This is a genomic window from Mucilaginibacter antarcticus (assembly GCF_042686155.1).
GTDB lineage: Bacteria > Bacteroidota > Bacteroidia > Sphingobacteriales > Sphingobacteriaceae > Mucilaginibacter > Mucilaginibacter antarcticus.
In genome coordinates, this window is the sequence record NZ_JBHUON010000002.1 from 288,358 (window position 1) to 346,028 (window position 57,671).

At 43.8% G+C, this 57,671-nt stretch carries 48 protein-coding genes (2 of these 48 only partly in view); 26 read left to right on the plus strand and 22 right to left on the minus strand.

Annotated elements, in window-relative coordinates; translation table 11 throughout:
* The 4 genes from ACFSYC_RS03230 to radA all read left to right on the plus strand — a co-directional run.
* Positions 1-15, plus strand: partial view of an HU family DNA-binding protein gene (locus ACFSYC_RS03230; RefSeq protein ID WP_377123460.1) — the final stretch only. 285 nt of this gene lie to the left of the window's left edge; only the last 15 of its 300 coding nucleotides appear in the window; the start codon falls outside the window, past its left edge; the stop codon is at positions 13-15.
* Positions 16-24: 9 nt separating this feature from the next.
* Positions 25-879, plus strand: a complete 855-nt coding sequence (locus ACFSYC_RS03235; protein ID WP_377123462.1) for a tetratricopeptide repeat protein — start codon at positions 25-27, stop codon at positions 877-879.
* 236 nt (positions 880-1,115) lie between these two features.
* On the plus strand, positions 1,116-2,666 hold the full coding sequence (locus ACFSYC_RS03240) for an Rne/Rng family ribonuclease (RefSeq protein ID WP_377123464.1): 1,551 nt from the start codon (positions 1,116-1,118) through the stop codon (positions 2,664-2,666).
* A 181-nt stretch (positions 2,667-2,847) separates the two neighbouring features.
* The gene (gene radA / locus ACFSYC_RS03245) at positions 2,848-4,299 is read left to right on the plus strand and encodes a DNA repair protein RadA (RefSeq protein ID WP_377123466.1); all 1,452 of its coding nucleotides are present in this window, start codon (positions 2,848-2,850) and stop codon (positions 4,297-4,299) included.
* Between the two features lie 80 nt (positions 4,300-4,379).
* On the opposite strand, the gene ACFSYC_RS03250 is transcribed toward radA, so the two are convergent.
* On the minus strand, positions 4,380-5,777 hold the full coding sequence (locus ACFSYC_RS03250) for a hypothetical protein (protein WP_377123468.1): 1,398 nt from the start codon (positions 5,775-5,777) through the stop codon (positions 4,380-4,382).
* 245 nt (positions 5,778-6,022) lie between these two features.
* On the opposite strand from ACFSYC_RS03250, the gene ACFSYC_RS03255 reads away from it, so the two are divergent.
* Complete coding sequence (locus tag ACFSYC_RS03255) at positions 6,023-6,451, plus strand: DUF4920 domain-containing protein (RefSeq protein ID WP_377123470.1); 429 nt, start codon at positions 6,023-6,025, stop codon at positions 6,449-6,451.
* Between the two features lie 74 nt (positions 6,452-6,525).
* Here the strand turns inward: ACFSYC_RS03255 and ACFSYC_RS03260 are convergent, their stop codons facing one another.
* From ACFSYC_RS03260 to panC, 5 genes are all read right to left on the minus strand, one after another.
* Positions 6,526-7,182, minus strand: coding sequence for a hypothetical protein (locus ACFSYC_RS03260; RefSeq protein WP_377123472.1), 657 nt, complete (start codon positions 7,180-7,182; stop codon positions 6,526-6,528).
* Positions 7,183-7,206: 24 nt separating this feature from the next.
* Positions 7,207-10,026 carry a carbamoyl-phosphate synthase large subunit gene (gene carB / locus ACFSYC_RS03265; protein ID WP_377123474.1) on the minus strand — a complete coding sequence of 940 codons (2,820 nt, stop codon included), beginning with the start codon at positions 10,024-10,026 and terminating at the stop codon, positions 7,207-7,209.
* A 228-nt stretch (positions 10,027-10,254) separates the two neighbouring features.
* Complete coding sequence (locus tag ACFSYC_RS03270; RefSeq protein WP_377123476.1) at positions 10,255-10,908, minus strand: DUF4397 domain-containing protein; 654 nt, start codon at positions 10,906-10,908, stop codon at positions 10,255-10,257.
* A gap of 244 nt (positions 10,909-11,152) precedes the next feature.
* Positions 11,153-11,503 carry an aspartate 1-decarboxylase gene (panD, locus tag ACFSYC_RS03275; protein WP_377123478.1) on the minus strand — a complete coding sequence of 117 codons (351 nt, stop codon included), beginning with the start codon at positions 11,501-11,503 and terminating at the stop codon, positions 11,153-11,155.
* Positions 11,504-11,595: 92 nt separating this feature from the next.
* Positions 11,596-12,453: a pantoate--beta-alanine ligase gene (panC, locus tag ACFSYC_RS03280; RefSeq protein WP_377123480.1), complete on the minus strand. Its 858-nt coding sequence runs from the start codon at positions 12,451-12,453 to the stop codon at positions 11,596-11,598.
* Positions 12,454-12,604: 151 nt separating this feature from the next.
* Between panC and ACFSYC_RS03285 the strand changes: the two genes are divergently transcribed.
* The 8 genes from ACFSYC_RS03285 to ACFSYC_RS03320 all read left to right on the plus strand — a co-directional run bounded on the left by ACFSYC_RS03285 (position 12,605) and on the right by ACFSYC_RS03320 (position 22,951).
* Positions 12,605-13,429: a glycogen/starch synthase gene (locus ACFSYC_RS03285; RefSeq protein WP_377123482.1), complete on the plus strand. Its 825-nt coding sequence runs from the start codon at positions 12,605-12,607 to the stop codon at positions 13,427-13,429.
* Positions 13,430-13,447: 18 nt separating this feature from the next.
* Positions 13,448-14,839, plus strand: coding sequence for a DUF4270 family protein (locus ACFSYC_RS03290; protein ID WP_377123484.1), 1,392 nt, complete (start codon positions 13,448-13,450; stop codon positions 14,837-14,839).
* A gap of 107 nt (positions 14,840-14,946) precedes the next feature.
* Entirely contained in the window at positions 14,947-16,782 is a 1,836-nt protein-coding gene (glmS, locus tag ACFSYC_RS03295; protein WP_377123486.1) for a glutamine--fructose-6-phosphate transaminase (isomerizing), read from the plus strand.
* Positions 16,783-16,998: 216 nt separating this feature from the next.
* Positions 16,999-17,934, plus strand: coding sequence for a hydrogen peroxide-inducible genes activator (locus tag ACFSYC_RS03300; protein WP_377123488.1), 936 nt, complete (start codon positions 16,999-17,001; stop codon positions 17,932-17,934).
* 125 nt (positions 17,935-18,059) lie between these two features.
* Positions 18,060-19,190, plus strand: coding sequence for an acyltransferase family protein (locus tag ACFSYC_RS03305; protein WP_377123490.1), 1,131 nt, complete (start codon positions 18,060-18,062; stop codon positions 19,188-19,190).
* Between the two features lie 206 nt (positions 19,191-19,396).
* Complete coding sequence (locus ACFSYC_RS03310; protein ID WP_377123492.1) at positions 19,397-20,677, plus strand: replication-associated recombination protein A; 1,281 nt, start codon at positions 19,397-19,399, stop codon at positions 20,675-20,677.
* Between the two features lie 79 nt (positions 20,678-20,756).
* A complete protein-coding gene (locus ACFSYC_RS03315; RefSeq protein WP_377123494.1) occupies positions 20,757-22,235 on the plus strand; it encodes a DUF5687 family protein in 1,479 nt (492 codons plus the stop codon).
* Between the two features lie 2 nt (positions 22,236-22,237).
* Positions 22,238-22,951, plus strand: coding sequence for an ABC transporter ATP-binding protein (locus ACFSYC_RS03320; RefSeq protein ID WP_377123496.1), 714 nt, complete (start codon positions 22,238-22,240; stop codon positions 22,949-22,951).
* Here ACFSYC_RS03320 and ACFSYC_RS03325 read toward each other — a convergent pair.
* Complete coding sequence (locus tag ACFSYC_RS03325; protein ID WP_377123498.1) at positions 22,948-23,841, minus strand: winged helix-turn-helix domain-containing protein; 894 nt, start codon at positions 23,839-23,841, stop codon at positions 22,948-22,950. The genes ACFSYC_RS03320 and ACFSYC_RS03325 overlap by 4 nt on opposite strands.
* Before the next feature lie 102 nt (positions 23,842-23,943).
* Here ACFSYC_RS03325 and ACFSYC_RS03330 point away from each other — a divergent pair, with 102 nt between their 5' ends.
* Positions 23,944-24,579, plus strand: a complete 636-nt coding sequence (locus ACFSYC_RS03330) for a YceI family protein (RefSeq protein ID WP_377123500.1) — start codon at positions 23,944-23,946, stop codon at positions 24,577-24,579.
* 76 nt (positions 24,580-24,655) lie between these two features.
* On the plus strand, positions 24,656-25,150 hold the full coding sequence (locus ACFSYC_RS03335) for a GNAT family N-acetyltransferase (RefSeq protein WP_377123502.1): 495 nt from the start codon (positions 24,656-24,658) through the stop codon (positions 25,148-25,150).
* Between the two features lie 15 nt (positions 25,151-25,165).
* Here the strand turns inward: ACFSYC_RS03335 and ACFSYC_RS03340 are convergent, their stop codons facing one another.
* The 4 genes from ACFSYC_RS03340 to ACFSYC_RS03355 all read right to left on the minus strand — a co-directional run bounded on the left by ACFSYC_RS03340 (position 25,166) and on the right by ACFSYC_RS03355 (position 30,824).
* Positions 25,166-25,924, minus strand: coding sequence for a DUF2334 domain-containing protein (locus ACFSYC_RS03340; protein WP_377123504.1), 759 nt, complete (start codon positions 25,922-25,924; stop codon positions 25,166-25,168).
* Complete coding sequence (locus ACFSYC_RS03345; RefSeq protein ID WP_377123506.1) at positions 25,924-26,967, minus strand: DUF6807 domain-containing protein; 1,044 nt, start codon at positions 26,965-26,967, stop codon at positions 25,924-25,926. The genes ACFSYC_RS03340 and ACFSYC_RS03345 overlap by 1 nt, the downstream gene beginning before the upstream one ends.
* Before the next feature lie 118 nt (positions 26,968-27,085).
* A complete protein-coding gene (locus ACFSYC_RS03350; protein WP_377123508.1) occupies positions 27,086-28,441 on the minus strand; it encodes a Gfo/Idh/MocA family protein in 1,356 nt (451 codons plus the stop codon).
* Between the two features lie 163 nt (positions 28,442-28,604).
* Entirely contained in the window at positions 28,605-30,824 is a 2,220-nt protein-coding gene (locus ACFSYC_RS03355) for a putative Ig domain-containing protein (protein ID WP_377123510.1), read from the minus strand.
* Positions 30,825-30,921: 97 nt separating this feature from the next.
* Between ACFSYC_RS03355 and ACFSYC_RS03360 the strand changes: the two genes are divergently transcribed.
* Complete coding sequence (locus ACFSYC_RS03360) at positions 30,922-32,013, plus strand: serine hydrolase domain-containing protein (RefSeq protein WP_377123512.1); 1,092 nt, start codon at positions 30,922-30,924, stop codon at positions 32,011-32,013.
* Positions 32,014-32,050: 37 nt separating this feature from the next.
* On the opposite strand, the gene ACFSYC_RS03365 is transcribed toward ACFSYC_RS03360, so the two are convergent.
* Positions 32,051-32,716, minus strand: a complete 666-nt coding sequence (locus ACFSYC_RS03365) for an NAD-dependent epimerase/dehydratase family protein (RefSeq protein ID WP_377123514.1) — start codon at positions 32,714-32,716, stop codon at positions 32,051-32,053.
* A 195-nt stretch (positions 32,717-32,911) separates the two neighbouring features.
* Between ACFSYC_RS03365 and ACFSYC_RS03370 the strand changes: the two genes are divergently transcribed.
* Positions 32,912-34,375, plus strand: a complete 1,464-nt coding sequence (locus tag ACFSYC_RS03370) for a sensor histidine kinase (RefSeq protein ID WP_377123516.1) — start codon at positions 32,912-32,914, stop codon at positions 34,373-34,375.
* A gap of 9 nt (positions 34,376-34,384) precedes the next feature.
* A complete protein-coding gene (locus ACFSYC_RS03375) occupies positions 34,385-35,071 on the plus strand; it encodes a LytR/AlgR family response regulator transcription factor (protein WP_377123518.1) in 687 nt (228 codons plus the stop codon).
* A gap of 86 nt (positions 35,072-35,157) precedes the next feature.
* Here the strand turns inward: ACFSYC_RS03375 and ACFSYC_RS03380 are convergent, their stop codons facing one another.
* Together ACFSYC_RS03380 and ACFSYC_RS03385 are read right to left on the minus strand one after the other, a co-directional pair.
* Complete coding sequence (locus ACFSYC_RS03380) at positions 35,158-35,475, minus strand: hypothetical protein (RefSeq protein WP_377123520.1); 318 nt, start codon at positions 35,473-35,475, stop codon at positions 35,158-35,160.
* A gap of 283 nt (positions 35,476-35,758) precedes the next feature.
* On the minus strand, positions 35,759-36,475 hold the full coding sequence (locus ACFSYC_RS03385) for a class I SAM-dependent methyltransferase (RefSeq protein WP_377123522.1): 717 nt from the start codon (positions 36,473-36,475) through the stop codon (positions 35,759-35,761).
* A gap of 148 nt (positions 36,476-36,623) precedes the next feature.
* On the opposite strand from ACFSYC_RS03385, the gene ACFSYC_RS03390 reads away from it, so the two are divergent.
* The 3 genes from ACFSYC_RS03390 (at position 36,624) to ACFSYC_RS03400 (ending at position 41,452) form a co-directional block, all read left to right on the plus strand.
* Positions 36,624-38,471 (plus strand): glycoside hydrolase family 2 protein, encoded by a 1,848-nt coding sequence (locus ACFSYC_RS03390; RefSeq protein ID WP_377123524.1) that lies wholly within the window; start codon positions 36,624-36,626, stop codon positions 38,469-38,471.
* A 353-nt stretch (positions 38,472-38,824) separates the two neighbouring features.
* Entirely contained in the window at positions 38,825-39,535 is a 711-nt protein-coding gene (locus ACFSYC_RS03395; protein WP_377123526.1) for a helix-turn-helix domain-containing protein, read from the plus strand.
* Positions 39,536-39,649: 114 nt separating this feature from the next.
* Positions 39,650-41,452, plus strand: coding sequence for an RNA-directed DNA polymerase (locus ACFSYC_RS03400; protein ID WP_377123528.1), 1,803 nt, complete (start codon positions 39,650-39,652; stop codon positions 41,450-41,452).
* Between the two features lie 95 nt (positions 41,453-41,547).
* Here ACFSYC_RS03400 and ACFSYC_RS03405 read toward each other — a convergent pair whose 3' ends face one another.
* The 3 genes from ACFSYC_RS03405 to ACFSYC_RS03415 all read right to left on the minus strand — a co-directional run bounded on the left by ACFSYC_RS03405 (position 41,548) and on the right by ACFSYC_RS03415 (position 45,206).
* The gene (locus ACFSYC_RS03405; RefSeq protein ID WP_377123530.1) at positions 41,548-42,339 is read right to left on the minus strand and encodes a succinate dehydrogenase/fumarate reductase iron-sulfur subunit; all 792 of its coding nucleotides are present in this window, start codon (positions 42,337-42,339) and stop codon (positions 41,548-41,550) included.
* A gap of 73 nt (positions 42,340-42,412) precedes the next feature.
* Positions 42,413-44,347, minus strand: a complete 1,935-nt coding sequence (locus ACFSYC_RS03410; protein ID WP_377123532.1) for a fumarate reductase/succinate dehydrogenase flavoprotein subunit — start codon at positions 44,345-44,347, stop codon at positions 42,413-42,415.
* Positions 44,348-44,429: 82 nt separating this feature from the next.
* Entirely contained in the window at positions 44,430-45,206 is a 777-nt protein-coding gene (locus ACFSYC_RS03415; RefSeq protein ID WP_377123534.1) for a succinate dehydrogenase cytochrome b subunit, read from the minus strand.
* A gap of 201 nt (positions 45,207-45,407) precedes the next feature.
* On the opposite strand from ACFSYC_RS03415, the gene ACFSYC_RS03420 reads away from it, so the two are divergent.
* Both ACFSYC_RS03420 and ACFSYC_RS03425 read left to right on the plus strand, forming a co-directional pair.
* On the plus strand, positions 45,408-46,547 hold the full coding sequence (locus ACFSYC_RS03420; protein WP_377123536.1) for a redoxin family protein: 1,140 nt from the start codon (positions 45,408-45,410) through the stop codon (positions 46,545-46,547).
* 62 nt (positions 46,548-46,609) lie between these two features.
* Positions 46,610-47,743, plus strand: a complete 1,134-nt coding sequence (locus ACFSYC_RS03425) for a TlpA family protein disulfide reductase (protein ID WP_377123538.1) — start codon at positions 46,610-46,612, stop codon at positions 47,741-47,743.
* Here the strand turns inward: ACFSYC_RS03425 and pdeM are convergent.
* The gene (gene pdeM / locus ACFSYC_RS03430; RefSeq protein ID WP_377123540.1) at positions 47,740-48,408 is read right to left on the minus strand and encodes a ligase-associated DNA damage response endonuclease PdeM; all 669 of its coding nucleotides are present in this window, start codon (positions 48,406-48,408) and stop codon (positions 47,740-47,742) included. The genes ACFSYC_RS03425 and pdeM overlap by 4 nt on opposite strands.
* A 121-nt stretch (positions 48,409-48,529) precedes the next feature.
* Between pdeM and ACFSYC_RS03435 the strand changes: the two genes are divergently transcribed.
* Positions 48,530-51,448: a tetratricopeptide repeat protein gene (locus ACFSYC_RS03435; RefSeq protein ID WP_377123542.1), complete on the plus strand. Its 2,919-nt coding sequence runs from the start codon at positions 48,530-48,532 to the stop codon at positions 51,446-51,448.
* A 66-nt stretch (positions 51,449-51,514) separates the two neighbouring features.
* Here the strand turns inward: ACFSYC_RS03435 and ACFSYC_RS03440 are convergent, their stop codons facing one another.
* Entirely contained in the window at positions 51,515-51,892 is a 378-nt protein-coding gene (locus ACFSYC_RS03440) for a biopolymer transporter ExbD (RefSeq protein WP_377123544.1), read from the minus strand.
* Positions 51,880-52,053 carry an ExbD/TolR family protein gene (locus ACFSYC_RS03445; protein WP_377123546.1) on the minus strand — a complete coding sequence of 58 codons (174 nt, stop codon included), beginning with the start codon at positions 52,051-52,053 and terminating at the stop codon, positions 51,880-51,882. The genes ACFSYC_RS03440 and ACFSYC_RS03445 overlap by 13 nt, the downstream gene beginning before the upstream one ends.
* A gap of 190 nt (positions 52,054-52,243) precedes the next feature.
* On the opposite strand from ACFSYC_RS03445, the gene ACFSYC_RS03450 reads away from it, so the two are divergent.
* Positions 52,244-52,750 carry a cupin domain-containing protein gene (locus tag ACFSYC_RS03450; RefSeq protein ID WP_377123548.1) on the plus strand — a complete coding sequence of 169 codons (507 nt, stop codon included), beginning with the start codon at positions 52,244-52,246 and terminating at the stop codon, positions 52,748-52,750.
* Between the two features lie 89 nt (positions 52,751-52,839).
* Complete coding sequence (locus ACFSYC_RS03455; protein ID WP_377123550.1) at positions 52,840-54,231, plus strand: DNA recombination protein RmuC; 1,392 nt, start codon at positions 52,840-52,842, stop codon at positions 54,229-54,231.
* Between the two features lie 8 nt (positions 54,232-54,239).
* Here the strand turns inward: ACFSYC_RS03455 and ACFSYC_RS03460 are convergent, their stop codons facing one another.
* Together ACFSYC_RS03460 and mfd are read right to left on the minus strand one after the other, a co-directional pair.
* The gene (locus ACFSYC_RS03460; protein WP_377123552.1) at positions 54,240-54,431 is read right to left on the minus strand and encodes a hypothetical protein; all 192 of its coding nucleotides are present in this window, start codon (positions 54,429-54,431) and stop codon (positions 54,240-54,242) included.
* A gap of 61 nt (positions 54,432-54,492) precedes the next feature.
* A protein-coding gene (gene mfd, locus ACFSYC_RS03465; RefSeq protein WP_377123554.1) for a transcription-repair coupling factor crosses the window boundary here: on the minus strand, positions 54,493-57,671 show its 3' portion. It continues 169 nt past the right edge of the window; only the last 3,179 of its 3,348 coding nucleotides appear in the window; its start codon lies off the right edge, out of view — the gene reads right to left on this strand; the stop codon is at positions 54,493-54,495.

Below are 57,671 nucleotides of genomic sequence, written 5' to 3' on the forward strand. Positions count from 1 at the left end.
ACAAGCGCCAAATAAGCATACGTAATGAATAAGAAACAAATAACCCTGATTGTAGCCACATTGGCTGTTGTTGGCTATTTGTATTCATTACCCGTTAAAGGCTTAATAAAAGCAAGCGAACCGCATGACAAAGCTGCCTCATCTGCCCCCGTGGCTGGTAAGGCAGCTTTAAATGTAAATGCGGCTACTGTATCAGAGCCTGCAAGAGCAGCCATAGGCGAAGGCCTGGCGGCAACAATTATTAAACTGGAAGAGGAATTGGCAAACGCGTCAAGCGATGCTGATAAAGTTTCTATCCAGAAAAAGCTGGCAAAGCAATGGGAGGATGTTAATCAACCTGCGCCTGCAGCATTTTATTACCAGGCTGTAGCCCGCAAGGACAACAGCTTTGACGCATGGCTAAGCGCGGGTAACCGCTTTAACGATGCTGTTAAACTTGAGCAAGACACCGCAATAGCGCCCGCATTTGTTACCGGCGCTGTTGAAGCGTTTAAAGGTGCCCTTAAACTTAAGCCCGAAAATTTAGAGGCTAAAACAGGTTTAGGGGTTGCTTATGCAAACGGTGGAGCAAGTAGCCCTATGCAGGGTATTACTTTGCTGCGCGAGGTTATTGCTAAAGACCCTAAAAATTTGAGTGCTAACCTTAATTTAGGTTTGCTCTCCATGAAATCGGGCCAATATGATAAGGCTGTTGATCGTTTTAAAACGGTTATATCAGTTAAACCATCAATTGAAAGTTATTTTTACCTGGCCGAAACTTATAAACAGTTAGGGCGGAAAACTGAAGCTGTTGCAGCTTACGAAAAATGTAAAGATTTGATACCCGACCCGGTTTTTGGCAAGCGTATAGATCAATATATCAAGGAATTAAAAAATTAATACACATTAAAAAATTATTATTATGCCGAGCGGTAAAAAACGTAAAAGACACAAAATGGCTACCCACAAACGCAAAAAGCGTTTAAGAAAAAACAGACATAAAAAGAAATAAGGTCGCTTTTTAAGCACCTTATTTTTCGCCTTTTAGGCAATTATTGTTTTGTTTTTACCCCTATAGTAAGAAATTACAACGCGGCGGTTTATGCCGTTGCGTTGCTAAAGAAATGGAGTAGCAGTTGATAAAGGAATTAATTATCGATTCATCCCCTAACGGGGCTACCATTGCATTATTACAGGATAAACAACTTGTAGAGCTACACAAAGAGCAGATTAGCAACAATTATACTGTTGGTGATATTTATTTAGGCCGCATTAAAAAAATTATGCCCAGCCTAAATGCTGTGTTTGTTGATGTAGGCTATGAGAAGGATGCATTTTTGCATTATCTTGATCTTGGTCCGCAGGTGCAATCGCTCCTGAAACTGGCCAAGCAAGTGCGTGGTGGAAGTTATCAGGCTAAGCTGTTAGATAATTTTAAGCTTGAAGAAGATATAAGCAAGGGAGGTAAGATATCTGATATCCTTACCAAAAACCAGCTTATACCTGTGCAGATAGCCAAGGAGCCCATTTCAACGAAGGGCCCCCGCTTAAGTTCAGACTTATCTATAGCAGGCCGGTATGTGGTATTAGTACCATTTTCTGAGGTTGTATCGATATCTAAAAAGATAAAGAGCAACACGGAGCGTAATCGTTTGCGCAAAATTATTGAGAGCATAAAGCCTAAAAACTTTGGTGTCATCATTCGCACAGTTTCCGAGAGCAAAGGTGTTGAAGAGATGCAGAAGGACCTGCTTGATCTGGTATCAAAATGGGAGGCTTTTGTGACCCGACTACCGGCTGTCGAGCCGGGTAAAAAGGTATTGGGTGAAATTGGCCGTACGTCGACCATCCTTAGGGATATATTGAACCCTGATTTTCAGAACATATATCTTAACGACGGTACACTGTACGAGGAAGTTAAGCAATATGTAAAAGATATTTCGCCTGACCTGGAGAGCATCGTTAAGCTGCATAAGCACAAAGAACCTTTGTTTGAACACTTTGGTGTGGACAAGCAAATTAAAGGAGCTTTTGGAAAAACAGTAAATCTTGCCGGCGGCGCTTACCTGGTTATTGAGCATACGGAAGCCCTGCACGTTGTTGACGTTAACAGTGGTAACCGTACAGCTAATAAAGAAAATCAGGAAGATAACGCCTACCAGGTAAATCGCGAGGCGGCTAAAGAAATTGCGCGTCAGCTGCGCCTGCGCGATATGGGTGGTATTGTTGTGATTGACTTTATTGACATGCACAAGCCAACCAACCGTAAGGACTTATTTGACTACCTGCGTGCCGAAATGGCGCTTGACCGTGCTAAGCATACTATTTTGCCGCCAAGTAAATTTGGCCTGGTGCAAATAACCCGCCAGCGTGTTAGGCCCGAAATGAATATTGTTACCACCGAGGTTTGCCCGTCATGCCATGGTACAGGTACCATACGCCCAACGATTTTGTTGTTAGATGATATTGAAAATAACTTCAATTATGTACTGACAGAGCAAAATGAAAAAGGAATTACCCTTTGTGTGCACCCTTATATTGAGGCCTATATCAGGCAGGGATTAGTTACCCGCCAAATGAAATGGTACTTTAAATATAATCAATGGATAAAAGTAAAAAGTAACCCGGCATATCAGATAACCGAGTTCCACTTTTTCTCATCAAAGGACGAAGAGATTAAATTATAAGTGTGCGATTGTTCATATTTAAAAGAGCCGATGTTTCACATCGGCTCTTTTTGTTTTAAGCCGATATCATGCGGTCATCGCAATACAGATCGAGCAATGCTAATTAATTTAGCAAACCCCTTTGCCGTTTTCAAATAAATCTGCACATTTGCACATCCGCATATCTGCATATCAACAAACAATGGCTAAATCTAAAATAGCGTATTTCTGTCAAAGCTGTGGCTTCGAGTCGGCTAAATGGTTGGGTAAATGCCCATCATGCCAGCAATGGAACACCTTTGTTGAAGAGGTAATTGAAAAGGATGCTAAAGCTGTACCCGCCTGGAAAGTCAGTACCAGCACCACTCAGCAACGCGCCAACAAACCTGTAGAGGTATCAAACATCACCTTTACCGAAGAGGAGCGACTCCTTACGCCAGACAAAGAATTCAACCGTGTATTGGGCGGCGGCATTGTTCCCGGTTCATTAGTGCTGATAGGGGGCGAGCCGGGCATAGGCAAGTCAACGTTGATGCTGCAACTTGCACTAAATATGCCTAACCTTAAAGTGCTTTACATATCAGGCGAGGAAAGCGAAAAGCAGATCAAGATGCGGGCGGAGCGATTAAGTGACCTGAAGCCCCAGGGCGTTAAATCCGAAATCAAGAATTCGACTTCCGATATCAAACAGGGTGCCTGCTACATACTTACCGAAACATCCACCCAAAACATATTTAAGCAGATAGAGGAGCTGGAGCCCGACCTTGTGGTGGTTGACTCGATACAGACCCTGCATTCTTCGCATATAGATTCTACGCCGGGCAGCGTGTCGCAAGTGCGCGAGTGTACGGCCGAGTTGTTGCGTTTTGCAAAGGAGAGCGCTACACCGGTATTTTTGATTGGCCACATTACCAAAGACGGTATGATAGCCGGCCCCAAGATATTAGAACACATGGTTGATACTGTTTTGCAATTTGAGGGTGACCGTCATCATGTTTATCGAATATTGCGGACAGTTAAAAACCGATTTGGATCATCATCAGAGCTAGGCATCTATGAGATGCTGGGCGAAGGCTTACGCGAGGTGTCTAACCCATCAGAGATCTTATTATCTCAACGCGACGAACCTTTAAGCGGTATTACCATATCAGCCACTTTAGAGGGCATGAGGCCGATGCTGATTGAAACGCAGGCATTGGTGAGCACATCGGTATATGGCACGCCCCAGCGTAACGCAAATGGCTTTGACGCCAAGCGCATGAGCATGCTGCTTGCCGTACTTGAAAAGCGCTGCGGTTTTAAACTTGGCGCACAGGACGTTTTCCTTAACATCACCGGCGGCATCAAGGTAGAGGATCCGGCTATTGACCTGGGGTTGGCGGCTGCCATTATATCGTCATACCAAAACATACCCATTCCCACAAAAACCTGCTTCGCGGGCGAAATTGGATTGTCCGGCGAGATCCGTGCGGTTAACCGTGTAGAGCAACGCATTGCCGAGGCGCAAAAATTAGGCTTTGAACAGATTTACATTTCTAAATACAATATGCCATCGGCAGCGCAAGCCAAAAAACGCATGGATTTATCTCGCTACACCATTGAGATTAAAATGGTAGCAAATATCGAAGATGTATTTGAATTGTTGTTTGGATAGGGGAATGCCAATATTCGAAACACGAGAGCCGACCTGTATAACAGAAGTCGGCTCTCGTTTAATATCAATATTATAAATACTTACTGCACTGCGACTGTAACTTTGCGGATAGCATTGTTGTTAAAGTCGGCTACGTATAAATTTCCCTGAGTATCAATAGTAACTGATTGCGGACTGTTAAAACGTGCGGCAGCACCCACGCCATTTACGTAACCCGTTGTGTTGGCCGCGCCGGCAATAACGTATAACACCATGTCTTTAGTTATTTCAAGTATACGTCCGCCAGTTTCTGTTATGAACAAGTTGCCCTGAGCATCCATAACCAAACCGGTAGGGTTGCCAATTAGCGTTGAAAAATAGATACCGCCTGCGTAAGTAGATACATCGCCTTTAGGAGTAATTTTGCGGATAGCTTTGTTTTTATAATCGGCAACGTAAATATTGTCCGCGGCGTCTTTGGTCATGGCAACCGGGTAGTTAAAGTAAGCCGATGTGCCGTTCGCATCATTATAGCCTGGTACGTTTGTTTGCACATAGCCGGTTGGAGCTACGTATCCTGCAAAAGTACTGGTAACGCCCGCTGAAGTAATTTTACGGATCAGGTTGTTGCTTCTGTCAGCAACGAATAGGTTTCCGGAAGCGTCAACAACCGTAGCGCTCGGATTATAAAATTGAACTACACTGCCTTCGCCATTTTTATAGCCGGGTATGCTTGTCCCGGCAAGCGTACTAACATCACCGGCTGCTGTCATTTTGCGAATGACATTGTTACCTAAATCTGCAAAGTAAACGTTGCCTTGCGCGTCAAAAGCAAAACCTTTAACACCATAAAACTTAGCTTGGCTTATCGCACCATTTGTAAGGCCAATAACAGCATCATTAGTGGTGTTTGTATAGCCGGTTAATGAAATAGTACGTATAGAATTGTTAAAGGAGTCGCCTACATAAAGTAAATTCGACACCGGGTTAAATGCAATAGCGTTAGGCGCGTCAAACAACGCCGACGTGCCGATAGTAGAATTAACAAAGCCGGCTCTCCCTGTTGGGCTGCCTGCAAATGTGGTTACTGTGCCTCTTGGCACGGCAGCAGTAGTATTAGTTTTAAAAGTAGTAACACTGCTGTAGCCTGTGCCACCATCACTAATAGCATATGCCCTGATGTAATAAGTAGTATTAGCAGCAAGGCCGGTAATCTGGGTTATCCAACTGGCAGCCAGCGTATCTTTTACAAAGGTGTCGCTAAGGGTTGGCTTTTGATTAGACGAGCTGTAGCAAATACCAACTTCTTTTATAAAATTTGAGGTGCCAATGCGGCCGCCTACCACTACAGAGCTTGTAGTTAACTCGCTAAATACAGGGTTAATAACAGGCTCGGGGATTGGTGCAACCGGGGTTTCGCCTTTCTTACAGCCGGTAACAAATGCCATAGCGGCAATAAAAAGGATAATTAAAAAAGTGCCTTGTAGCGATTTTTTCATACTTGTATTAGTTTAATTCGTCCCCGGCGGTTCCTTTTCCGGCTAGCTTCACATTTTTTATGCGGATGCAAAGATAGTTGTTTATTAATTTTTAAATATAGTTTATTGGCTGCTATTTAGATGCAACCCTACAGGTAAAGATCTGTTTTTAACATAATTTAACAGCCTAATTGCTATTTTGCATTCAACGCCTTAATAACGTACTGCGACCAAACCAATGCAGCTGGTTGGGTGTTGATAAATGCATGAGATACTTGATCTTACTGATAGTAACCTGCTGCGCCCTAGCCGCATCGGCACAAAAAAAGCCTATGCCGCATGGTATGGTTTACGGTAATAAGCCCGACACTAGCAATATTGTGCCTGCCAACAGGGTTGAAGCTTTTATGGATAAAAAAGTACGCATCAGCAGCACCGTACGTGGCAAAGTGATAAGAGTGACTAAACCAAAGGGCGGCTGGTTTGAGGTTGACGCCGGCAACGGCAAAATTATAGCAGCGCATTTTAGAGACTACAACGTAACTACACCTGTTGAATTAAAAGGTAAAATAGTATTAATAGAGGGCGTGGCCCAAAAGCAATTTGAAGCAAGCGGTAAAGCAAAAACCGGCATTAAAATAGATCCCAAACGAAGATTGACATTTGAGGTTAAGGGGCTGATGGTTGAAAAATAACGAGGGCGGCCTGCATAAAAAAGCCCCATCTGCACAATTGTGAGGATGGGGCTTTGTATTTGATGATAATGAAGCTACGCCAAAGCGGACTCTATTTGTCTTTGGTTTATAAATAGCTCGCGTACTTTTTGTTCAACATGCTTTCGGTTTACAGAGGGTGTGCCTTTGCGTCCCTTCAAGTGGTTGTCTCTAACGATCTTTGCCACCAGGTCGCCTACCGTTTTCACATTTAGCTCGTTACAAAACCTGGCAGATAGCTTATAACCTGCCGCTGCCAAAATTAAACCAACCGCGCCCACAGCACCATAGAAAAAGCAAGCTATTAAAGAGCCGGCAAATAATATGGCTAATACGGCAGTAACCCATGGCTTCGGTTGCAAAATATTCATCTTTAAACCCAGCTCGGCCTCTAACTGCTCAATCATCTTTGCCCTGTTTTCGCAAGGGAAAATGGCTTTAACCCTGCAGGCAGGGGTGATCTCGCTTTTGCGACACGGCGATACCGCCATAAAAGCGTTTCTGAACCTATAAAAAGCCTGCTGTGTGGTGCAACCCTCGGCGTGGCTATGTTTCATTTCATTACAGATCGTGTCACACAGATCATCTAAAGAAACCACCTTTTTCAAATCATCGCTCTTAAGTTTAATGTTAAAAGAGCGCTCTATATTTAGCAACGCATCGCCCGCCTTTTCTGCTTGGATGGCTGTTAACAAATCAATATTCAAACTCATTCTTAATCTCTAAATCCAGTGCAATTACTTGCTCAAATACATTGACTTTTCCTTATACAAGTGTCTGAAATATGGATCTTCCAGGTTGGGGATAAAGCGTATAGCTTCGCCGGTTGACTTCATTTCAGGGCCCAGTTGTTTTTCAACTTCAGGGAACTTGTCGTAAGAGAAAACAGGCTCTTTTATAGCATAGCCTTTTAGCTTGCGCACTATGGTAAAATCTTTCAATTTATTAGCGCCTAACATTATTTTAGCAGCAATGTTAATGTAAGGTACATCATATGCTTTGGCGATAAACGGCACCGTGCGTGATGCGCGGGGGTTAGCCTCAATTACATACACTTCTTCGTTTTTAATGGCAAATTGGATGTTCAATAAACCGCGTACATCTAAAGCTCTCGCAATTTTGGCGGTGTACTCTTCCATTTTATTAATAACTGTTTCAGACAAATCAAACGGCGGTAATACCGCGAAAGAGTCCCCCGAGTGGATACCGGCAGGCTCAATATGTTCCATTAAACCAACAATGTGCACATCGTCGCCGTCGCTGATAGAATCAGACTCCGCTTCTGACGCGCGATCAAGGAAGTGGTCAATCAATACCCGGTTGCCCGGCAGGTTTTTTAACAGACTAACCACCGCTTTTTCCAGGTCTTCGTCGTTAATAACAATGCTCATGCCTTGTCCGCCTAATACATAGCTAGGGCGAACCAACACAGGGTAACCAACTTGGTTAGCAACTACCAGCGCTTCTTCAGCACTTTCGGCAACGCCATATTTGGGATAAGGGATTTCAAGTTCTTTTAACAGGTCAGAAAAACGGCCGCGATCTTCGGCAATGTCCATGTTATCAAACGATGTACCGATGATCTTAATGCCATGCTCATGCATTTTCTCGGCCATCTTTAAAGCGGTTTGGCCACCTAACTGAACAATTACGCCCTCAGGTTTTTCCAGCTCAATAATTTCGCGCACGTGCTCCCAGAACACCGGCTCAAAATATAGCTTATCGGCCATGTTAAAGTCGGTTGATACCGTCTCAGGGTTACAGTTAATCATAATGGCTTCGTAACCAGCCTCTTTGGCTGCTAACAAACCGTGTACACAGCTATAATCAAACTCAATGCCCTGGCCAATCCGGTTAGGGCCCGAGCCTAATACAATGATCTTTTTCTTATCAGATGCTATTGACTCGTTCTCGCCTTCGTAAGTAGAATAGTAGTAAGGCGTTTTTGCCGGGAACTCGGCAGCACAGGTGTCAACCATTTTGTAGACACGTTTTATGCCCAGCTCTTTACGGCGCTGGTAAACATCCTCTTCGGTAGTATTATTATGCAGAACGTAAGCAATCTGCGCGTCAGAAAAACCTTTTTGTTTAAGCAGGTACAAGAAATCCTCAGGGACGTTACCTATCGAGTACCGGCGTAATTCAATCTCCAGGTTTACAATCTCCTGGATCTGGTTCAGGAACCAACGATCGATCTTAGTGGCCTTACGGATAGACTCCATAGGCACGCCTAAGCTCATAGCATCATAAATATGGAACAACCTATCCCAGCTTGGATGCTCAAGGCTGTGCATTATTTCTTCAAGGTTGCGGCTTTGTTTACCATCGGCACCTAAACCTGCGCGGCCTATCTCTAAACTCTGACAAGCTTTTTGAAGCGCCTCTATAAAGCTACGGCCAATACCCATAACCTCGCCTACTGATTTCATTTGCAAACCAAGCTCGCGGTTAGCGCCTTTAAATTTGTCGAAATTCCAACGAGGGATTTTTACGATCACGTAATCTAACGTAGGCTCAAAATAAGCTGATGTCGTTTTGGTGATCTGGTTTTCTATCTCATCAAGGTTATAACCTATAGCCAGTTTAGCAGCAATTTTAGCAATTGGGTAACCGGTTGCTTTTGATGCTAAGGCTGATGAACGAGATACACGCGGGTTGATCTCGATAGCGATGATCGATTCATCAGCAGGATTAACAGAGAACTGTACATTACAGCCACCTGCAAAATTACCAATGGCGCGCATCATCTTAATAGCCTGATTACGCATGTCCTGGTAACAACGGTCGCTCAAGGTCATGGCTGGTGCCACGGTTATTGAGTCGCCGGTATGGATACCCATTGGGTCAAAGTTTTCGATAGAGCAGATAATGATAACATTGTCATTGCTGTCACGCAAAAGCTCTAACTCATATTCTTTCCAGCCTAAAACAGCCTGCTCTACCAGTACCTCGTGGGTTGGCGATGCTTGCAAGCCACGGCTTAATGCTGCGTCAAAATCTTCTTTTTTATGTACAAAACCTGCGCCTTTACCGCCTAAGGTGTAGCTTGGGCGGATAACCAATGGGAAACCAATTTCTTGCGCGCCTTCCTTACCTTCAAGAAACGAGTTGGCAATTTTTGATTTTGCTACACCCACGCCTATATCAACCATCAACTGGCGAAAAGCCTCGCGGTTTTCGGTTTTTTCAATAGCGGCAATATCAACACCAACTATCTTAACACCATGTTTTTGCCAAATGCCGCGTTCATCAGCCTCGATACAAAGGTTTAGCGCGGTTTGGCCGCCCATAGTAGGCAGTACTGCATCAATTTTTTGCTCTATCAATATTTGCTCAATACTTTCGCAGGTAAGCGGCAGCAGGTAAACATGGTCGGCAATTACATTATCCGTCATGATGGTTGCGGGGTTACTGTTAATGATAGATACAGTAATACCTTCTTCTTTAAGTGACAAAGAAGCCTGTGAACCGGCGTAGTCAAACTCGCAAGCCTGGCCAATAATAATAGGACCAGAACCGATGATCAGGATGTGTTTAATGGAGGTGTCTTTGGGCATAGTCTTTTTGAGTATAAATTCTTTGATCCTTAATTGAAACATCAATTTTTGAACCTTTAAATACTATGCGCTGATGGCAGGAAATCCCGACTTCAGCGTCGGGGTGCAAAGATAGAAGTTATTGGAGTAGGTTGTGTGCCTTTTCTGAAAAAAATAAACCACAATTGTTGATAGCCAATCAGGCATCGGTTTTATAGCTAAAAACGCGATGCCTGATGTGGTTATATTTTAATTTTGGGTGTAGCCGTAGCCATTAATTTCCGTACTGTTAGCACCGCTAAACCATACGTTATAAATTTTACCTGCTTGTATGTTAAGATCAATAACCGGGTTGGTGGTTACCCCGGTGGCCTGTGTTGTAAACTTAGTACTAGGTGCAACCTCAAAATAAGCAGATGCACTACCAAACGGTAACTCCGTAAATAATTGGGCCCCGCCCTGGATAGACACAATCATAGCGCTTGTTAAATTATAATGCAGGTTAATAAACCTAACCCTTGCTTTGCCGGCAGCAGGAGCTGTCATGTTATCTTTAATGCCGCCTGCGGTTAAGCGTCCCTGAAAATTTGCGTACAAAAATAAGGTAGCCTGGTCACCAATGTCCGACCCATAGTTTTCAGAGGCACTGGTAATATTTGTACTAGGGTCTACAAATGCCATTAAGTTAATGCCTGATGTGTATTTAATATATGGCGATATAACACCATATGAAAGCCCGCTGCTGATAACTTTTTTATCGGCGATGTAAACATCATGTGCCGGCGCTCCAACTACCGCGTTTAAAAAACGTATTTGCGCTTCGCCCTTCGGCGTCTCTTTCTCTTTTACGCATGCTGAAGCTAATAGTACAACAGCACATAATCCTAATAATATTTTTTTCATGATGTATAATTATTCTTTATGGTGTATAAGTTATCGACAACCCGAGGTTTTATGCAGCAAAGTAAACGCTAAAGTATCTATTAAATTATTTAATAGATATGTTTTTAACAAAACGTCGCTGCGGGTGCAGGGTGCTGTAAGTGTTAAACGTTATAGATTTATAAAACGCTACTATATAAAAAAAGAAATATCGCTGAAAGACTAATTTGACTAGTGTAAGTTCTTCAGTCCCCTTTAGAGTGGTTTATTTAATCAATTTATTTTCCGGATCAGGGAAAACCAATATCGGCTCATAATTACGTGCCTTGTCCATTTCCATGTAAGCATAAGACATGATTATTACAATATCGCCAACCTGGGCCAGCCGTGCTGTCGCGCCATTAAGGCAAATGGTGCCGCTGCCGCGCTCGCCACGTATGGTATAAGTTTCAAAACGGGCGCCATTATTATTGTTTACTATCTGCACCTTCTCGTTGGCAATAATATTTGCCGCGTCCATCAAATCTTCATCAATAGTAATACTGCCTACATAGTTTAGTTCGGCTTGTGTTACTTTAACCCGGTGCAGTTTAGATTTTAATACCTCAATAATCATAAGGCAAAGTTACGTTTTTAGTTATAAAAGAATAAAGATTGAGATTAGTTGACTTTATAATGGTATAAGCTACACTAAAAGGTCAGACAGACCTAGTCTTCGACCTTATCGCCACTCTTTAAAAGTACATTATCAATCAGCCTCGTTTTCCCAACAGTAGCGGCTACTAAAGCTACAAGGGTTTCAGTGTCTTTATCAGCGGGAAGCAGTGTTTTAGCATCTGCAATTTCAAAGTAGGCTAAATCAACGCCCGGCTCGGCGGCAATGGCTGCTTCGGCGTCGTGTTTTAGCTGCACGATGTTGTCGCTATTGAAATTTCGCTTAACCAGGTTCAGTGTTTTTGATAGTATCAAGGCATGCTGCCTGTCAGCTGCAGATAAATGAATATTGCGCGAGCTCATTGCTAGGCCGTCCGGTTCGCGCGCTATCGGGCACATCACCAGTTTTTCGGGCAACTCCAGCAGGTCAATCATGTGCTGTATAACCAAAAACTGCTGGTAGTCTTTTTGTCCAAAAAAAGCCAAATCAGGGGTTACTATTTCAAGCAGCTTAAAAACCACCTGCGTTACGCCCTGGTAATGGCCGGGCCTGAATTTCCCTTCCAGCAGCCCCTCTATTTCGCCAATGTCTACATGCCAGCTTTCATCATCGTCATACATCTCGCTAACTTCTGGGTTAAACAGTATGTCGCATCCAGCTTCTTCTAGCTTGGCTATATCGGCACTTAAAGGGCGGGGATATATCTCCAGGTCCTTAGGGTCATTAAACTGCGTGGGGTTTACAAATATGCTGCAAACCACAACGTCGCATTGGTGCTGTGCTTGTTTTATAAGCGACAGGTGACCGGCGTGTAAGGCACCCATGGTAGGCACGAAGCCTACAATCTTGCCCTCGGCTTTTACAAGCTCAAGCTGTTGTTGCAGGGCGGCTTTTCTGGTAAATTTTTTCAATATTATATATTACAAAAAGTGGGCGAAGTTGCATAAATGATACAAAATAACCAAAAGTACTTGCATAATTGATTGATACTTCATATATAATGTTTATATTTGCACACTCAAATTTTTTGAGGTATTACAAATATTTAATTCTGATTTGGAGATGGGTAAATCTAAGCTTTTGTTTATAACTCATGAAATGTCACCTTTCCTTGAACTCTCAAAAATTTCTGAAATAACGCGCCAGCTACCGCAGGCCATGCAGGAAAAAGGATACGAAATTCGGATTCTGATGCCGCGTTTTGGAAATATTAATGAGCGTAGGAACAGACTTCATGAAGTGATCAGGTTATCAGGTATGAATATCATTATCAATGACAATGATAATCCGCTGATCATAAAAGTTGCATCTATCCCTGCTGCGCGTATGCAGGTTTATTTCCTGGATAACGAAGAGTATTTCCAGCGTAAACATGTGTTTGAGGATAAGGACGGCAAATTTTACGCTGATAACGACGAGCGTATGATTTTCTTTTGCAAAGGGGCGTTGGAAACAGTAAAAAAATTGGGCTGGGCTCCTGATGTAATTCATTGCCACGGGTGGATGAGCGCGTTAGTGCCAGCGTACTTAAAAACAACCTATAAAGACGATCCGACATTTAAGAACTCAAAAATTGTTTACTCTATCTATGAAAACGATTTTCAAGGTGCTTTAAGTGCTGATTTTGCGCAAAAAGCAGTAATGGGCGATATGACTGAACAGCATACGGACGTATACAAAGCAGGTACAAATGCCGCTTTATACGAAGGCGCTATCAGCTACAGCGATGCCATTGTTTTGGGTAGCGAGAATATCGACGGGGATGTGTTAAATAATGTTAAAAACAGCCAAAAACCGTTGTTAGAATTTAATTCGACCGCAGATTTCGAAAATTATTACAATTTTTACGACGAAATTACCAGTGAGGAATTGGTTAACGTTGTATAAGCAGTGAGAGATCGATATATGAAATTTATAAGACTAGACTTATTAACCTTGTTGATAAGTCTTTTTATTTTGAATGGGTGCAAAAACCAGGATACTATTGGTTTAGGTGTAGTTAATGCTAACCAGATAAACGGTAAATTAGTAGATACCGCTACCATAGTAATAAATACTATAACAGAGGATACGGTATTAACCAGCGGGCTTGCAACTACACCGTTATCGTTTCTAAAAGATCCGGTGTTTGGCAATACAGAGGCTAATATAGCTATGGACATTAACTTGCCTAATAGTGCAGCCTATACTTTGCCAACCGGCACTATCACTGTCGACTCGGCGATGTTAGTATTGCCATATGCTGTAGGTAATTTTTACGGCGACTCTATATCGTCGAGATACAAGGCTAACGTTTATCAACTTAAAGAGCGAGTTTTCTCAGGTACAGAATACTACAACAATAAGGTTTGGGACGTAGACCGTACGGTGCTTTTAGGTACAAAATCTTTTGTATCACGCACCAGTGACAGTATTCAGATCTTAAACCCTATACCGTCAAAACCGGATAGTTTGATCAAGGTTGCCCCCCAGTTAAGGATACCTATCAGCCCCTCGTTCATCAATAATGTTTTTTATAATGCCCCGGCGGCCCAGCGGGCCTCAAACCTTGTTTTTAAAAACAACGTTAAAGGGTTTTATATAACGCTTGACAAAACGCAATCGGGGCCGGGCGGTACATTTATGCTTAGTATGGGCGGTGCAGCATCTATACAGATCTACTATAAAAACGTAAACGGAACTGTTATTGATACTGGTATACTTTCATTACCAAGCACTATTGCCGCAGCCGAAATTAAGCACTCCATACGCCCGGCTGCTCTTCAAAAAGAATTAGATACTCCCCCTGCCGGCGGTAGCAAAACAGTTTATTTACAGGGCCTTGGCGGATTGCGCAGTAAGATCAGCTTCCCATATTTAAAGCAATTTGCTAAAAACGTTGGTGGTGATGTTATTATTAACCGTGCCGAGCTAACTTTAAGGCCACAGCCGGGATCGACTATACCGTTTGCGCCACTGCCACGTTTGGCCATGTATCGTTATGATATTGCTAAGCAGCGTGTCTTTATTCAGGATGCTACCAATACCGATCCTCGATCGTTTGGAAGCAATGCGGCCGGCGGGTTTTTCATAGCGCAAGATCAACAATACCATTTTTTAATAACTGCATATATACAAGATCTTTTACGTGGTGCAACGCCCGACTACGGATCTTTTATCGGGCCTGCCATACCTACTTCTACAACTTCAATATTCCCGACGGCGCAAAACGACGGCCGTACCGTTGCTGTTGGTTTTGATAAAACATCACCATATAGCATAAAACTTAATATATTTTATACTAAAGTGTCCAAATAGTAATAAAGTTTGCAACTAATAGCGGTTAATAATATTAATTTATTAACCGCTATTGTTTTTATGAAGTAGCTCATTACTTTTGTTAACTGTTTAATCTATTTCTTATTATGTGTGGAATTGTAGGCTACATCGGCCACAGAGATGCTTATCCGATTGTAATTAAAGGGCTTCAGCGCCTTGAGTACCGTGGTTATGATAGTGCTGGGATAGCATTGTATGATAAAGAACTTAAAGTTTACAAAAAAGCCGGTAAGGTTGCCGACCTTGAAAATTTTGTAAAAGATGTAAACCTGGCTGGTACAATAGGTATGGGCCACACGCGTTGGGCGACACACGGCGCACCAAGCGATCGTAACTCGCATCCACACTCGTCAGGTGACAGAAAGCTTACTATTATACACAATGGTATTATAGAAAACTATGCCGTTATTAAAGAAACCCTAATAGCTAAGGGCCACATTTTTAAAAGTGATACCGATACTGAGGTTTTAATTCACCTGGTTCAAGATATACAAGCAGAAACAGGTTTAGATCTACTGGAAGCTGTTAGAATTACCCTTACAAAAGTTATTGGTGCTTACGCTATAGTAATTATGAGCGCGGACCAACCCGATACGTTGATCGCGGCTCGCAAAGGCAGCCCTATGGTTTTAGGTGTCGGAAAAGGCGAATACTTTATCGCATCAGACGCTACCCCAATAGTTGAGTATACCAAAAATGTAATTTATTTAAACGATAACGAGATAGCCTACATCAAACGTGATGAACTGGTGATCAAGAATATTGACAACGTTATACAAACTCCGTACGTCCACGAGCTGGATATGAAACTGGAGGCGCTAGAGAAAGGCGGCTACGATCACTTTATGTTAAAGGAGATCTATGAGCAGGCCCGCTCTATAAAAGATTGCCTGCGTGGCCGTATTTACCCGGCGCTAGGCAAAGTACAGCTAGGGGGCATTGGTGAATATGCAGAGAAGCTTAAAAATGTAGACCGTATTATTATTGTCGCCTGCGGCACCTCTTGGCATGCCGGTTTGGTGGGCGAGTATTTAATTGAAGAATATGCCCGTATACCCGTAGAGGTAGAATACGCTTCAGAGTTTAGATACCGTAACCCTATTATCAGCGATAAGGATATAGTGATAGCCATATCACAATCTGGCGAAACAGCCGATACAATGGCAGCGCTTGAGATTGCCAAAGAACGGGGCGCAACTATATTTGGCATTTGCAACGTGGTTGGTGCTTCTATACCGCGCTTTACCGATGCCGGATTATATACCCACGCCGGACCTGAAATTGGGGTAGCATCAACCAAAGCCTTTACAGGCCAGGTTACTGCTTTAACCATTATTGCTTTTTATCTGGCACAACAGCGCGGTACCATAACTCAAAGCAAACTAATAGCGTATTTAACCGAGTTAGAAGGCATACCTACGCTAGTTGAAGAAACGCTTAAATGTAATGATCGTGTTAAAGAAATTGCCGCACGTTTTAAAGATGCAAATAATGCCCTATTCTTAGGCAGGGGCAGCTCTTTCCCGGTTGCCTTAGAAGGTGCTTTGAAACTTAAGGAGATTTCCTATATACACGCCGAGGGTTATCCTGCTGCAGAGATGAAACATGGCCCTATCGCCTTAATTGACGAAGATTTGCCAGTAGTTTTTATCGCTACCAAAAATGCATCCTACGAAAAAGTGGTAAGTAATATACAAGAAGTTAAGGCCCGCGGCGGTAAAATTATAGCCATTGTAACCGAGGGGGACACGATTGTTAAAAGCATGGCCGATTATGTGATAGAGATACCACAAACCGACGACGCATTTGTACCCTTACTGGCTACTATACCTTTGCAATTCTTATCATACCACATCGCCGTAATGCGCGGTTGTAATGTAGATCAGCCACGTAACCTGGCTAAGTCTGTTACCGTGGAGTAGATTTTAGGACATTTCGATAGACCATGGCATAAAAAAGAGCCGTTTCAAGATCTGAAACGGCTCTTTTTTGTCACTAGAAAAAAGCGATATGTTGTCAATCAAACTACTTGTACATGCTTGTAGGCATCCATCGAGTAGAGCCAGGCACGCTAGTTTAAATGAATAGAAAAAATCAATAATATATATTTTGTTATAGTTTTTATCTATATTGTGAGGATGACGCTAACCCAACTTGAATATATAGTAGCTGTAGATACTTACCGCAGCTTTGTAACCGCGGCCGAAAAATGCTTTGTAACCCAGCCTACGTTGAGTATGCAGGTGCAAAAACTGGAAGATACGCTAGGGGTAAAATTATTCGATCGATCGAAGCAACCGGTTACACCAACCGAGATAGGCGTGGATATTATAAACCAGGCCCGCGTGCTATTAGGAGAGAGCGAAAAGATCAAAGAAATTATATCCGACAGGCAGAAAGAGATCTCGGGCGAGTTGAAAGTAGGCATCATCCCTACGGTATCGCCTTATATATTGCCTAAAATTATGCAAGGGTTTATTCAAAAATATCCGCAGGTAAAATTGATTGTTTGGGAGCAAACTACTGAGCAGATCATTCAGCAATTAAAACTGGGCATTTTAGATTGCGGCATTTTAAGTACCCCATTACATGAAAGTTCGTTAACAGAGATTCCTGTATTTTACGAAAACTTTGTTGCCTATGCCAGCAAGCACAGCAAGCTATATAAAAAGAAAAATATTAGCCCTGATGATATTGACATGGAGGAGATCTGGGTATTGAACGAGGGTCATTGCATGCGCGAGCAAGTGTTAAATATTTGCCAGCGCCGCCGCGCCACCCAGGGCTTTCAGCATTTTGAATACAATACCGGCAGTGTGGAAACGCTAAAACGCATGGTTGACCAAAACAACGGCGCCACCATACTACCTGAGCTGGCTCTTGCCGATTTGAGCGATAAACAACTTGACCGCGTACGTTACTTTAAATCGCCGGAGCCGGCGCGCGAAGTGAGTATTGTAATACAACGCAATTTCTTGAAACGCCGCATGATAGAGGCCCTGAAAAACGAAATACTGGAGTTTGTGCCCAAACGGATGAAGAATAAGAAGAAAAAGGATTTGATGGAGTTTTGAGGTTGATGATTGGTAGTTAAAGATTGAAAATCAGGCCTTGCGCCTTCACAATTTTGCGGCCAATCTTTAATCTTCAGTCACGAATCTTCAAAAAGTACTATCTTGTCTTTTGTAAAACTTTCACAATGGCTGCTACAATCCCGGCTGATGATCTTCAGCAAACGCCGACAAGGCTTCACTCGTTAGATGCCCTACGTGGCTTTGATATGGTTTGGATAATGGGCCTTGAACCAATTGTTATTGAACTTGCCAAGCTTACCCACTGGAGGGTTTTCGAAACCATGGCGGTGCAGTTGGTGCATCCGGACTGGAACGGCTTTCATTTTTATGATCTTATTTTCCCGCTTTTCTTGTTTATGGCTGGGGTGTCCGTGCCGTTTTCGGTGGGGCGCGAATTAGAGAAAGGCACATCGCGCAACAAGCTTTTATGGCGGGTTGTTAGGCGTGGGCTTATCCTGGTGATATTTGGTATAGTTTACAACAACGGTCTAAACATAAAACCTATCGAAGAAATCCGTTTCGGTTCTGTTTTGGGGCGCATTGGTTTGGCGTATATGTGTGCGGCTATTATATACCTGTACGCTAAAGAAAAGTGGCAAATCTTCTGGTTTTGGTTCTTCATCGTTGCTTACTGGTTAATACTAGAGTTTGCCTCGGCACCCGGTTTTGCGGCAGGCGATTTGACCATGGAAGGTAACTTTGCGTCATATTTTGATCGCTGTTTCTTGCCGGGTAAACTCTATCTGGGGATCCATGATCCCGAAGGGTTATTCTCAACTATCCCGGCAATAAGCAGCGGCTTATTAGGCATCTTGACCGGCATCACCTTAAAGAAGACAGGATTAACGCAAATGAAGAAAGTAGCCTATATGTCCATAATAGGTGTAGTATTTCTGTTACTGGCGCAGTTATGGAACCTTGATTTCCCCATAAACAAAAATTTATGGAGCAGCTCTTTTGTGTTAAATGTGGGCGGGTATAGCCTGCTGCTGATGTCGCTGTTTTACTACGTAATTGATGTACTAGGTCATAAGAAGTGGGCTTTCTTCTTCAAGATCATTGGCATGAACTCGATACTGATCTATATGTCCAAAAAGTTCATCGACTGGCCTTACACCAACGAGGCGTTTTTTAACTGGCTTTTTCAATTAGTAGGCGACCCATATAATTTGGTAATAGCGGCCCTTACCTACCTGATGATAAAGTGGCTGTTTTTATACCTGATGTACCAAAAGAAGATATTTTTAAGGGTATAATATGGGCTTTCGGGGGGCGGATAGGTAGTAATGTCGGGGTATCATAAGAGTATTGTACGGTAAACTGCCAGTGTTTTGCGGTGGTTCACTTTTTTAAAGCATTCATCATTGCTCAACTGTCCAAGGTTTAATATGTTAAGCATTGCCCTGTCATTTAAATACTAAAACCGATAGGATATCGTATTAACTTTTCAGATTTTTACTACATGAACAATCTTCCGCCGTTAGCAGAGCGCATGCGCCCCAAAAACCTTGACGACTACGTGGGCCAAAAGCATTTGGTTGGCCAGGGTGCGGTGTTGCGTAAGGCAATTGAAAGTGGCGCATTGCCATCTATGCTGTTTTGGGGGCCTCCGGGTGTGGGCAAAACTACATTGGCCTACATCATATCGCAAACGTTGGACAGGCCTTTCTTTTCGCTAAGCGCTATTAATTCAGGCGTTAAAGATGTGCGCGAGGTGATTGAAACAGCATCGCGCATTAAAGAGAATGACGGGCAGTTGCCGGTATTGTTTATTGATGAGATCCATCGTTTCTCCAAATCGCAGCAAGACTCATTGCTGGGAGCTGTTGAACGCGGCATTGTAACGCTGATTGGTGCTACTACAGAGAATCCGTCCTTCGAAGTGATCTCAGCGTTGCTGTCGCGATGCCAGGTTTATATTTTGCAACATCTGTCCGAAGATGACTTGTTGGACCTGCTCAGTAAAGCAATGAAAGACGACATTGTACTGCGCGAAAAGAAGGTAGAGATCAAAGAACACGAGGCGCTGCTCCGCCTATCCGGCGGAGACGGGCGTAAGCTGCTGAATATTTTTGAGCTATTGATCAATTCCATATCCGGCAAAAAAATCGAGATCACCAACCAAATAGTGCTTGACCATGTGCAGCAAAACATGGCGCTGTATGATAAGGCCGGCGAGAACCATTACGATATCATATCAGCCTTCATCAAATCAATGCGCGGCAGCGATCCTAACGGTGCCGTTTATTGGCTGGCGCGCATGATAGCTGGCGGAGAAGACCCGCTGTTTATTGCAAGACGGATGCTTATCCTCTCGTCCGAAGATATTGGCAATGCCAACCCTAACGCGTTGTTGCTGGCGCAGGCATGCTTTAACTCTGTTAATGTTATTGGTATGCCCGAGTCGCAGTTGATCTTGTCGCAAACTGCTATTTATCTGGCTACATCAGCCAAAAGCAACTCGGCTACTACGGCCATGGGGATGGCTATGAGCCTGGTAAAACAAACCGGCGACTTGCCCGTGCCCCTGCACCTGCGCAACGCCCCAACCAAGCTTATGAAAAACATTGGTTATGGAAAAGATTACAAGTACGCCCACAACTTTCAAAACAGTTTTATTGATCAGGACTTTTTGCCGGAAGCCGTTAGAGGTACAAAAATTTACGATCCCGGTAACAACGCGCGCGAAAACGAATCAAAAGAAAAACTGAAAAGGCTTTGGGGAGAACGCTATAAGTACTAAGTTATACCACCGTTTGTTATATAAAACTTAATTGGCTATAATTACAAAAGCTTACAACTATTTAGTGTAACAGGCAATTATGTTATCAACCTTTTTAAATCACGAGTTTAAAGCTTTTCGGCGCTCAAAAAACGCAGGTAAAAATTTGGCGGTCCAAATTTTTATGGGGCTAATGATATTGTATCTGCTGGCTTGTGTGGCTTTTGTAGGTTTTTTTCTGGATAAGGTACTAAGCAAAACCCTGCCCGCCGATCCAATCATTTACTCTTTTTGCGGGCTGATACTGATGTATTTTTTGTGGGAACTGTTTGCCCGTTTGCAGTTGCAGGAACTGCCTACCCTACGCGTGCAACCTTATCTGCAGTTACCCATTAAGCGCGACACACTGATTAGCTATCTGTCTATCACCGCCCTTTTTTCGGTATTTAACCTGTGGCCCATTGTGCTGTTTTTTCCGTTTATTTTCAAAGTGATATTGCCGCAGTACGGCGCTTTTGCAGCGGTGGGATTTGTGGTTTCTATTTTGGCGCTGGCGGTGTTTAATAATTACCTGGCCCTGTATGTAAAACGCAAAGCCAACTTAAATGGCTGGATATTCTTTATCGCTGCAGGAGTGTTGACACTTATTAGCCTGGCCGATTTTATGTGGCACCTTATCTCTATTAGGGCCATATCCTATGCGTTCTTCGGTAATTTGATCAGTCAGCCCGCCTTAATGGTGCTGCCTATGCTATTAGCCGCAGGCATATATATTGTCAATTTTAAATACCTTAAACAAAACCTTTATCTTGAAGAATTAAGCACCAGGAAAGATAAGTATAAAGCAAGTACAGATTATCCAATACTTAGTTACTTTGGCGCAACGGGCGACCTGGTGGCTAATGAGCTTAAGCTTATCCTGCGTAACAAACGCTCTAAGTCGGCTTTTATCATGTCATTGTTCTTCTTGTTCTACGGGCTTATTTTTTACGCTAACCCAGGGCTAAAAGGCAGCGAGACTGTTAAAGTTTTTGTGGGGATGTTTATGACCGGTTTTTTTATCATCAGCTACGGGCAATTTATGTTTAGCTGGCAGGCATCGCATTTTGATGGCCTAATGGTAAGCAAGGTAAAGTTTGCAGATTTTTTGCGGGGTAAGTACATATTATTCACCGGCCTATCAACAATGGCATTTATATTAACTACACCGTACGTGTATTTTGGCTGGCGGGTGCTGCTTATCCATTTTGTCATGTATTTGTGGAACCTCGGCGTAAACGTAAATGTTGTGTTATATTTTGCAAACCGCAATGCCCGGCGCATAGACCTGAGCAAAGGCGCGTCGTTTAACTGGGAAGGCGTTGGGGCTACACAAATGTTATTATCGTTTTTGCTGTTACTACCGCCCCTGCTTATTTATTACCCATGCAGTAAGTTAGGGTATCCGGATATTGCGCTTGCCGCCCTTGGGTTAATTGGTTTGATAAGCGCGCTATGCCGCAGCTATTGGATCAGACTTTTGGAGGCAGATTTTCAAAGCAGAAAGTTTAACGTTTTAGAAGGTTTTAGAAACAAATAATAATGATTCAGGTAAAAGATCTTAAAAAAGTTTACAGCAATGTTATCGTAGTAAACATACCCGGGCTTACCATTAATAAGGGCGAAAGTATTGGCCTCGTAGGCAACAACGGCGCAGGCAAAACCACGCTGTTTAGGATGGTACTTGACCTGATAAGGCCCGAAGCAGGCGAAGTACTTTCAAAAGATCAACCCGTAGCGGGCAGCGAGCATTGGAAAAACTATACTGCATCGTACCTTGACGAAGGTTTTTTGATTGACTACCTGACACCCGAAGAATATTTTTACTTTATCGGCGGTTTGCACAACCGGACGCGTGCCCATGTGGATGATTTTTTAGCCGGCTATACCGAATTTTTTAACGGCGAGATCTTAAATAGGGGTAAGTACATCCGCGACTTGTCAAAGGGTAACCAAACCAAAGTAGGCATAGCATCATGCTTATTACAAAGCCCCGGAATATTAATGCTGGATGAACCATTCGCCAATATTGACCCAACAACTCAGTTTAGGTTAAAGAGCATGATCAAGGATGTAAAAAGCAGGGGCGTAACCACATTGGTATCAAGCCATGACCTTAATCACGTTACGGATGTTTGCGACCGTATTTTACTGATGGAGAAAGGCAGGATAATTAAAGATATGGCCACAAACTCATCAACCCTGGCCGAGCTGGAAGAGTACTTTGCTATTGGCAGTAAAGATGATGGTATTTAAGCGCTGATATCAAGTTTATACCCCTTGCCGCGTACAACAACGATGTTGATATTCGGGTCGCATTCCAGTTTCTTTCTCAATTTTGAGATAAACATATCAAGGCTGCGGCCCACAATAATACCTTCGTCTTCCCAGATCTCTTTTTGGAGGCGGCTTCGCGTGATAGTTTCATTAGGGGTCGATGCAAAAATGAGCAGCAGGCGCGTTTCTGTTCCTGTTAGGTCTATGATATTTTCGTTTACTTTCAGGTGTCTTTCAAGCGTGTCAAATATAACAGCGCCCAATTTGAATTTTGTGTTTTGCTGCGTGATAATTGAAGATTTACGCGGATTAGCAGACCTGAAAAATATAAACCCTACAAATGCCAATAAGGGTAAGCCTCCCCACAGATAGCCGCTTTTTGTTGTATAAACACTAGCGGGTTTAAATTTGATATTGACAATATAGCAAGCAGTGGGTTGCTTACGTTTTGAGCAGGTTACGATACTATTAGACTTGTTTTTTGATACCGCAAAAGCATAGAATACGCCGGGCCTATTGCACGTTAATACGTTAACAATATAATCGCTAGCCTGCGGTTCGTTGGCTAACAAACGTTGCGTGGTATTCATCAGCGAGTCGGGCTGAAAGGTAAGCTCATTTTCAAACTTTATCTGGTATTCATTTTCAGCGATCTTTTGTACCGGCAACACGCGTGACGTGCTGTCGCCGGCCTGTAACAACAATTCATGCCCTATCTTCCGCAGCAAAACTTCTCTTCGCGATTTATCAAAGTCGTCATTTCCCTCCGTGCTGAAAGCTACACAGATAACAAATGCAAACGTAAGGATTATCAACCCACCCAGGTATTTGCCCTTTACGGCGACGATGTTTTGGCGATAGCGCATCATATTGACGTTTAATTTACAAAGGTTACATTTTTATTTACAATACTGATAGTCAGTGCCGAAAGTTATCAAGTTAATTTTGCTGCAGCAAAAAAAGATACTGATATGAAACATGAAAGACTCCTATTATCCGGCCTGATCATCATGCTGGCCGTACTAATTAATAGGCCGGTACAGGCGCAGCAAGGGCAAGCCGCAAAGCCTACTATTTACAGGCTTGATACTAAAAAAAGTAAACTGCTTTGGACGGCCCCTAAAAACAGGCATAACGGCTTTATATTATTTACATCAGGCAACCTGAGCAATGTAACCGACGGTTGGCCAACCACCGGCGCATTCAACATTAATATGACCAGTATGCGCAGCACAAGCGAAACCACAGCAGCCGAAACCAAAAAGGTGGACGGTAAGTTAAAAAGCGATGAGTTTTTTTCTGTAGCTAAATATCCTGCTGCCAGCATGGTGGTTCAAAAGATAGTTCGCGAAGCTAATGGTTCAACTTTTAAAGTGAGCGGTGAGCTGACTATTAAAGGGATAACAAAACCCATTGATTTTACAGCTCTTATGAGCCAGACCGGAAACACCATTAAGGCATCGGCAAGCACAAGCATCAGTCGTGCAAATTGGAACGTAATTCATCAGCCCGCCTCGGCCGCATGGAATATTTTAGATCGCCTTAAAGACAATCTGATTGCTAACGATATCCCGATAAAGTTGGAATTGGTGTTTGTTAAGGAATGATTTGGAGTAGGGTTAGATATTGCTTTTGAGGAGTAAATAATTGGTTGCTATATGGCAGGATAGCTATATTTGTTCAATGTACACCATCAGACAAGCCACCGTCGCCGACGCTGAAACCATTCACATGCTGGCGCACGAGATTTGGCCGCCTACCTATTCGCCCATCATTAGCCGGGAGCAGCTAAACTTTATGCTGGCCGATCGTTATGCTGTTGATGTCATCGCGAAGCAAATTGAAGAAAGTGTACAAACTTATTTGTTATTAATTGAGGAGGATAAGCCGGTGGCTTTCGCGGCCTTTTCGCCTGATGATGACCCGGAAGTGTATCGCTTGCATAAATTATACCTGCTGCCTGTAACCCAGGGTAAGGGCTACGGTAAGGCGATGTTACAGGCTGTGGTTGATAGGGTAATAGATGCCGGAAAGGATAAGTTAGATCTGAATGTGCATCGCCAAAACCCGGCTAAAAGTTTCTATGATAAGATGGGCTTTAAGGTGCTTTACGAAGCTGATATCCCGTATGGCCCATACTTGTTAAATGATTTTATCATGCGGAAAGAGTTGCGTTAAAGCAATTTAGATAGCCTACCTTTTGGTCCGGTAATTTTCCTCAGGTAAAATAAAGCGACATTTCTGAGAAATTAGGTAGTCTAGTATCTTGCTAAATTCAGCAATTCGCGCAGCGTCCCACATATTGGGATGTCCCTGAAGAACCATCATACCCTGGTATTTGCTCTTTTTTCGCTCGTAATCAGCAACGAAATGATGAAAATTAACCTGGCCTGTAGTTATCTCCATTTCTACCCGGTTATTGTAATTGTCGATAGAAGATGGCAGTCCGGTTGTATTATCACTAAACAAAAATACGTAATAACCGCCATGCTCGGCAAGTACCATATTAGTTACCGAATCGCTTTGGTTAAAAGGGGCGCCAAAAGTGTGCATGCTTATACCTAACAATTGCCTTACCCGTACCTGAGCTTTTGCTAAATGTTCCTTCTGAAAAGCGTAGCTGGTGCCCTTAAATTCGGCACTGTTGCCGCCGGGCTGTTTTTTGTTGGAGTGGTCAAATCCATGGTTCCATATTTCGAATAACTTTTGGCCCTTCTCGTCCGTCGCAACAAGGTATTTACCATAGGCTTGCATGGCGGTAGAATCTAGCCAATTAGCTATAACCCCAAGGCCGGCTTTTATTTTACGTTGTGTGAGTACATCTAAAACAGGCTCGGCAGTGCTATGCCCGTTTTTTGAGCCCAGATCATCCAGCTTTAAAATAATTTTTGGTTGCGCTATGCTTGTGCTTACAGCAATGCCTAAAACCAGGGCAAGCGCGTACCTCTTCATTATTTCTTAGCAAAAGCCGCAGCTGTTGCATTTAGCTGATCTGCAGTTAGTCTGCTGCTGCTGTTATTGATAACAATACGGTATTTAAAGGTTACAGATTCGCCTTTTTGTAAGGTCAGATTTTTTTCGGACTTGCCCTTGGTAAACTCTTTCTCTCCAAGCGGGTTTGCGGCAAATAAGCCGTAGCCACGGGCATGCCAAAAAGTAGGGTAGTTAGGGTTTTTAGGATGGTCAACAATGGCAATACTCACCGTCTCGTCGCCCATTTTGCCATAAACCTGGCACCATACCCCGCGGGTGCTCCAAACCGCATCGCCTTCTTTCCCTTCGCTGGATAGGTAGTTGCCGTTGGCTAACTTATCTGTACCGCCCTTAACCACAGTAACTATACCTTTACTGTCGGTGAATTTTTGGTCCTCTTTGGCAGGTATCTGTAGCTCATGCGCTAAACGTAAACCCAGCAAGCCATCTTTGTGATCGGGAAACTTAGCTTCGGTATTGGCTTTTAGCGTAGTGGTGCGGTCTATAATGCGCTGGCCCGGTGTGCCACTAAACTCAAAGCGGGTAGTCTCTTCAACCAACACTTCTTGGGCCTGGTTTATCCAGTTGGCGTGGTAAACCAGCGTGCCTGTTGTGCCGTTTTTGGTTTCCAAAACTTTATCAGTTTTGATCCAGCCGTACTGGTTTTTCTTGTTAGCCGGAATAGCGTAGCTGTTGTTCCAAAAATCGAGACCATTTAAACCTTCATAATTAAACCAAAGGCCAATGTGATGAGGGTGATCGGTGGGGTCGCCGTCGCGTTTATCTAAGGGGAAACTACGGGTAACTTTAGTGCCGTTAGCAGCAATTAACGGGTAAAGCACAGGCTTTTCCAGGGTGTCCGGATATAAAAAACTGGTAAACGGCTTACCGCCTATCAGCACATCTATCTTTTTATCTTTTGTAGATTTTACCAGCGTTACCTGTTGCTTTTGAGCAAGGGCAAGGGTTGACAGGGCTGTCATAGTTATAGCTAACCCAGCCTGTTTGATTTTCTTCATCATAGGAAATGTATTTGCACCGAATGGTGAATATTGTATTGTCATTTCGACGAGGAGAAATCTATACATGGCAAATTGCTTTTGTACAGATCTCTCCCTATCGGTCGGAATGGCGAATGGACTAATATTTAAAGACTTTGCCGCCCGCCATAACTTCCTGCGTTTTTTCGTCGAAGGTTGCTTTTTGGCCGGTATGCGCCGCCGCTGTAGTCATTATAAGTGCTATAGCATGGCTGTAACCTGCTTCAACAGGCGCGTTGGGTTGTTTGCGGCTGCGCACGCATTCCATCCAGTTACGTACGTGGTTTGATGTTAATACATCGCCACCTGTATTTGCTGACGATACTACTTTTTCAGTGTTTCTCAGGCTGATCTCTGGTAACCGATTGGCTTTCATGCCCATGGCTTTAGCCATGTTTTCTGTTAAGCCACCCCGCGGGGTCACTTTGTTGGTTACCAGGTTTAGCTCGCCGCCATTTGAGTAATAGATCTCTGAGGGATCATCATCGCCGTTATGCATGCGTGAGGCAAATGTCACCTGGAAACCTGAAGACATATCATTTGCCGGCCCGTAATCAAAAGCAGCTGTTATGGTGTCCCAATTACGGCGGCCATCTTTCCACATGTAAATGCCTCCGTTAGCTGTTACGCTGCGCGGATGGCTAAGGCCGCTAAACCAGTGCACGGTATCAATTTGGTGGCTCATCCATTGGCCGGGCAGTCCTGATGAATATGGCCAGAATAAACGGAACTCTAAATATTTACGCGGATCAAAAGCCTCGTATGGGCGGTTCATCAAAAAGCGTTTCCAGTCCGTGTCAGATTCTTTTAGCTGGGGTACCAGGTCAGCCCTCCGCCAGCGTCCGGGTTGGTTAACATTCCACTTTAGTTCAACCATGGTTATCGGCCCAAACTGGCCCGATTTTATAAAATCGTCAGCTGCGTGATAATTAGCTCCACTACGGCGTTGCGACCCTATTTGTACAATTTTACCTGTCTCTTTCACCGCCTTAAGTGCAAAGCGGGCATCTTCCATTGTTTCTGCAAAAGGTTTTTCGCAATAAACGTCGCAACCAGCTCTTACTGCTTCTGCACAATGGCGCGCATGCTGAAAATCTGCCGTGCTCATAAATACAGCGTCAACAGTTTTGCTGCCGTACATTTCTTCGTTATTGCGGTAAGCTTTAACGTCGTTACCCATTTTCTGTTTCCAGGCTGCTGCACCTTCTTCGCGGCGTTTGTTCCAAATATCAGACACGCCAACCACTTCAAAATTCAATTCTTTATAGTGGTTCATGAAGCAAGGCATGTGCGAGCTTTTGTGCCTGTCAGAAAAGCCGACAACACCTACGCGCACCCTGTCGTTGGCGCCCATGATACGGTTATAGCTTTTGGCGCCGAAGGTGGTTTTGCTAAGCATAATACCGGCCCCGGCAATACTAGCCTGCTTAATAAATTTACGACGTGATTCTTCCATTAGAGTCAAAATGTTTGGTAAAATTGGTTCAAGGCAGATGAGTGTACCCGCCGTATTCAAATATCTATTTTTTTAGCCGAAATACGGCATGCCCTATTCAAAAATTACGCATTCGTTTGCGTTAGCAACAAACGGGGCTCTCGTTTTATGAGAGCCCCGTTTGTTATTTCTTAACCGTAACCAACAGTACCCCATGCGGAGCAACCTTAGCTGTTAAGGCGTTGCCGCTTATCACGATGTTTTGCTGGCGCCAGGCGTCTTTAAATTTAGTGAAACCCTGTAGTGCGGGGTCGTTTTTACTTAAATTTATAGTTTGATATTGATCTGTCATATTAAACAAACCAACGGCCTTGTTGCCGCCTTTAAGCTCTTTAACCCAAACCTGGTATTTGTCGTTCTTAATATGCTGACGGGCGCCTTTACCCAACACATCCTGATTGATGGCAATAACCTCGTCGTTAGTAAGCAACCCTAAAGTAAACCTATCCAACCGGCCCATATCGCAACCAATTAACAGTGGCGATGCCAGTAAGCTCCATAAGCTGATGTGGGTATACTGCTCATCAAATGTCAAGCGGCTGTTATGCAGGTTAGGTCCCCAGCCTACTTTGCCTACCACAAGCATATCAGGGTCATTAAAATGGCCCGGACCGGCATACGGTGCAGCTTTGTCCTGGTTAAAACCGATACCAGCCATACTATCCCAGGTATCAACAATATCGCCGGTGGTGCGCCAGCTGTTGCCACCTATTTCTTCGCCCCATTGCCACACGCTGCCCATGCCGTATTGGCAAAAGCTGTATAAAATATCGCGGTTAACCTTGTTTAATGATGCGCCCATTACCGAGTATGGCTTTTTCAATTCGGCAAGGTTAGGGTTGCGGGGCGCGATTTCGCCGTATGAGCACCAGTCGTATTTCAAGTAATCAATACCCCAGTCGGCATAAGTTTGCGCATCGTCATCCTCATGCTGCCAGCTGCCCAAATAACCACCGCAGGTAAGCGGACCGGGCGACGAATAAATACCCATTTTTAAACCCAGGCTGTGCACATAGTCTGTAGTAGCCTTCATGTCAGGGAACTTTTTGTTGGTAGTGATTTTACCACTTGCTAAACGTTTGTCAATTTCCCAGCCGTCGTCAATGTTAATGTACGACCAGCCATGTGCAGCTAGCTGCTGAGACATTTCGCGCGCAGAAACACGTGTTTTTTCATCATCCACGCTCAAGCCCCATGCGTTCCAGCTGTTCCAGCCTAAAGCTGGGGTAAGGCCAATTTTATCGCCAATGGCTAAGGTGAACTTCTTAGTTGCCTTGCCAACTTTGTTGCTCACGGTTAAGGTTAACTCATAGTTGCCAGCCTTTTCAACACTACCGGTAATAATGCCTGTCGATGGATCAAGCTTTACGCCTGCCGGTAAACCCGTGGCTTTATAAGTTAATGGCCTGCGGCCCGTAGCCGGTACCAGGTAAAGTACGGGATGCCCCGGACGAACGCCGAAGATATCTGCCCCGTTAATTTTAGGGGCATTGGATACTACCGGGGTTAATATGTATGGCGTGGTTTCGTTACTAATAGCTTTTTGTGCTGACTTGGTATCGGTAAACATATAAGTTATACGGTACGATTTCTTTTTGGCAGCCACAAAAGTATACCACCACTCAAAGGGCTTGCCTTTGGTAAAGCTGGCTTTTTCTGTTTTTGTGGCAATGGTTGCACCGGTTTCAGGGTCGGTTACTTTGTAAGATATGGTGCCGTTAAATTTATAATTGTTACCGGCTACCAACTTGATAGATTTGCCCAGCGTGTTTTTTTCGCCGTAGGCAAAATCGCCATCGGTGTCGTACTTAACATACTCCATAATGTCGGCCATGTGCAGGTTAAAATCTGCGCCATAAAGCCCGCCGTCGCCGCTGGTATCAAATATCCTAACTGCTAAAACGTTTTCTTTATCCCATAAAATAGCAGGGTGATTAGCGGGTATTTTATACATGCGTTTACCATAATGGCGCTCTTGCATACCGCCGTTACGGCCGCCATATTTAGCTATCAGTTGTCCATTTAAAAACACTTCATCGTTGTCATCAATGTCGGCCATATAAAGTACCAGTGTGTCTTTCAAATAGGCTTTTTGTTTTAACGATGACGGTATAACAACGCGGGTGCGGTACCAGCCATAGCCGTCTATATTTGGATAGCCCTGCCGCTCCCAGGGTTTTGTTAAGTCCGCGTTTTTCCAGGCTTTGTCATCAAATGTGGGCGATGACCATTCGGCATTGTCGCCGATAGAAAATTTCCAGCCTTTTTTTAAAGACAGGCTTTGTGGCCCTGCATTAAGGCACAACGCAAGTAATAGCAAAAACGTAAGGTTTTTCTTCATCATCTTGATATTATGGGTTGTTTTATTGGTTACTAGCCATTTGGCAAACGGCTAATACAAATAAAGTAAAAATTACGCCAAGTGTATGCTATATTTAGCTATGAAAATTAAGCCGGCCTTAATAGCCCTGTTTATATGTTGCCTGTGCACCAACGCCTTCGCTCAAAACAAGTTCAAAAAACTAAACGACTGGATGGACGAAAATGCCCTTGATATGGGTGGACGCGCCATACTGTTGATCTATCAAAATGGCAAGGTAGCACATAGTTACTCGGTAAATAACATGAACCTGCGCCAAAAGCTTGCCGGCCGAATGATAGCCAAGCGTCAGGGAAAAACATCAGACGCAGATGACTATACCGCAGACTCGCGCGTGGCCATTGCCAGTTGCAGCAAATGGTTAAGTGCAGCTTTGGTGATGACCTATATTGATGAAGGGAAGCTAAAGCTTACAGATACTGTAGGTAAGTTTTTGCCGCTAATTGCGGCTGGGGGCAAGGGTAAAATTACCGTAGCGCAATGCCTGTCGCACCAAACGGGCATTAAAGCCCCGCCTTTAAAAGAGGGCTTGCAAGAGATGCGTAATATAAGCAGTATGGACGAAGCTATAAAGAATATAGCCGGCATGCCTCTTGAGGGTGAACCAGGCAAGGTATTTCATTACAGCAATGTAGGCTTACAGATTGCGGGTGCTGTGGTAGAAAAAATAAGCGGTAAAACCTTCCGGGCCGCTTTTGCTGAGCGGATTGCGACACCGCTTGATATGGGAAATACCGATTGGGGCGAGGGCAAAATACCGCTTCCTGCCGGTAGCGCCATAAGTACTCCGCATGATTACCTGAACTTTTTAACAATGATATTAAACAAGGGAACTTTTGGTGGAAAACGGATATTAAGCGAAGCCAGTATAGCTCAAATGCAGATAAACCGCATAACACCCGACGTAAAAGTAGCCTACGCTCCAGGCGAGGCCGGCGATCTGGGTTATGGTTTTGGCGAATGGGTGAATAAAGGGGCTACGGCAGCTAAGCCCGGAAACTCAGTAAGCAGCCCCGGTTTGTTTGGCAGTTATCCCTGGGTTGATTACAACCGTAATTATGCCGCTTTTTTAATGACTTTTTATGTAAAGAATAAAGGCCGGGGCGAAAGATACAAGGAGTTGAAGAAATTAGTTGACGAGGTTGTACCGTAGCATCAACAAAAGCTTCTCGACTTTTAATTCTCCAAACTTATTGCAGACTAGCCACTATCCTGATATCACTTATCTCTAGTATTGGCTTATTATAACCTTTGGTAACGCAATTGATCATTGCTTGCCCAACCTGATGGAGGGTAAGGGTTGATTTTGGTGACACAAAATTAACCACCGGGTACAACCACATAAACCAGCGGTATACACCGTTAAGGCTTTGCTGACCCTCTACAGGTTTCATAATACCGGGGCGAAATGCGTACGCTTTTTTATAAGGCAGTTTAAACAGCGCGTTCTCTGTACGGCCCTTAACACGTGCCCACATTATTGAGCCTTTTTCGCTGCTATCTGTGCTGGCGCCGGATACGTAGGTAAATACCAAATTAGGGTTTACGCTGGCAACCGCCTGTGCAAAGTTTAAAGTAATGTCATAAGTTAAGCGCGTGTACTCGTCTTGTTTTTTGCCTATGGATGTTACACCCGAGCAGAAGAAGCAGGCATCGTACCCGGCGAATTTATCGGTTACAGCGGCCAGATCCATAAAATCAGGTACCAGCAGTTGGCTTAGCTTAGGGTGCTGCAGGTTGTAGTGCCTGCGGTTAACTATCAGTACCTGGGCTACCTCGGGGCTGTTAAGGCAGTGTAGTAGTACACCTTCGCCTACCATGCCGGTAGCGCCTGTTATAATTACTTTTATGCTCATATTAAGGTTATAACAACGTTGTATATAATGTGTAGACGATCATGAATATAAAACATTTTAAATTATTTTGTTTAATGGATTCTGCGTTTACCAGTGGTTCATCACCTTTTTAGGCGGGTTGGTCACATTTTAATTTTGTACTTTGATGCGTTTTGTACCATTGCATTATCAATCACAAAACAACCAAACAGTTATATGCAAAAGTTTATAGACGAAAAGCTCAAGACCGAACCTGCCCGAATTGAATTCGGCATATTTACCGGTTTCGTTTTAGTATCGCTGGTATTTAATATTGTTGATATTACCCGCATACAGCTCAATAATGACGGGTTAATAGCCGGACCGATAATGGAGACATTTTTTTATCATCTCATCATCGGCATCAGCTACATCATGCTTTGCTTTTATGTAACCCCGGTTTTTGAGAGCCGAAGCGACAAGGCATCAAACAGCGTTTATATTTTCGCTTTTATAAGTATTTGTATTTTATTGGATATCATTAACGTGTTTTTTGCCGCCCTGCTGGGGCTAAAAATACTGCTCACCTATTTTAACCGAAATAAGCAAAACCAGGTAAATGCCTATTACCATGAGGTGGCACTATTAGCAGCATCGTGGATATTGATACTGGCCGGCGCCTTTTATATCAACGTCATCTGGCCTAAAATATTTATACTTTACAGTTTGCCTGTATTGATGATGGCGTATCTGTATGCGATTTATAGAATACTGCCCAAAGCGCAGCTTAAAGGCCGAAAGTTTTTATATTATCTAAGCCGTATGTTTTTTATGGCGTTGCTCACCACCCTTGGTTATGTCATTTTCTTTAAAATACGTGAAGAAGCCGGCCCCGGAACATACGAAATGTTTACTCCCGACAACATAAGGCGTAACCTTATTATCTTGGGTAATATCCATGAGGATACACAAGTACTTATTGTAGTAGGCAATTTTTTTGTACAGCTGCTTATAATAACCCCACTGGCCTGGAGTATCTATAAAAAGCGTAATGAAAAGAAGGAAGAGGAGATCACCATGCTGCGCACAGAGCTGGGCCAGTCGGACGCTAACCTTAATTTTTTAAAATCGCAGATAAACCCCCATTTTTTGTTTAACGCGCTTAATACGCTTTACGGCACAGCCCTCCAAGAAAACGCAGAACGCACCGGCGAAGGCATCCAAAAGCTGGGCGATATGATGCGTTTTATGCTGCAGGAGAACACGCAAGACAAGATCCTCTTATCTCGGGATATTGACTACCTGCGTAATTATATCCTGCTGCAACAGCTGCGTACCGCTACATCCGAAGGGATTGTGATCAACACGCAAATAGCAGATTATGCCGGTAATTTGATGATTGCCCCTATGCTGCTTATCCCTTTTGTAGAAAACGCTTTTAAACACGGTATCAGCCTTATCAATCCGTCGCATATAAAGGTGACGCTGCAAACTAAAGACAATACGCTATATTTTGATGTGCATAACAGCACGCACATCCGTAACGAAAACGACCCGGAAAAAGACCATAGCGGCATAGGGTTGGAGAATGTTAAGCAAAGGTTAAACCTGCTTTACCCGGAAAGGCACGAGCTCATTATCCGCGAAACCGGTTCAGATTTTTTTATACACATTACCTTGCAGCTTGATGCAAATAGCTAATTTTAATAAATGATAGCTATTGCCGTTGACGACGAGCCCATTGCCCTTGATATTGTAAAAACACATGCCGCCAGGGTGCCTTTTGTTGACCTGGCAGCCAGCTTTACCAACGCTTTTGATGCCATAGGCTACCTGCAGCATAACCCGGTTGATTTGATCTTTTTAGACATAAAAATGCCTGATATTAGCGGGATAGATTTTGTAAATACGCTGAGTAACCCGCCCATGGTGGTGTTCACCACCGCCTACTCTGAACATGCGGTTAAGGGGTTTGAGCTAAACGCGGTGGACTTTTTGCTGAAGCCTTTTTCGCTTTCGCGATTTTTAAAAGCTTGCAATAAGGCGCATGAGCTTTACCTGTTGCGCGGCAAAACGGAGCAAGTGCCGCCGGCAAGTTCTGTATTTATTAAGGATGGTTATGAGCAGATAAAGGTTGAGCTTAACGATATTTTATTTGTAGAGGCGGCCGGGAATTACACTAAAATTCACCTGCTAAATGGAAAGCTATTGAGCACCCGTGTAACCGTGAACGACATGCAATTACTACTGCCTGAGAGAAGCTTTATTCGTACGCACAGGGCATTTATTGTTGCTAAAGATAAGGTTGACAGGTTTGACCGAACGCAGATAATTATTGGTGAGCATATTATCCCGGTGGGGGGTACCTATGCACAGTCGTTACCATTATTGGGTTAAATAAGTACCAAACCATAAACAAAAAAATGTCCGGCTTTTGCAAGCACGGACATTTTCGTTTTTATAGATAGACGATTGATGCGTTGTTATGAGGCTTTTGCCAAAATGGTAAGCTTTGGAGTAGCGGTAGCAACTTCTTTAATTGCCGGGCGATTGTCAATAGCTTTATATTTATTGCGTAGTTTTTTCAGCATTTCGAAGCTAAAAGCGTCTTCAATAGGCAAGTGGTACTTACCTACTGTTTTTTGATGCAGCTTTAATTGATCTGCACTAACCACTAGGTTTTCATGATTAATATGAGTTAAACCCGTTTTGTTATCGGTATCAAATATTACAAACGTATCTATTTGCTTTCCTTCTCTATCGGTATAAACCACCGATGCGTTTTGATGATAATGTTGCATAATATAGTCTCCTTTTTAATTAAGCGTTAAGCTGCCTTTTTTACACGGTATTCTTGTAAATCTTGCATTAACAGGTTTTTTAATTCAATGTCAAGCGCTTTTAATAAAAGGGGTATCATGTCGGCGTTTTGCATATTAGTTAATTTTTGTTATTAACCTAAATGCTAAAACCATGCCATGGCAACTTTATGCGTATTTGGTCCCTGCAACACACTTTTCGTCTAGCTTTGTATACAATAATATAGGACAATCACTGTTTTTGCGAAAAGGGAGTGCTGTTATTTTAGTTTTTCACGTAAACTAAAAAATGCTGGATAGGTAAGAAATCTTTGCTGCTTAACAGGCTAAAGCCGTTTGCCTTAAGCTCCCTACTTACCTGTGCTTTGCTCATTTTGTGCAGCGGCTTTATTTCTACTGTAGCGTCTTCTGCACGATACTCAATCAGCAGCAATTTGCCGCCTGGTTTTAAAGCGCGTTTAAGGGCTTGCAACATTTCATGCGGATAGGCCAGCTCATGGTACACATCAACCATAAAAGCAAAGTCAATGCTGCTATCGGGCAGATTGGGCGAATAAGCGCTGCCTTTAACTACCATTATATTGTTTACCCCTATTTCTTTAGCGTGTTTTTTAAGATAGTCTAAAGCGCTTTGCTGCACCTCTACCGCATACACCTTACCCTGGGGCACCTTAGCGGCCAGCGGAAAGGTGTAATAACCCGTACCCGCCCCAATATCAGCAACAGCATCAGTAGCTTTAACCGGCATTTTTGAGATAGCCAATTTGGTGTTCTCTTCTTCCTCTCGCGTATCGCGCTCCAGCCAGGCTGCGCCTTCAAACCCCATAACCTGGGCAATCTCACGGCCCATATAAAACTTGCCGGTGCCGTCGGGGGTAGCGGGTTTGTAGTTATAGGGGTTTTTATTTGGCGTCTGGGCTATCAGGTTAGCGGCTGATAACAAGATGCAGGTTAAAGTTGAAATTGTTTGCTTGAAAGACATGTGGTGTAATTTACAAGTTATGTGCCTTTGTTAAATATACGATTGATTTAACGAGCCGGATAAGCATAGGTAACTTAAAAATTATATTTTTACCGTAATATTCTCTACCAGTTATTTAACCAATTATAATACAACGTTTTATTACTTTATGAAGAAAATCACGACCCTTGCCCTAGGCTGCCTGGCTTTGGCAACTACGCTTACTGCCCAGGCGCAAACTACCTCATGGAAACTGTTAACCGATAAGATTACCACCCCATGGGCCGAAAAGGTAAACCCTATGGCACCACTGCCCGAATATCCACGGCCGCAGATGGTGCGCGGCAACTGGCAAAACCTCAATGGTGTTTGGAATTATGCCATCACGCCAAAGGCTGCCACAGAGCCACAAGCTTACCAAGGCAAAATACTGGTTCCCTATGCGGTAGAATCGGCTATATCGGGCGTAGGTAAAACTGTTGGTAAAGACAGTGTACTTTGGTATAAAAATAACATCACCCTAAATAAAGCTGTTAAAGGCAAACGCACACTGCTGCATTTTGGCGCGGTTGACTGGCGTGCAGAAATTTTCGTTAACGGTAAAAATGTAGGGATGCACGAGGGCGGCTTCGATCCTTTCTCGTTCGATATTACATCGGCGCTGAAAAGCGGTGGCCAACAGGAAATCAAGCTGCGTGTATGGGACCCCACCGACGACGGCCCGCAGCCACGCGGCAAGCAAGTTAAAAAACCTAGCGGCATTTGGTATACCCCGGTAACCGGCATTTGGCAAACAGTTTGGCTAGAAGCTGTGGGCAATACCTATATCGCTTCAACCAAACAGACACCGGATATTGACAAAAAGACGCTGACTGTATCTGCTAATGTTGTGGGCGCACAAGCCACAGATCAGCTAAAGATTACCGCTTGGGATGGTAAAACAAAGGTGTCCGAGCAAATCGTCGCAGCAGGCGAAACCGCTACACTTACTATTGCCGACCAGAAATTATGGTCGCCGGAGAGCCCATTTTTGTATGATTTGCAGGTAGCTGTCATCCGTAATAACAAACCCGTTGACGAGGTGAAAAGCTATTTCGCAATGCGTAAAATATCTCGCGGACCTGACGGTAATGGCATACAACGCATACTGCTGAACAACAAATTTGTGTTTCAATATGGCCCGCTTGATCAAGGCTGGTGGCCGGATGGCTTGTACACCCCGCCGACAGAAGAAGCTTTAAAGTTTGATATTGATGAGCTTAAAAAGATGGGCTTTAACATGATCAGAAAACATATTAAAGTTGAGCCTGCCCGTTATTACGCCTACTGCGACAAAGTAGGTATGCTTTTATGGCAGGATATGCCAAGCGGCGACTTAGGCAACCGTTGGGAAAACCGCCCCGGTGTTTTAGACAAAGGCACCGAGCAAAACCGTACAGCCGAGTCGGAAGGTTATTACCGCAAAGAGTGGGATGCTATTATGAATACGTTGCATAACTTCCCGTGTATTGTGGTTTGGGTGCCGTTTAACGAGGCATGGGGCCAGTTTAAAACCGTAGAGATCACCGAGTGGACCATGAAGAAAGATCCGTCGCGCCTGGTAAACAGTGCCAGTGGTGGCAATTACTTTGATACCGGCGATATGGTAGATCTACATAACTACCCCCAACCTGCTATGCCTCGCCCCGAGATATTTGGTAAAACCAAAGCGGTAGTATTAGGTGAGTTTGGCGGCCTGGGCTGGGTAGTGCAAGACCACACCTGGGTAATTAAAAGAACCTGGGGCTATCAAACCTTTAAAAACGGGGAAGAACTGTTTGCCAAATATGCAACCTTTACTGATAAATTGGAAGAGTTGATCAAGCTCGGCCTATCGGCCGCGGTATACACCCAAACCACCGATGTGGAGGGCGAAATAAACGGATTTTTAACGTACGACCGCCGGGTATTTAAAATGCCGGTTACTGAGTTATATAAAACCAACAAAAAGTTATATAACCCGGCGTTGGTGAAGTAATTTATCCGCTTTATGCAAAAGCCTGTTACGTATCAAGTAGCAGGCTTTTGTGTTTTACATCCAGGCGGAGGCATGCTTTGTTTCACAAGCGTGTGAAACAAGTGACACAAGATTTTGGGTAATATATTGATAGTTAGGTTTTTGCAAAATCGGCGTGAAACAAAATGAAACAAGGTTTCTGCTTAATTGATTAAATATCAATTAGTTGCAAAACTGGCTTTTTGAAACAAAACTTATTAAAACGGCGCATGCCGTAGGCCGACATTGCGTAGGTCGGGTAAGTGTCGGCTATAAATACAGGGCAAAATAGTGTACTTTGCTTTAGTTAATAATATCATTGCTTCATAAACTTTATGGATTTACAGCAACCGGCCTTAGGTAAAAAAATTGCAAGCCTCAGAAAAGCTAAGGGCCTGACACAGGAAGAATTGGTGGACCAATGCAAACTCAGTGTGCGCACACTGCAACGCATAGAAGCCGGCGAAGTGATGCCCCGTAGCTATACGATCAGACTAATTTTTACGACACTGGGCGAAGATGCTTTTCAATCTTCACCAGGTATCGGCGGTGATAGCGATTTACGTAAAGTTTTGAATTACATAATTGATCTATTCAACTTTAAAACAAACGCAATGAAAAAACTAACTATTTTATCTATCTTCTTTTTATCTGTATTTATACTTGTATTCTCCGCCTGCCTTGGCTCCAAAAAGGCGCTGACAGAGCAGAACGCTTTAGTAGGCACGTGGCAAATGATGAACAACGGCAAGCTTGATACGCTAATTGGCGGTAAACCCGGCCAAATTAGGTATAAGGTGCTTACTCAGGAAAGATTTGTTGTTACCGACATTGAGTATAATAAAAAACTGATGCATGCTGCCTTAACGGGTTCATACACCGTTGACCCGGTAAACAAAACGTACTCAGAGTTAGTAGAAAATGCCGGCAACGGCTACGGCCAATACATGAATGGCAAAATAGGCACCTATAATTATAAAATAACAGACTCGTTATGGTATATTAAAGGTAACGGTTATGATGAGGTTTGGAAGAAAGTAAAATAATTTACCATTCTCTACCGGCGCTGTTCAAGTCTTAAACTACTAGGCAGGAACAAAACAGCTTTGATATTTTGTTTTATAATATTAAACGGTTAGCTTTAGTAGCAAAACCTTATCATGACACTTTACGATCTATTATATAGAGGATATTTCCCAAAAGAACTGCCCCCTCCGTTTAATGCCAAATCATATGCAGATAATATCACAACCATTTTAGCAAATTGGTCAACGATCTTTGCCGACAATACACATGCGTCTACTTTGGTAAAGGCCAGTACCGAAACAGCGCAGCAATTTAAAGCTCGGAAAAGAAAACATTCTGAGGACTTTATAGCGAAATATAATTCTTCCAAAGGGACGATATTTTCTATTTCAAAAGGAAAATTGTCTAGACGATTCCTACAAATCCCGAATCCTAAACACTTTGCATTGCTAAGTGAAAAGATCTCAAATAATTGGACAGCATTCGAAAACGTTTATGCGATCTCAAATTATTCAAAAAGCTACCCTATCCCTGACAATGATATTACGAAGAGGTCAGTCCGGACATATAGCAAAAGCGTGGGGGAATTTAGAAACGAAATAATAAATACATCTTCAAATAAAACAATAGAAGTAAGGGTAGACATTTCGAAGTTTTATCCGACAATTTATACACATTCGATCGCATGGGCCTTGTTAGGCAAGAATAAAGCAAAACAGTACTTTAAGAAAAAAGACATTTTAGATTCATTGATTGCAGCGGGAGATACGGATGCCGCGTTATATAAGATTTCAGAAAGTATTGACATGGCAGTACGAAGCTGTCAGGAACGACAATCCATTGGAATACCAATTGGACCGGACACTTCACACATTATAGCAGAAGCTGTAGCATGCCAATTAGATTTGATTCTTGAAAAGAAATTCCAAGATATTGGACTGGAGGCTTGTAGGTATTATGATGATTACTATCTATATGTGTCTACCAAAGATGAAGCTGATAAGGTTCTAAAAGGTTTACAATTAATTCTTGCCGATTTTCAGTTGGAAATAAATGAAAGTAAAGTCAAAGTCAGAGAATTTCCGTTTGGGTTTGAAGATGAATTCGCGACGACGTTATTTTTGTTCAATTTCAAAAAGACGAATCTCGACAACAGCATAAAACACTATTTTAGTTTGATTTGGGCCTTCATTGAAAAAAATCCGAAAAAGGCGGATACTATTTTCAAGTATTCTTTAAAAATTTTTGAGTTTGGAAATGTGGTAATCCCCAAAAAAAGTTGGCGTCTATTTGAAAACCTGCTTTACAAAACCGCTTTGATTGAACCATCCGTACTGGATATTGTCACTCGTATTTTGTTGACTTACGAAAAATACCTAGATGCAGTGTCAAAACAGCGATTAAAGGCTTTGGTTAATTGCATTATAAATGATCATAGCCCAATTAATCACAATTTTGAAATATCATGGGCATTATGGCTTGCTAAAACATTTAAGATTGAAGTTGAAGAACTGTGCGCAAATAAAATAATTGAAACGAAAGATTCAATATCAAATCTCATATTATTAGATTTGATAAACAACACTTCACTGGTACTTGGTACTCCACAGATAGCCAAATTAGATACAGAACTAAAGGAGGATATCCTATTTTCAGAACATTGGCTGTTGGCGTACGAAGGTGTTAAAAAAGGGTGGCTTACTCCTGCAAACCCCAACTTGCTGAATGAAAATTTATTTTTTAACATCTTAAAAGATCTCGATGTGGAATTTTACGATGCCAATAAACAATTAAAACCTTATCTATCGCTTAAATCGAAGACAACACCCATAATAGCCCAAGAAACTGTTGTTATTAGCGGTATAAAAGATATAGAAACAGTTGATGCGCCGCAGGATTACTTGGATTTTAGCGATAGTATTCCATCCGGCTTTTAATACTGATTTTCGTAGTTTCAAAAACCAAAAACCAAAAAACAGAAACGGCCCCGAGTTATCGGAGCCGTTTACACTGTTGTAAGTTTTAAATAGTATTATTCGCCACCGCCGTCGCCGCCATTTACGCTGGCTTCGCGGAATAGTTTGGCACTGAAGAAATCGTTATTCATGCGGCTAATGTTGGTCAGCGAGATCTCTTTAGGGCACTCTGCTTCGCAGGCACCGGTGTTGGTACAGTTACCAAAGCCTTCCTCGTCCATTTGCGCTACCATGGCTTGTACGCGGCTGTAACGCTCCGGCTGACCCTGTGGCAACAAAGCCAGCTGAGATACCTTAGCTGACACAAATAGCATGGCAGAAGCGTTTTTACACGCAGCTACGCAAGCGCCGCAACCTATACAAGTGGCCGAGTTAAATGCCTCGTCGGCAATTACTTTAGGGATAGGAATGATATTAGCATCGGGCACGCCGCCAGTGTTAACCGATACGTAGCCGCCTGATTGCTGGATCCGGTCGAACGCAGAACGGTCAACCGCCAAATCTTTTATAACCGGGAAAGCTGCCGCGCGCCATGGCTCAATGGTAATGGTCTCGCCATCGTGGAAGCTACGCATGTGCAGCTGGCAGGTGGTGATAGCACGTTTTGGCCCGTGCGGGCGGCCATTGATATATAATGAGCACATACCGCAAATACCCTCGCGGCAATCATGGTCAAAATGGATGGGCTCATCACCTTTAAGGGTAAGGCTCTCATTAACCACGTCAAGCATCTCTAAAAATGACATATCAGGCGAGATATTCTCGGCCTTGTAAGTCACCATTTTGCCGCTGCTTTTAGCATCTTTTTGTCTCCACACCTTAAGTGTCAGATTCATGTTTCCACTCATACTTTGTTAGATTTGAGATGTGAGACTTGAGACGTGAGATAAAACCTTCCGGTCTCTCAATACTCAAATCTCCTTATTTGTAGCTTCTTTGCGAAGGATGAACAAATTCAAAATTCAACGCTTCTTTGTGTAATTCTTCTTGTTGGTTTTCGCCTTTGTACTCCCATGCGCCAACAAACGAGAATACCTCGTCGTTACGCATCGCTTCACCTTCTTCGGTTTGCGATTCTAAACGGAAGTGACCGCCGCATGATTCTTTACGCATCTGCGCGTCGTCAACCATCAGCTCACCCAGTTCAATAAAATCTGCCACGCGGCCCGCTCTTTCTAACGAAGCATTAACCTCGTCATTAGCGCCTACTACTAAAGCATTTTTCCAGAAATCGGCTTTTAAGGCTTGTATCAATCCTTTGGCTTTTGTCAAGCCTTCTTCGGTACGCGCCATGCCGCAATACTCCCACATAATGTGGCCAAGGTCGCGGTGGTACTCGTTAACCGTTTTGGTGCCTTTAAGCGCCAATAATTTATTAACGTGATCAATCACATCCTGTTTAGTTTGTGCAAATGCAGGGTGGCTTGTATCAACCGGTTTAGGGCCAATAGTAGCCAGGTAATCGCCCAGTGTAAACGGAATAACAAAGTAACCGTCAGACAATCCCTGCATCAGTGCCGAGGCACCTAAACGGTTTGCACCGTGATCGCTAAAGTTACACTCGCCTAAGGCGTAAAGGCCCGGTACGTTAGTGCTTAAATTATAATCAACCCAAAGGCCGCCCATGGTATAATGTACGGCAGGGTAAATACGCATGGGTTGAGTGTACGGGTCCTCGTTAGTGATCTGGTAATACATATCAAACAAGTTACCATACTTAGCCGCTACGGCTGGTTGGCCAAGACGTTTAATCGCGTCGGCAAAGTCAAGGAACACGGCAATGCCAGATCCGCCTACACCACGGCCATCATCGACCATTTCTTTAGCGTTACGCGATGCTACGTCGCGCGGAACAAGGTTACCAAAAGATGGGTATTTACGTTCCAGGAAGTAATCGCGGTCCTCTTCGGCCACCTGCGCGGCAGTTACTTGTTTGGTGCGCAGCTTCTCTGCAGTTTCTTGTGTTTTTGGTGCCCAAACGCGTCCGTCGTTACGTAACGATTCAGACATCAGCGTTAGCTTACTCTGGTGATCGCCGCTTACCGGTATACAGGTAGGGTGAATTTGGGTATAGCATGGGTTGGCAAAAAACGCACCGCGTTTATGCGCACGCCAGGCCGCAGTTACGTTTGATCCAATGGCGTTTGTTGACAGGTAGAACACGTTGCCGTAACCACCGGTACATAACAATACGGCATGGCCGCTATGGGTATCAATTTCGCCGGTAACCAGGTTACGGGTTATGATACCTTTTGCATGGCCGTCAACAGTAACCACGTCAAGCATTTCGCTGCGGGTATACATTTTAACTTTGCCTTTGTGGATTTGGCGGTTTAACGCAGAGTACGCGCCTAACAACAATTGTTGTCCCGTTTGTCCCCTGGCGTAAAACGTACGTGACACCTGCGAACCACCGAATGAACGGTTATCCAGCAAGCCGCCGTACTCGCGGGCAAATGGTACGCCTTGAGCAACGCACTGGTCTATAATGTTTACAGATACCTCTGCCAAACGGTGTACGTTGGCCTCGCGGGCACGGTAATCCCCGCCCTTGATGGTATCGTAAAACAAACGGTAAACGCTGTCACCGTCGTTTTGATAATTTTTGGCAGCGTTGATACCACCCTGCGCGGCAATAGAGTGCGCACGGCGGGGGCTGTCCTGGAAACAAAATGCTTTAACATTATAACCCAACTCGGCCAGCGATGCTGCAGCTGATGCGCCCGCTAAACCGGTACCTACAACTATTACATCGTATTTACGCTTGTTGGCAGGGTTAACCAGCTTTAAGTTAAATTTATGCTTGCTCCATTTTTCGGCTAATGGGCCCTGCGGAATTTTAGCATCTAAACTCATATCGTATGTTTTTGGTTGATTGGGTTGATGGCGTGAGCGGTTAAACTTAACTCAATCAACTTGCCCAACTTAATCTAACTGTCTATTTAAAAAAATAATATACTATCGGCATCAGGGCAAAACCTATCGGGATAATTACCGCGAAGAACCAAGTGCCGATAAACTTTACCACCGGCGTATATTTTCGGTGTGTCCAGCCCAGGGTTTGGAAAGCGCTTTGAAAACCATGCAGCAAGTGGAAAGATAAACTACCCATCGCTATCACATAGATCAACACATACCAAATGTTATGAAAGCTGGTTGATACTTTTGTGTGCAGATCTTTTACGCGTACAATCTCATCTTCGTTCACTGTTGTTGCAGAGTGCTCAAAGTTTGGATCGGTTGGTACAAAATCGCTTACTGTGGTAACGTTGCTTAAAACATTGGTGCGGTATTCTTTAAAGCCAACGGTATCGGTATATTTATATTTATACCAAAAATCGCTCATGTGTATCACAATAAACAAGAAGAGGATAGAACCTAACAGCCCCATGTTTTTTGATGACCATGATGCCGGCGCTTTATCTTGCGATGCATAAGCCACCGGCCTTGCTTTTTTGTTGTTAAGCGTTAATATTAAAGCATAAATACCATGCACTAAAATTGCGCCGTAAAGCAGGTAGGCAACCACCTCAATAGGCGGAAAATGTGTCAGAAAATTGGCATACACATTAAACCCATATCCCTGGTCGTCTTTAAATAAAAACAGGTTGCCGCCTAAGTGTACAATAATAAAAGTACACAAAAACAAGCCTGTTAAAGCCATGATAAGCTTTTTGCCCAGCGATGAGTTAAAGGTTTGTTTAATTTCGCTCATTGGTTTATAGTAAATGTAAAATCACGCAAAAGTATCTATTAAATAGCAAAAGATATAAATGGTTACTGTTAAATACAGCGCAATTGACTATTTAGAAACAATCTAAAGCAGGGGCGGTTTCAGCACAAAAATATAGACCGATTTTTTGTTGTTGATGCTAAATGTACTTACATTAGCCTGATTAAATACCCATATTAACCGATGAAGTACCTGAGCTTTATTTTTCTGATAGTGCTTTTTTGCGCCTGCAACCGTTCACAAACAGGTGATATAGAAATTAGCGGCACGGCTAAAAACGCAACCTACGGCAGTATAGTTATTAAAGACATTGTTAAAAATATGATCTTTAAGGCTGATATTAAAGATAATAAGTTTGCTATTAAGGGTTATCTGCAGTATAGCGGCTATTATAGAATGATATTTTCTACCCCGGCAACCAAAGGTATCACCCGCGAGGTTGAATTATACCTGGAGCCCGGCAACTACACTATAAATATAGACCCGGCTTTTATTAATGATTACCCGGCAGTTACGTCAACATCTGAGGTGCAGAAGCAGTTATCGCAATACTACGCCATAAATGACACCATGCGCCACGAGTCCCGTCGTAAGGTTATTGCCATAAATAACCAAATGAAAACGGGTGGAGACGAGATTAAAGATGGCGACAATATTGAGGAGATAGCCCGCCTGCAAGAGGAGGAAATTAAAGCAAGCCGCGTTGATCCTTTATCGGTTTTTAACGCTTTTATGAATAAATATCCGGACAATGTGGTAGCGTCTCACATTATGATAGGTATGGATTATCAAAACGACCCGGCCAGCTATCAAAAACTGTATCAAAAGTTTAGCGCAGGGGCGAAAGCCACAGAAGATGGCAAAACGCTCGAGCAAAAGTTAAAGCAATTAAGCGGCCTTGCACCCGGCAGCCCTATGCCAAAAATTGAGGGTAGTACACCAACCGGCGAGAAACTAGACATTAAAGCGATGCACAAAAAGCTATTGCTTATTGATTTTTGGCGATCAACAAACGGCACCAGCCGCGATAATCATAAACGCATTATTGGGCAGTTGATGCAGTTAAGCACCAAAGGCTTTGGAGTGATCAGTGTATCGTTAGATACCGTTCGTGCTAAATGGACAGCAGCCATTGATAAGGATAAGATGAAATGGACCCAGATATCAGACCTTAAAGGCGATGAGTCGCTTAACGGTGTTAATTGGGGCATAAAAAGTATCCCGGCGTATTACCTGATTGATGGCGAGGGCCGCATTATTAAACGCGTGTCAGAGTTTAATGATCTTCCTGCCGAAGTAGAAGATTTTTTTAAAGCCGAATAAGCAGCACTAAATTTTTAGTTTTAAATGTTTTGTGGTAATTTGGTGCTACCAATACCTTAACCATGAAATATATCTTCCTGTTTTTTACAGCAGTAATTGCAGCCGGCTGCAACGTAAACACCCTTAACATTAATGGCACGGCCAATGGGGTAGCAAACGCCACCTTCACCTTAAAAAGCCAGGGCCAAACGCTGGAAGGTGTCAATATCAAAGATGGCAAGTTTGAGATCAAACAAATTCAGCTCGAGCAGCATGACTATGGTACCATAACTTTGTCTCAATCCGGCAAGCCGGATCTTGATTTTGAGGTATACCTGGAGCCGGGCGATTACACCGTAACTTTTGATAAAACTAAACTTAGTGTTTATCCTGCTGTCAAAACGGATTCTAAAATACAGCACCAGTTATCTGCCTATTATAAAATATTGGGCGATTTGAGCTGGCAAACTGCTAAAAATGTTGAACAGTATGACGGTGCTTACAAGCAAGCGGTTGATAACGTAAACGGCGATTGGGCGGACAGCGTAACGGCCCTGTCAAACAAAGCCGAGGCAGAACGTACCAAACTTAGCAATATACCTAGGTTGGCGCTATTAGCCTATATAACCAAAAACCCGGATAATGAAATTTCCGCACACTTAATGTACAGTATGAGCTTTGAAGCTGATCCGGCAGCGTATAATGTGGTGTATCAAAAGTTTTCATCCGCACAAAAAAATAGCGCCGAGGGAGCAGACATAGGGCAGCGCCTTAACACACTGGTGCATTTAAGCCCGGGTGCTCCGGCACCCATCATAGAGGGCAAAACACCGGATGGCAAGCCGTTTGATATTAAAAAGATAGGCACAAAACTGGTATTAATTGAGTTTTGGCGTGCATCAAGCGTTAATAGCCGTGTCAATCATCAAACCATGACACAAAATCCACCGCCATTTATGAAAAATAAAGACCTGGGTATCGTAAGTGTTTCTTTTGACAAAAAGCGCGATTGGTGGCTGGGCTCCATGCGTGATGACAAGGTTACCTGGGCGCAGGTGTCCGACTTGAAAGGTAACGACTCGCCCAATAAAACCAATTGGGCCATTACCACTACCCCTACCTATTATTTGTTAGATGCCGAGGGCCGGATTGTTGAGCGCGACCTGCAATTTGATGAAATTACACCGATGGCGGAACGTTACCTAAGCAAGCATTAAGCTATTGCCATAACTTTGTCTTTAAGCACGGCAAAAATATGGTCGGTTTTCATACTGCGGATAGCTACCTTGCCGGTAAATTTGCCAAAAGAAGGCAAGATGGCCTGGCGCTTGCCAAATGCAAAACAAGGTAGCGTAATGCTTTGCCTCCCTTTTCCGCGTAGGCTTACCCCGGGGTGAATATGTCCGCAAAAAACATAGCCGGATAAGGTATCGAGCACAGTTTCTGATTGTGGGTGGTGCAGCATTACAAAAGGCCCGATCTGCAAAGAAGCATGCAGGGCAATGTTGAGTTGATGATAGTGATCGTCGTGCACAATGTCATGGTTGCCGCGTATCAGGATGATCTCCAGCTTAGGGAACTGTTGCCGCCAAAGCCTGAGCCACTCCCAATCCGCATTCATATCGCTATGAAAAAGGTCGCCCAGGAAAATGACTTTTTCGGGGCAATACTCATGGATCAGGTCTGACAGTACAGCCAGATCATCCTGCTCCATATCGCGCGGTACGGCTATGCCCGCTTTGCGGAAGTGACCCACTTTACCCAAATGCACATCGGCAGCAATCAAAGCTTTTTCCTGCTCCCAATAAATGGCACGCTGGCAAGTCAATAAAAGGTCCTGATCTAAAAGTTTAAAAGAGGTAGCCGCACAATCCGTCATCATGGTCCAAAACTAATAAATTTAGTTTTATGTTGAGGGTGTTTCTTGAAACCGAAGTTAATGCCAGTGGGGAGTACTGTAATTCTACCAGATAAAAAGATGTATCTTAACCTTTTTAAACGCGATGAAAAAAATTGCTACCCTACTCACATTTGCCATTGTGTATGGCTTTGCCACCCAAGCGCAAAACATCGCCCCGGACGATGCCGCCACAGCGTTAAACCGTTTAAAGCAAATTCAAACAGATCTATCTAAAACTCCTGTAGGCACGGGCGACGCAAAGATCAAACAGATAGATAAAATGCTTGCTTTGGGTGTATGGGGCAAGGCTCAGCAACTTATTAATGCAGCACCGCAAACTTCGCCCTACAAATTATTAAAAGCTGATTATCTGATTTTACACAACAACTACGCCGCTGCCGAAGCGCTGGTTAACACCGTTTTAAAAGCCGAACCTAAAAGTATAAAAGCACTTCAGCTTAAAGCCACCCTGCAAATACAAGCCTGGTTACTGCCGCAGGCCATCATCACCTGCAAAAGCATCTTGAAGACTAACCCAACATCCGAGGCTACCTCAATACTGATGGGGCGGGCAATGTTACTGCAAAAGCGATATGCCGAAAGCCTTGCCATCGCCAAAAAAATAGAGAAACAAAATCCGGTTAACGCCGAAGCTTACCAGTTAGAGGCCGATGTTTATTTCTGGAATCAGCACCCCGAGCAAGCGGAAGCACCCTTGAAAAAATCGCTTGCTATAAATCTTTACAACGCCGATGCACGCTTTAGCTATGGTTACGCCATTTGGCGCCGGGTTGATGCCACGCAACTGAATGCCATGGCTGCACAATGGGAGATAGCGCTGGCAGTAAACCCCCTGCATTTTTCTACACACTGGCATTGGGGCAATGGGCATACCAACTTAACCTATGCTGACTATGCTGAAAAGAATGACGATGAGGTACGCAACGCGCTTGAAAAAGCCGATGCTCTTTTTAGCGCCGGTAAAATTGACGACGCCATAGCCTACACCCGCACCATACAGCAGCAATACCCAACCTCCGTACTGCCACTAATGCACCGGGGATCATTGTATTACAGCGCCTTTGAAATGAACAGAAAACTGCGTCTTGACTCGGCAGAGCAGATCTTTAAGCAGGTACTTACGCGGAAAAAACATTACGGCCCGGCTCATAATGGTTTGTCCGCCGTAATAAAATCACAGCGCATACCTTACTTGTCTACTTACGACTCGATAACCAACGTGCTTAACAACGTAAGGATAACCGACATGAAAAACTTTGAACAGGTTTTTCCGGATGTGTCTTACTATCCGGGCAATTTGGCTAAGGCCATGGTTTGGAACCAGATGTATTCGGCCGTGGCTTATTTTCCGTTCTTGTCTAAGCAGAACAGGGCATTTAAGGTATCGCCCCTGCATATTGATTTGGCTATCACCATGAAGTCGCCAAGCTTTAGATATATGACTACGTTTGATAATCGCCAGTGGATGGATATTCGCGGCGTAGGCAGCGGCTGCGCAGACATGGAATATGTGGAGCGTGGGGCTTATGAAGAGCGTAATGTAGTACTGCACGAGTATGTGCACCTATACCATGCAGCGGTGCTAACGGACGAAGAGAGCCGCCAGATACGTAAGCTTTACTATAACGCCATGGCAGAGCACCGTACAATGGATTATTACTCGCAGAATAATGAGTCGGAGTATTTTGCGCAAGTATATCCGGCTTACTTTGAGCCGGTAAAAGTGCACCCGCTCGATTTTAAATCGATGAATACCAGTAACGATTTAAGAACAAAGGACCCGGCAGCGTATGCGTTTATTGGCAAACTGGTTAAAAAGCAAAAAGCTTATTTAGCCGGCGACAAAAGCGCCATGGCTGATAACTGGGCGCAGGTATATCTAAATCTAAGTGGTGGCGGGCGCAGGGGTAGCGCAGGTAGCTTTGAGCGCACCGCGGCTTATCTTGATACATCGTTAATGTACGACAGTAAATACCTGCCAACATATTTGGCTTATGCCAGACTTAAATGGACACAAAAGGATTTTAAAGCGGCGGTAGTTTGGCTTGAAAAAGCAGAAGCTATAAATGCCGGATATGCACCCGTTTACGTAGCCCGGGCAGATTTATTACAGGCCCTCGCTATTTCATATCCGGATACAAAACAAGAATCTTTAAGGCAGCAAATAGCTTATCTGAGAAGAGCCTATGATGTTGAAGACGATTACCAGGAACGCGCATCCATCAATAGCCAGCTACGCGAGGTTTATCGACGTAATGCATTAATTGGCGATGCCCTGGTAACGGCAGAAGAATATGTGAAAAATGGCGCCACGGTATCTACTTACCTGCGCGATCAGCGGGACGATGCGGTAGCCTATGTGGCCTCGTTGAAGTCAGAATTAGGTTTTTCTGAATCGGTTGCTGTATTGCAAAAGTTGGTTGAGCAAAAGCCACAAAACTACAGCTTGCGTGCCATGTATGCCGATGCATTGGCGGCTAACAAAGCGTATGATAAAGCCATTGCCACGCTGCAACAAGCGCAGCGTATATTAAAGTCGGTAGGCAACGGCAATGCCGGTTTCGATTTGCAAATTGCCGAGTTTTATAGCGCCCTTGGTAATAAAGATTCCGTGGCTAAATACATTAATCAGCCGGCATCAAATGGTGGCATAACTGGCCGTGGCAGAGCAACCGACATTTACCGCAACATCCGCCTGCAGGCTGCCAGTGGCGATGGAGAAAGAGCTTTGCAGCAAATACGGGCGCTTCCTATCCCGACAGATAATGTGACAATGGCTGATTATCACTACACCAGTGGCAAAGTACAAGAGGCCAATAGCAATGATGCAATGGCAGCGCAAAGCTACGAGTCGGCGGTAAAGGCTAATCCCTACTTGTTTAAGGCTTATCCGTGGCTGATTAATTACTATAACAAAGGCGGCCAAACTGCTAAAGCTGATGCCTTAAAAGCTGGTTTAAAAAGTTTAAAAATACAACCGGGACCTGGGATAGAAATTTAACAACGCATAAGCTAACTACTGTGTCATCCTAATACAAACATAAGATGACATAGTGGGTATGTGTTATCATTTATAAATTCTATCCCGCCTCAGCATCGCCACATCACCAGGGGTAATGTCCACTATGGCGCGTATGGCGTTGTTGGTAATGTTTAGTTCGTCCATCATCATTACCATGTTTTCATAATTAGACTGGTCGCTGGGTTTTACCAGTACAATCATCTCTTTACCCTGCTGTTGCTTTACAAGGTTTGATTGTGTTATAAGTGTACGCCGTATGCCGTTTTTACCAAAGCTTACCCGGGTAGGAGTTGTTAAGGGCTTATCAGGCAGGCCCATGTACCAAATCAGTTTGTTATTAGCCCCAATTAAAACGGTCATCGTCCTGCTCTCGGGCACTTTGCCATGGATATCATCCTCTTTATCGGGCATTACCAGGTCCATAGCTGTAGGTTTTGCAGGGTGGTGGTCAATATAAAAAAGGTGATGAGTAAAAACGCGAGATCAACCATGGCTGTCAAATCTACCCGGGTCGATTTCCTGCTGCTCCTTACGCGGCCACTATTTCCGTTAGTGGCGGCCGATTTGTTTTCTAACTCTGCCATGATTTAAGTTTTGTGCCTTGCGGCGGTTAATAATTCAGGTTGCTTAGATTAAAGTTAAACACATAATTTAATAAATGCAACAATATTGCATTTTGTTTTTTAATTATTTCAAAATATTAAAACCGACAAGCCTTCTTAGCGTTAAAAATAAGTCGGTTTACAAACGACATAACGATAACCACAATACCGAATGACTATCAACCTGCAAAAGATACACGTTAACGCCAGCGAGACTTTCCCTAACAGTAAATTCCCGGTTCTGCTTTATAAAAACATACTCGAATTACCGGGATTGTTCCCTGCCAAATATGTGTCAGACCTGTTTGAGCGCAACAACTGGAGCAACAGCTGGGATGCCGGGATATTTGACTGCCACCATTACCACAGCAATGTGCACGAGGCGATGGGCGTTTACAAGGGCTCGACAACCGTAATGCTGGGCGGCGAGGGCGGCGTTGAAGTGACACTTGAAAAAGGCGACGTATTGATTATTCCCGCAGGCGTAGCTCATAAAAACATGGGCAGTGAACATGATATCAGCTGCGTTGGCGCTTATCCATTGGGTCAGGATTATGATATGATGTATGGCAAGCCCGAAGAACGCGAGCAAGCGGCAGATAACCTGATCAAAACACCGATACCGGATACCGACCCGGTACGCGGTGGCGATGGCCTGCCCGATATATGGAAGGATTAATATTAAGCAAATGATGCGTTTTTAGTAGCCCCGGATATTCTTGGCTTATTAATTTTTCATACCTTCGTTTTGCTAATATTTTTATCAAAATGACTGAAGCTTACCTGATAGTTGCTACCATAATCCTTTTAATCGCGGTATTTTTGTTTATTAAAAAACCGGCCGGTAATAACGGTATTTCTGCGGATGATATGGCGCGTTTAACCAATGAGCGCGACCAGCTGAAGATCTCGTTAGCGGTATCTGAGCAGCGGGTAACAGGCGTGGTGCAGGAGAAAGAAAGCATCGCCATTTTACTGAAAGAAGAAAAAGACCGCCTGGCAGATGAATTGGCCGGCGTGCGGGTTAATCTGGATCAGGCTAATCAGTCGTTAGAGAGCGCCCGCTCCTACTATAAATCGCAACAGGAGAAACTGACCGAGCAAAAGGCTGATATTGAGCAGGTGCGCAGTCACTTTCAAAAAGAATTTGAAAACGTTGCCGAGAAATTGCTGAAAGAAAAATCAAAAGAGTTTATTGACGTTAACCGCAATAACCTGGATACCATACTTGGGCCGCTTAAAGAAAACCTGAAAACGTTTGAGGAGAAGGTGGACAGGGTATATAAAGTAGAGTCGGACGAGCGTAACCTGTTACGCGGCGAGCTTACCCAGCTAATGGCCCTTAACAAACTGATTAGCGAAGAAGCCAGCAGCCTAACCAAAGCCCTTAAAGGTGACAATAAGAAACAAGGCAACTGGGGCGAGGTGATCTTAGAACGTGTATTAGAGCGTTCTGGCCTGGTGAAAGACCGGGAGTACCGCATTCAAGCCAGCCTTACCGGCGTAGACGGCAGCCGCTATCAGCCCGATGTGATTATTGACCTGCCGGACGAAAAACACCTGGTGGTGGATTCTAAAGTGTCGCTGATTGCTTACGAACGATTGGTGAATTGCGAAAGCGAAGACGAGCGTAAGCTGTTTTCTAAGGCGCATGTCGAGTCTATTCGCAGCCATGTGCATGGTTTATCGTCCAAAAACTATCATGATCTGTACCAGATCAACTCGCCCGATTTTGTGTTACTGTTTATTCCTATTGAGTCGTCGTTTAGTTTTGCAGTACAGATAGATGCCGAGTTGTTTAGCGATGCCTGGGATAAGCGTGTGGTAATTGTAAGCCCGTCGACACTATTGGCTACGCTGCGCACCATTGCCAGTATTTGGAAACAGGAGCGTCAAAACCGCAACGTATTAGAAATTGCCCGCCTGAGCGGTACCATGTATGATAAGTTTGTGGGTTTTGTAAACGATATGGAAAGCATTGGCAAAAACATAAAGCAAAGCCAAAGCGCCTACGATAACGCCATCAACAAGCTAACCGAAGGCAATGGCAACCTTACCAAAACCGCCGAAAAGATTAAAGGCCTAGGCGCAAAAGCCAATAAGCAGCTGGACCAAAAATATATTGAGGCTGGCGATACGGAAGATGTAGCCGAAGACTAGCTTAGGGCTTACTCAAATTGCAGTTCCCAATTGTTCTCGCCGGCATCTACCACACGAAAGATCTTTTTTTCGACGCTATGGTTGCCATCGGCCGATTCGATGCGAACGTAATCGTGATCATGAAAATCTTCAAGATCTGTTTTAGTCACCATTAAAGAATTTACTGAATGTGGGTCGCCGGGAATTGTGATAACTTTCATAATAGTGTTGTTTGGTTAATGCTTTAACAACAATGTAGGTTATTGGTTTGAGTGTGTACTATTATGCCACTTCCAGCATCCCATCCAACAACTCTACCGCCTCGTCAATTCCGCCAACATGCTCCACGCTTAAGCGTAAGGTATTTTTAATCTCTTTTAAATTAGTACGGCGCGGGTTGGCCTGCACAAAGTTAAGCACATTACGAAAAGCGGCCGACTCAAAGTAAGCAGATTGCTGGTTGGTAATAAAATAACCGCGCAATACACCCTTTTTAAGGGATACTTTTTCAAAACCAATGGCTCTACCCTTCCATTGCAGGCGCATGGTATTTAGCAGGTCGCTTACCTGTGGTGGTACCGGGCCAAAGCGGTCATGCAGCTTTTGCTGAAATGCCTCAAGCTCAACTTCGTTTTCCAGTTTCGATAGTTCAGAATATAAGTTATACCGTTCAGATAAGCTGGTTACATACTCATTAGGGATCAGGATTTCCAGATCGGTATCTATTTGCGTAAATGCGATATATGGGCGCGGTTTATCGTCGGGGAACAAGCCTTTAAATTCCTCGTCTTTTAACTCGTGGATAGCTTCATCAAGTATCTTGTGATACATTTCGAAACCTATTTCGGCAATAAAGCCACTTTGCTCGGCACCTAACAGGTTCCCGCTACCGCGGATGTCCAGATCGCGCATGGCAACGTTAAAGCCGCTACCCAGATCGCTAAACTCTTCTATGGCGCTTAGGCGTTTACGGGCCTCGTTGGTCAGGGTAGATAATGGCGGACTTAGCAAATAACAGTAAGCCTTTTTATTACTCCGCCCTACACGGCCACGCATCTGGTGCAGATCGCTCAGGCCAAACATGTGGGCATGGTTAATAATGATGGTGTTTGCGTTAGGGATATCCAAGCCGGCCTCAATAATGGTGGTTGCTACCAGTACATCATATTCGTGGCTAACAAATTTCAGCATCACATCTTCCAAAGCATCGCCCTCTAACTGGCCGTGGGCTATGCCTATACGTGCACCCGGCACCAGTTTATGGATCATGGCACCCAGTTGCGGCAAATCAGCAACCCGGTTATGGATAAAGAAAACCTGACCACTACGCTCCAACTCATATGTCACCGCTTCTTTTATCAGCGTATCATTAAACACATGCAGCTCGGTAACTACCGGCTGGCGGTTTGGCGGTGGCGTTGAAATAATAGATAGATCCCGCGCGCCCATGAGCGAGAAGTGCAATGTACGCGGTATGGGCGTAGCCGTTAGCGTCAGCGTATCTACATTGGCGCGCATTTGTTTAAGCTTTTCTTTAGTGCTAACGCCAAATTTTTGCTCCTCGTCAATAATCATCAGGCCAAGGTCCTTAAACTTCACGTCCTTGCTCACCAAACGGTGCGTGCCTATAATGATGTCTACTTTACCATTTTTAAGATTTTCTAAGGTATCCTTGATCTGCTTGCTTGATTTAAAGCGGTTAACGTAATCAATGTTGCAGGGGAAACCTTTTAGACGATCTGAAAAGGTTTTATAATGCTGGGCCGCCAAAATAGTGGTGGGCACCAGTATGGCAACCTGTTTGCTATCAGAAACGGCTTTAAACGCCGCGCGAATGGCAACCTCCGTTTTACCAAAGCCTACATCACCGCATATCAGGCGGTCCATAGGGTGGGGCGACTCCATGTCTTTCTTAAAGTCGTTGGTAGCTTTCTCCTGGTCGGGCGTATCTTCGTAAATAAAGGAAGCTTCCAACTCAGTTTGCAGGTAGCTATCCGGCGAAAAAGAGTTACCTACCTGCGATTTTCTGACAGCATAAAGCTTGATCAGATCGCGGGCTATGTCTTTAACTTTTTTTTTAGTTGTTTTCTTGAGCTTTTCCCAGGTATCAGTGCCCAGCTTGTTCATGCGGGGTTGGGTGCCTTCTTTGCCGCTGTATTTTGAGATGCGGTTAAGCGAGTTAATGTTTACATAAAGCAAATCGTTATCCGCATATATCAGGCGAATCATTTCTTGCTGTTTGCCGCCAACTTCTACTTTCTCCAGGCCGGCATATTTGCCAATGCCGTGGTCAATATGGGTTACAAAATCTCCCGGCTTAAGGTCGCGCAGTTCTTTAAGCGTAATGGCCTGCGATCGTTGGTAACCTTTTTTGAGCTTGTATTTATAATAACGGTCAAATATCTGGTGATCGGTATAAGCGGCCAGTTTTTGCTCACGATCAACAAAACCCTCGCGGATAGAAACGCTGATGGGCATAAACTTCACCGTTTTATCCAGATCTTCTAAAATAGCATATAAACGTTCTACCTGCCTTGCCGAATCGGTGAGGATCAGGTTGTCTATCTTCTCGGACTCGTTATTTTTAAAGTTATGTATCAGCAGCGCAAAATCCTTATTGAACGAGGGTTGCGGGCGCATGTCAAAATTAATAGCGCTATCGGCAGTATAAAAAAACTGCTTGCCAAACTCAATAATGGAAAAATCGTGCAGCTGATCGGCAATCAGTTTTTCGTCGGTAAAACCAAACTTAGGGTCTATCCAATCGGGGTTTTGGTTCTTTTCGTCTGCAGACAAGGCGTTCCATAACTGGGTAGCCTTTTTATAGCCGCTCTGTATAATGTCGAACGTAAATTGTACGTCCTTGATCCAAATTTGTGTATCGCTGTCTATATACTCTAACAGCGAGATATTACTCTCTGTTAAAAATTTAGATTGTACGTTGGGTACAATGGTGATGCTTTTAACCTGCTCGACCGATAGCTGACTCTCTATCTCAAAAGTGCGGATAGATTCGATCACATCGCCAAAAAACTCCACCCGGTAAGGCAGCTCATGCGAAAAAGAGAAAATATCGACAATGCCGCCGCGAATAGAGAACTGGCCCGGCTCGTACACAAAATCAACGCGGTCAAAATCATAATCAACTAAAAATTCGTTGATAAAATCAATGCTCAGTTTATTGCCTACAGAAATTTCAAGGGTGTTTTTTTCCAGCGATGCACGGTCAATCACCTTTTCGGCCAAGGCCTCAGGGTAAGTAACAATCAGTTGGCCAAACTCTGACGAATGGTTAAGCTCATTCAATACCTCGGCACGGGCCAAAACATTGCTGCTGTCGGGCTGGGTAAATTCAAAAGGTTTGCGGTATGATGACGGGAAAAGCAGTACCTCTTTACCCGTAAGGTTTTCCAGATCAGCCTGGAAATAGCCGGCTTCTTCGCGTTCCGGTAATACAAACA

What these genes read in the sequence shown, in the direction of transcription:
- ACFSYC_RS03235 (WP_377123462.1), top strand. Translation starts at nt 25, where the DNA reads ATGAATAAGAAACAAATAACCCTGATTGTAGCCACATTGGCTGTTGTT.
- radA (WP_377123466.1), top strand. Translation starts at nt 2,848, where the DNA reads ATGGCTAAATCTAAAATAGCGTATTTCTGTCAAAGCTGTGGCTTCGAG.
- ACFSYC_RS03250 (WP_377123468.1), bottom strand. Translation starts at nt 5,777, where the DNA reads ATGAAAAAATCGCTACAAGGCACTTTTTTAATTATCCTTTTTATTGCC.
- ACFSYC_RS03255 (WP_377123470.1), top strand. Translation starts at nt 6,023, where the DNA reads ATGAGATACTTGATCTTACTGATAGTAACCTGCTGCGCCCTAGCCGCA.
- ACFSYC_RS03260 (WP_377123472.1), bottom strand. Translation starts at nt 7,182, where the DNA reads ATGAGTTTGAATATTGATTTGTTAACAGCCATCCAAGCAGAAAAGGCG.
- carB (WP_377123474.1), bottom strand. Translation starts at nt 10,026, where the DNA reads ATGCCCAAAGACACCTCCATTAAACACATCCTGATCATCGGTTCTGGT.
- ACFSYC_RS03270 (WP_377123476.1), bottom strand. Translation starts at nt 10,908, where the DNA reads ATGAAAAAAATATTATTAGGATTATGTGCTGTTGTACTATTAGCTTCA.
- panD (WP_377123478.1), bottom strand. Translation starts at nt 11,503, where the DNA reads ATGATTATTGAGGTATTAAAATCTAAACTGCACCGGGTTAAAGTAACA.
- ACFSYC_RS03285 (WP_377123482.1), top strand. Translation starts at nt 12,605, where the DNA reads ATGGGTAAATCTAAGCTTTTGTTTATAACTCATGAAATGTCACCTTTC.
- ACFSYC_RS03290 (WP_377123484.1), top strand. Translation starts at nt 13,448, where the DNA reads ATGAAATTTATAAGACTAGACTTATTAACCTTGTTGATAAGTCTTTTT.
- glmS (WP_377123486.1), top strand. Translation starts at nt 14,947, where the DNA reads ATGTGTGGAATTGTAGGCTACATCGGCCACAGAGATGCTTATCCGATT.
- ACFSYC_RS03300 (WP_377123488.1), top strand. Translation starts at nt 16,999, where the DNA reads ATGACGCTAACCCAACTTGAATATATAGTAGCTGTAGATACTTACCGC.
- ACFSYC_RS03305 (WP_377123490.1), top strand. Translation starts at nt 18,060, where the DNA reads ATGGCTGCTACAATCCCGGCTGATGATCTTCAGCAAACGCCGACAAGG.
- ACFSYC_RS03310 (WP_377123492.1), top strand. Translation starts at nt 19,397, where the DNA reads ATGAACAATCTTCCGCCGTTAGCAGAGCGCATGCGCCCCAAAAACCTT.
- ACFSYC_RS03315 (WP_377123494.1), top strand. Translation starts at nt 20,757, where the DNA reads ATGTTATCAACCTTTTTAAATCACGAGTTTAAAGCTTTTCGGCGCTCA.
- ACFSYC_RS03320 (WP_377123496.1), top strand. Translation starts at nt 22,238, where the DNA reads ATGATTCAGGTAAAAGATCTTAAAAAAGTTTACAGCAATGTTATCGTA.
- ACFSYC_RS03325 (WP_377123498.1), bottom strand. Translation starts at nt 23,841, where the DNA reads ATGATGCGCTATCGCCAAAACATCGTCGCCGTAAAGGGCAAATACCTG.
- ACFSYC_RS03330 (WP_377123500.1), top strand. Translation starts at nt 23,944, where the DNA reads ATGAAACATGAAAGACTCCTATTATCCGGCCTGATCATCATGCTGGCC.
- ACFSYC_RS03335 (WP_377123502.1), top strand. Translation starts at nt 24,656, where the DNA reads ATGTACACCATCAGACAAGCCACCGTCGCCGACGCTGAAACCATTCAC.
- ACFSYC_RS03340 (WP_377123504.1), bottom strand. Translation starts at nt 25,924, where the DNA reads ATGAAGAGGTACGCGCTTGCCCTGGTTTTAGGCATTGCTGTAAGCACA.
- ACFSYC_RS03345 (WP_377123506.1), bottom strand. Translation starts at nt 26,967, where the DNA reads ATGATGAAGAAAATCAAACAGGCTGGGTTAGCTATAACTATGACAGCC.
- ACFSYC_RS03350 (WP_377123508.1), bottom strand. Translation starts at nt 28,441, where the DNA reads ATGGAAGAATCACGTCGTAAATTTATTAAGCAGGCTAGTATTGCCGGG.
- ACFSYC_RS03355 (WP_377123510.1), bottom strand. Translation starts at nt 30,824, where the DNA reads ATGATGAAGAAAAACCTTACGTTTTTGCTATTACTTGCGTTGTGCCTT.
- ACFSYC_RS03360 (WP_377123512.1), top strand. Translation starts at nt 30,922, where the DNA reads ATGAAAATTAAGCCGGCCTTAATAGCCCTGTTTATATGTTGCCTGTGC.
- ACFSYC_RS03365 (WP_377123514.1), bottom strand. Translation starts at nt 32,716, where the DNA reads ATGAGCATAAAAGTAATTATAACAGGCGCTACCGGCATGGTAGGCGAA.
- ACFSYC_RS03370 (WP_377123516.1), top strand. Translation starts at nt 32,912, where the DNA reads ATGCAAAAGTTTATAGACGAAAAGCTCAAGACCGAACCTGCCCGAATT.
- ACFSYC_RS03375 (WP_377123518.1), top strand. Translation starts at nt 34,385, where the DNA reads ATGATAGCTATTGCCGTTGACGACGAGCCCATTGCCCTTGATATTGTA.
- ACFSYC_RS03380 (WP_377123520.1), bottom strand. Translation starts at nt 35,475, where the DNA reads ATGCAACATTATCATCAAAACGCATCGGTGGTTTATACCGATAGAGAA.
- ACFSYC_RS03385 (WP_377123522.1), bottom strand. Translation starts at nt 36,475, where the DNA reads ATGTCTTTCAAGCAAACAATTTCAACTTTAACCTGCATCTTGTTATCA.
- ACFSYC_RS03390 (WP_377123524.1), top strand. Translation starts at nt 36,624, where the DNA reads ATGAAGAAAATCACGACCCTTGCCCTAGGCTGCCTGGCTTTGGCAACT.
- ACFSYC_RS03395 (WP_377123526.1), top strand. Translation starts at nt 38,825, where the DNA reads ATGGATTTACAGCAACCGGCCTTAGGTAAAAAAATTGCAAGCCTCAGA.
- ACFSYC_RS03400 (WP_377123528.1), top strand. Translation starts at nt 39,650, where the DNA reads ATGACACTTTACGATCTATTATATAGAGGATATTTCCCAAAAGAACTG.
- ACFSYC_RS03405 (WP_377123530.1), bottom strand. Translation starts at nt 42,339, where the DNA reads ATGAGTGGAAACATGAATCTGACACTTAAGGTGTGGAGACAAAAAGAT.
- ACFSYC_RS03410 (WP_377123532.1), bottom strand. Translation starts at nt 44,347, where the DNA reads ATGAGTTTAGATGCTAAAATTCCGCAGGGCCCATTAGCCGAAAAATGG.
- ACFSYC_RS03415 (WP_377123534.1), bottom strand. Translation starts at nt 45,206, where the DNA reads ATGAGCGAAATTAAACAAACCTTTAACTCATCGCTGGGCAAAAAGCTT.
- ACFSYC_RS03420 (WP_377123536.1), top strand. Translation starts at nt 45,408, where the DNA reads ATGAAGTACCTGAGCTTTATTTTTCTGATAGTGCTTTTTTGCGCCTGC.
- ACFSYC_RS03425 (WP_377123538.1), top strand. Translation starts at nt 46,610, where the DNA reads ATGAAATATATCTTCCTGTTTTTTACAGCAGTAATTGCAGCCGGCTGC.
- pdeM (WP_377123540.1), bottom strand. Translation starts at nt 48,408, where the DNA reads ATGATGACGGATTGTGCGGCTACCTCTTTTAAACTTTTAGATCAGGAC.
- ACFSYC_RS03435 (WP_377123542.1), top strand. Translation starts at nt 48,530, where the DNA reads ATGAAAAAAATTGCTACCCTACTCACATTTGCCATTGTGTATGGCTTT.
- ACFSYC_RS03440 (WP_377123544.1), bottom strand. Translation starts at nt 51,892, where the DNA reads ATGGACCTGGTAATGCCCGATAAAGAGGATGATATCCATGGCAAAGTG.
- ACFSYC_RS03445 (WP_377123546.1), bottom strand. Translation starts at nt 52,053, where the DNA reads ATGGCAGAGTTAGAAAACAAATCGGCCGCCACTAACGGAAATAGTGGC.
- ACFSYC_RS03450 (WP_377123548.1), top strand. Translation starts at nt 52,244, where the DNA reads ATGACTATCAACCTGCAAAAGATACACGTTAACGCCAGCGAGACTTTC.
- ACFSYC_RS03455 (WP_377123550.1), top strand. Translation starts at nt 52,840, where the DNA reads ATGACTGAAGCTTACCTGATAGTTGCTACCATAATCCTTTTAATCGCG.
- ACFSYC_RS03460 (WP_377123552.1), bottom strand. Translation starts at nt 54,431, where the DNA reads ATGAAAGTTATCACAATTCCCGGCGACCCACATTCAGTAAATTCTTTA.